At 71.2% G+C, this 55,517-nt stretch carries 55 protein-coding genes (2 of these 55 cut by a window edge); 16 read left to right on the forward strand and 39 right to left on the reverse strand.

What is annotated here, in order from left to right:
* Positions 1-906: the 5' portion of a DEAD/DEAH box helicase gene (locus tag ACFWZ2_RS21080; RefSeq protein WP_384547794.1), read on the reverse strand. The gene continues 705 nt to the left of window position 1, outside the view; the window shows 906 of its 1,611 coding nt (coding positions 1-906); it begins with the start codon at positions 904-906; its stop codon lies beyond the left edge, outside the window.
* A gap of 142 nt (positions 907-1,048) precedes the next feature.
* Positions 1,049-1,252 carry a cold-shock protein gene (locus ACFWZ2_RS21085; RefSeq protein WP_030362889.1) on the reverse strand — a complete coding sequence of 68 codons (204 nt, stop codon included), beginning with the start codon at positions 1,250-1,252 and terminating at the stop codon, positions 1,049-1,051.
* Between the two features lie 400 nt (positions 1,253-1,652).
* On the opposite strand from ACFWZ2_RS21085, the gene ACFWZ2_RS21090 reads away from it, so the two are divergent.
* Positions 1,653-2,591: a tyrosine-protein phosphatase gene (locus ACFWZ2_RS21090; RefSeq protein WP_384547796.1), complete on the forward strand. Its 939-nt coding sequence runs from the start codon at positions 1,653-1,655 to the stop codon at positions 2,589-2,591.
* A 22-nt stretch (positions 2,592-2,613) separates the two neighbouring features.
* On the opposite strand, the gene ACFWZ2_RS21095 is transcribed toward ACFWZ2_RS21090, so the two are convergent.
* A complete protein-coding gene (locus ACFWZ2_RS21095) occupies positions 2,614-3,342 on the reverse strand; it encodes a vWA domain-containing protein (protein ID WP_384547798.1) in 729 nt (242 codons plus the stop codon).
* Positions 3,343-3,520: 178 nt separating this feature from the next.
* Here ACFWZ2_RS21095 and ACFWZ2_RS21100 point away from each other — a divergent pair, with 178 nt between their 5' ends.
* Positions 3,521-4,267 carry an SDR family NAD(P)-dependent oxidoreductase gene (locus ACFWZ2_RS21100; RefSeq protein WP_384547800.1) on the forward strand — a complete coding sequence of 249 codons (747 nt, stop codon included), beginning with the start codon at positions 3,521-3,523 and terminating at the stop codon, positions 4,265-4,267.
* Between the two features lie 12 nt (positions 4,268-4,279).
* Here ACFWZ2_RS21100 and ACFWZ2_RS21105 read toward each other — a convergent pair whose 3' ends face one another.
* The 9 genes from ACFWZ2_RS21105 to ACFWZ2_RS21145 all read right to left on the reverse strand — a co-directional run bounded on the left by ACFWZ2_RS21105 (position 4,280) and on the right by ACFWZ2_RS21145 (position 16,958).
* Positions 4,280-4,636: a hypothetical protein gene (locus ACFWZ2_RS21105; protein ID WP_384547802.1), complete on the reverse strand. Its 357-nt coding sequence runs from the start codon at positions 4,634-4,636 to the stop codon at positions 4,280-4,282.
* A 216-nt stretch (positions 4,637-4,852) separates the two neighbouring features.
* Positions 4,853-5,944 carry a hypothetical protein gene (locus ACFWZ2_RS21110; protein ID WP_384547804.1) on the reverse strand — a complete coding sequence of 364 codons (1,092 nt, stop codon included), beginning with the start codon at positions 5,942-5,944 and terminating at the stop codon, positions 4,853-4,855.
* A 51-nt stretch (positions 5,945-5,995) separates the two neighbouring features.
* Positions 5,996-6,223 (reverse strand): hypothetical protein, encoded by a 228-nt coding sequence (locus tag ACFWZ2_RS21115; protein ID WP_384547806.1) that lies wholly within the window; start codon positions 6,221-6,223, stop codon positions 5,996-5,998.
* A gap of 176 nt (positions 6,224-6,399) precedes the next feature.
* Complete coding sequence (locus ACFWZ2_RS21120; RefSeq protein ID WP_384547808.1) at positions 6,400-7,233, reverse strand: carbohydrate ABC transporter permease; 834 nt, start codon at positions 7,231-7,233, stop codon at positions 6,400-6,402.
* Positions 7,230-8,222: a carbohydrate ABC transporter permease gene (locus tag ACFWZ2_RS21125; protein ID WP_384547809.1), complete on the reverse strand. Its 993-nt coding sequence runs from the start codon at positions 8,220-8,222 to the stop codon at positions 7,230-7,232. Before ACFWZ2_RS21125 ends, ACFWZ2_RS21120 begins: the two co-directional genes overlap by 4 nt.
* A 48-nt stretch (positions 8,223-8,270) precedes the next feature.
* The gene (locus tag ACFWZ2_RS21130; RefSeq protein WP_384547812.1) at positions 8,271-9,572 is read right to left on the reverse strand and encodes a sugar ABC transporter substrate-binding protein; all 1,302 of its coding nucleotides are present in this window, start codon (positions 9,570-9,572) and stop codon (positions 8,271-8,273) included.
* A 324-nt stretch (positions 9,573-9,896) separates the two neighbouring features.
* Positions 9,897-11,357, reverse strand: coding sequence for a glutamate synthase subunit beta (locus ACFWZ2_RS21135; protein ID WP_384547814.1), 1,461 nt, complete (start codon positions 11,355-11,357; stop codon positions 9,897-9,899).
* The gene (gene gltB, locus ACFWZ2_RS21140; RefSeq protein WP_384547815.1) at positions 11,350-15,918 is read right to left on the reverse strand and encodes a glutamate synthase large subunit; all 4,569 of its coding nucleotides are present in this window, start codon (positions 15,916-15,918) and stop codon (positions 11,350-11,352) included. The genes ACFWZ2_RS21135 and gltB overlap by 8 nt, the downstream gene beginning before the upstream one ends.
* Before the next feature lie 308 nt (positions 15,919-16,226).
* Positions 16,227-16,958, reverse strand: coding sequence for a VIT1/CCC1 transporter family protein (locus tag ACFWZ2_RS21145; protein ID WP_384547817.1), 732 nt, complete (start codon positions 16,956-16,958; stop codon positions 16,227-16,229).
* Between the two features lie 280 nt (positions 16,959-17,238).
* On the opposite strand from ACFWZ2_RS21145, the gene ACFWZ2_RS21150 reads away from it, so the two are divergent.
* Genes ACFWZ2_RS21150 through ACFWZ2_RS21180 form a run of 7 tightly spaced genes read left to right on the forward strand, consistent with a single transcriptional unit; the run spans position 17,239 to position 24,929 of the window.
* On the forward strand, positions 17,239-18,249 hold the full coding sequence (locus tag ACFWZ2_RS21150; RefSeq protein WP_384547819.1) for an ADP-ribosylglycohydrolase family protein: 1,011 nt from the start codon (positions 17,239-17,241) through the stop codon (positions 18,247-18,249).
* The gene (locus ACFWZ2_RS21155) at positions 18,246-19,532 is read left to right on the forward strand and encodes an ADP-ribosylglycohydrolase family protein (protein ID WP_384547821.1); all 1,287 of its coding nucleotides are present in this window, start codon (positions 18,246-18,248) and stop codon (positions 19,530-19,532) included. Before ACFWZ2_RS21150 ends, ACFWZ2_RS21155 begins: the two co-directional genes overlap by 4 nt.
* On the forward strand, positions 19,462-20,670 hold the full coding sequence (locus ACFWZ2_RS21160; protein WP_384547823.1) for an ADP-ribosylglycohydrolase family protein: 1,209 nt from the start codon (positions 19,462-19,464) through the stop codon (positions 20,668-20,670). The genes ACFWZ2_RS21155 and ACFWZ2_RS21160 overlap by 71 nt, the downstream gene beginning before the upstream one ends.
* Complete coding sequence (locus ACFWZ2_RS21165) at positions 20,667-22,007, forward strand: ADP-ribosylglycohydrolase family protein (protein ID WP_384547825.1); 1,341 nt, start codon at positions 20,667-20,669, stop codon at positions 22,005-22,007. Before ACFWZ2_RS21160 ends, ACFWZ2_RS21165 begins: the two co-directional genes overlap by 4 nt.
* The gene (gene rbsK / locus ACFWZ2_RS21170; RefSeq protein ID WP_384547826.1) at positions 22,004-22,915 is read left to right on the forward strand and encodes a ribokinase; all 912 of its coding nucleotides are present in this window, start codon (positions 22,004-22,006) and stop codon (positions 22,913-22,915) included. Before ACFWZ2_RS21165 ends, rbsK begins: the two co-directional genes overlap by 4 nt.
* Positions 22,912-24,099 carry a CaiB/BaiF CoA transferase family protein gene (locus ACFWZ2_RS21175; RefSeq protein WP_384547828.1) on the forward strand — a complete coding sequence of 396 codons (1,188 nt, stop codon included), beginning with the start codon at positions 22,912-22,914 and terminating at the stop codon, positions 24,097-24,099. Before rbsK ends, ACFWZ2_RS21175 begins: the two co-directional genes overlap by 4 nt.
* Entirely contained in the window at positions 24,099-24,929 is an 831-nt protein-coding gene (locus ACFWZ2_RS21180; RefSeq protein WP_384547911.1) for an HpcH/HpaI aldolase/citrate lyase family protein, read from the forward strand. Before ACFWZ2_RS21175 ends, ACFWZ2_RS21180 begins: the two co-directional genes overlap by 1 nt.
* A gap of 72 nt (positions 24,930-25,001) precedes the next feature.
* Here the strand turns inward: ACFWZ2_RS21180 and lgt are convergent, their stop codons facing one another.
* The 11 genes from lgt to hisI form a co-directional block, all read right to left on the reverse strand.
* Entirely contained in the window at positions 25,002-25,985 is a 984-nt protein-coding gene (lgt, locus tag ACFWZ2_RS21185; RefSeq protein ID WP_384547830.1) for a prolipoprotein diacylglyceryl transferase, read from the reverse strand.
* 85 nt (positions 25,986-26,070) lie between these two features.
* Positions 26,071-26,853 carry a DsbA family protein gene (locus ACFWZ2_RS21190; protein ID WP_384547832.1) on the reverse strand — a complete coding sequence of 261 codons (783 nt, stop codon included), beginning with the start codon at positions 26,851-26,853 and terminating at the stop codon, positions 26,071-26,073.
* Positions 26,854-26,916: 63 nt separating this feature from the next.
* Positions 26,917-27,732, reverse strand: a complete 816-nt coding sequence (gene trpA, locus ACFWZ2_RS21195; RefSeq protein WP_384547834.1) for a tryptophan synthase subunit alpha — start codon at positions 27,730-27,732, stop codon at positions 26,917-26,919.
* On the reverse strand, positions 27,729-29,012 hold the full coding sequence (trpB, locus tag ACFWZ2_RS21200) for a tryptophan synthase subunit beta (protein ID WP_384547836.1): 1,284 nt from the start codon (positions 29,010-29,012) through the stop codon (positions 27,729-27,731). The genes trpA and trpB overlap by 4 nt, the downstream gene beginning before the upstream one ends.
* A 142-nt stretch (positions 29,013-29,154) precedes the next feature.
* Entirely contained in the window at positions 29,155-29,313 is a 159-nt protein-coding gene (trpM, locus tag ACFWZ2_RS21205) for a tryptophan biosynthesis modulator TrpM (protein ID WP_384547838.1), read from the reverse strand.
* 8 nt (positions 29,314-29,321) lie between these two features.
* On the reverse strand, positions 29,322-30,131 hold the full coding sequence (trpC, locus tag ACFWZ2_RS21210) for an indole-3-glycerol phosphate synthase TrpC (protein WP_384547840.1): 810 nt from the start codon (positions 30,129-30,131) through the stop codon (positions 29,322-29,324).
* 165 nt (positions 30,132-30,296) lie between these two features.
* The gene (locus tag ACFWZ2_RS21215; RefSeq protein ID WP_384547842.1) at positions 30,297-30,722 is read right to left on the reverse strand and encodes a DUF2752 domain-containing protein; all 426 of its coding nucleotides are present in this window, start codon (positions 30,720-30,722) and stop codon (positions 30,297-30,299) included.
* 126 nt (positions 30,723-30,848) lie between these two features.
* Positions 30,849-31,076: an HGxxPAAW family protein gene (locus ACFWZ2_RS21220; protein WP_384547844.1), complete on the reverse strand. Its 228-nt coding sequence runs from the start codon at positions 31,074-31,076 to the stop codon at positions 30,849-30,851.
* Between the two features lie 154 nt (positions 31,077-31,230).
* The gene (locus ACFWZ2_RS21225; RefSeq protein ID WP_384547846.1) at positions 31,231-31,878 is read right to left on the reverse strand and encodes a TIGR02234 family membrane protein; all 648 of its coding nucleotides are present in this window, start codon (positions 31,876-31,878) and stop codon (positions 31,231-31,233) included.
* A gap of 7 nt (positions 31,879-31,885) precedes the next feature.
* Entirely contained in the window at positions 31,886-33,397 is a 1,512-nt protein-coding gene (locus ACFWZ2_RS21230) for an anthranilate synthase component I (protein WP_384547848.1), read from the reverse strand.
* 11 nt (positions 33,398-33,408) lie between these two features.
* Positions 33,409-33,792: a phosphoribosyl-AMP cyclohydrolase gene (hisI, locus tag ACFWZ2_RS21235; RefSeq protein WP_384547850.1), complete on the reverse strand. Its 384-nt coding sequence runs from the start codon at positions 33,790-33,792 to the stop codon at positions 33,409-33,411.
* Between the two features lie 82 nt (positions 33,793-33,874).
* On the opposite strand from hisI, the gene ACFWZ2_RS21240 reads away from it, so the two are divergent.
* Both ACFWZ2_RS21240 and ACFWZ2_RS21245 read left to right on the forward strand, forming a co-directional pair.
* Entirely contained in the window at positions 33,875-34,510 is a 636-nt protein-coding gene (locus tag ACFWZ2_RS21240; RefSeq protein WP_384547852.1) for a TIGR03085 family metal-binding protein, read from the forward strand.
* Between the two features lie 207 nt (positions 34,511-34,717).
* On the forward strand, positions 34,718-35,113 hold the full coding sequence (locus ACFWZ2_RS21245) for a VOC family protein (protein WP_384547853.1): 396 nt from the start codon (positions 34,718-34,720) through the stop codon (positions 35,111-35,113).
* A gap of 10 nt (positions 35,114-35,123) precedes the next feature.
* Here the strand turns inward: ACFWZ2_RS21245 and ACFWZ2_RS21250 are convergent, their stop codons facing one another.
* The 10 genes from ACFWZ2_RS21250 to hisD all read right to left on the reverse strand — a co-directional run bounded on the left by ACFWZ2_RS21250 (position 35,124) and on the right by hisD (position 42,859).
* Positions 35,124-36,371: an MFS transporter gene (locus ACFWZ2_RS21250; protein ID WP_384547855.1), complete on the reverse strand. Its 1,248-nt coding sequence runs from the start codon at positions 36,369-36,371 to the stop codon at positions 35,124-35,126.
* Between the two features lie 13 nt (positions 36,372-36,384).
* Entirely contained in the window at positions 36,385-36,990 is a 606-nt protein-coding gene (locus tag ACFWZ2_RS21255) for a helix-turn-helix domain-containing protein (RefSeq protein ID WP_384547857.1), read from the reverse strand.
* Positions 36,991-37,128: 138 nt separating this feature from the next.
* Positions 37,129-37,884: an imidazole glycerol phosphate synthase subunit HisF gene (gene hisF / locus ACFWZ2_RS21260; protein WP_384547859.1), complete on the reverse strand. Its 756-nt coding sequence runs from the start codon at positions 37,882-37,884 to the stop codon at positions 37,129-37,131.
* A complete protein-coding gene (locus ACFWZ2_RS21265) occupies positions 37,881-38,282 on the reverse strand; it encodes a RidA family protein (protein WP_384547861.1) in 402 nt (133 codons plus the stop codon). The genes hisF and ACFWZ2_RS21265 overlap by 4 nt, the downstream gene beginning before the upstream one ends.
* Positions 38,279-39,007 carry a bifunctional 1-(5-phosphoribosyl)-5-((5-phosphoribosylamino)methylideneamino)imidazole-4-carboxamide isomerase/phosphoribosylanthranilate isomerase PriA gene (gene priA, locus ACFWZ2_RS21270; RefSeq protein WP_384547863.1) on the reverse strand — a complete coding sequence of 243 codons (729 nt, stop codon included), beginning with the start codon at positions 39,005-39,007 and terminating at the stop codon, positions 38,279-38,281. The genes ACFWZ2_RS21265 and priA overlap by 4 nt, the downstream gene beginning before the upstream one ends.
* Positions 39,004-39,645, reverse strand: a complete 642-nt coding sequence (hisH, locus tag ACFWZ2_RS21275) for an imidazole glycerol phosphate synthase subunit HisH (RefSeq protein ID WP_384547864.1) — start codon at positions 39,643-39,645, stop codon at positions 39,004-39,006. Before hisH ends, priA begins: the two co-directional genes overlap by 4 nt.
* Positions 39,646-39,662: 17 nt before the next feature.
* A complete protein-coding gene (locus ACFWZ2_RS21280) occupies positions 39,663-39,827 on the reverse strand; it encodes a hypothetical protein (protein WP_062781233.1) in 165 nt (54 codons plus the stop codon).
* Between the two features lie 4 nt (positions 39,828-39,831).
* Positions 39,832-40,428 (reverse strand): imidazoleglycerol-phosphate dehydratase HisB, encoded by a 597-nt coding sequence (hisB, locus tag ACFWZ2_RS21285; RefSeq protein ID WP_384547867.1) that lies wholly within the window; start codon positions 40,426-40,428, stop codon positions 39,832-39,834.
* Positions 40,425-41,531 carry a histidinol-phosphate transaminase gene (locus tag ACFWZ2_RS21290; RefSeq protein WP_384547868.1) on the reverse strand — a complete coding sequence of 369 codons (1,107 nt, stop codon included), beginning with the start codon at positions 41,529-41,531 and terminating at the stop codon, positions 40,425-40,427. The genes hisB and ACFWZ2_RS21290 overlap by 4 nt, the downstream gene beginning before the upstream one ends.
* A complete protein-coding gene (gene hisD / locus ACFWZ2_RS21295; RefSeq protein WP_384547870.1) occupies positions 41,528-42,859 on the reverse strand; it encodes a histidinol dehydrogenase in 1,332 nt (443 codons plus the stop codon). The genes ACFWZ2_RS21290 and hisD overlap by 4 nt, the downstream gene beginning before the upstream one ends.
* A 163-nt stretch (positions 42,860-43,022) precedes the next feature.
* On the opposite strand from hisD, the gene ACFWZ2_RS21300 reads away from it, so the two are divergent.
* The 4 genes from ACFWZ2_RS21300 to ybaK all read left to right on the forward strand — a co-directional run bounded on the left by ACFWZ2_RS21300 (position 43,023) and on the right by ybaK (position 47,164).
* The gene (locus ACFWZ2_RS21300; RefSeq protein WP_384547872.1) at positions 43,023-44,597 is read left to right on the forward strand and encodes an oxidoreductase; all 1,575 of its coding nucleotides are present in this window, start codon (positions 43,023-43,025) and stop codon (positions 44,595-44,597) included.
* Between the two features lie 278 nt (positions 44,598-44,875).
* Positions 44,876-45,847, forward strand: a complete 972-nt coding sequence (locus ACFWZ2_RS21305) for a hypothetical protein (protein ID WP_384547913.1) — start codon at positions 44,876-44,878, stop codon at positions 45,845-45,847.
* A gap of 2 nt (positions 45,848-45,849) precedes the next feature.
* A complete protein-coding gene (locus ACFWZ2_RS21310; RefSeq protein WP_384547874.1) occupies positions 45,850-46,596 on the forward strand; it encodes an LON peptidase substrate-binding domain-containing protein in 747 nt (248 codons plus the stop codon).
* A gap of 52 nt (positions 46,597-46,648) precedes the next feature.
* Positions 46,649-47,164: a Cys-tRNA(Pro) deacylase gene (ybaK, locus tag ACFWZ2_RS21315; protein ID WP_384547875.1), complete on the forward strand. Its 516-nt coding sequence runs from the start codon at positions 46,649-46,651 to the stop codon at positions 47,162-47,164.
* A gap of 136 nt (positions 47,165-47,300) precedes the next feature.
* Here ybaK and ACFWZ2_RS21320 read toward each other — a convergent pair whose 3' ends face one another.
* The 4 genes from ACFWZ2_RS21320 to ACFWZ2_RS21335 all read right to left on the reverse strand — a co-directional run bounded on the left by ACFWZ2_RS21320 (position 47,301) and on the right by ACFWZ2_RS21335 (position 51,253).
* Positions 47,301-47,999 (reverse strand): DUF2567 domain-containing protein, encoded by a 699-nt coding sequence (locus ACFWZ2_RS21320; protein WP_384547876.1) that lies wholly within the window; start codon positions 47,997-47,999, stop codon positions 47,301-47,303.
* Positions 48,000-48,033: 34 nt separating this feature from the next.
* Positions 48,034-48,831 (reverse strand): ABC transporter permease, encoded by a 798-nt coding sequence (locus ACFWZ2_RS21325; RefSeq protein WP_384547915.1) that lies wholly within the window; start codon positions 48,829-48,831, stop codon positions 48,034-48,036.
* Between the two features lie 88 nt (positions 48,832-48,919).
* Positions 48,920-49,900: an ABC transporter ATP-binding protein gene (locus tag ACFWZ2_RS21330; RefSeq protein ID WP_384547917.1), complete on the reverse strand. Its 981-nt coding sequence runs from the start codon at positions 49,898-49,900 to the stop codon at positions 48,920-48,922.
* 117 nt (positions 49,901-50,017) lie between these two features.
* Complete coding sequence (locus tag ACFWZ2_RS21335) at positions 50,018-51,253, reverse strand: NYN domain-containing protein (RefSeq protein WP_384547878.1); 1,236 nt, start codon at positions 51,251-51,253, stop codon at positions 50,018-50,020.
* 344 nt (positions 51,254-51,597) lie between these two features.
* Here ACFWZ2_RS21335 and ACFWZ2_RS21340 point away from each other — a divergent pair, with 344 nt between their 5' ends.
* Positions 51,598-51,777 carry a hypothetical protein gene (locus ACFWZ2_RS21340; RefSeq protein ID WP_384547880.1) on the forward strand — a complete coding sequence of 60 codons (180 nt, stop codon included), beginning with the start codon at positions 51,598-51,600 and terminating at the stop codon, positions 51,775-51,777.
* 67 nt (positions 51,778-51,844) lie between these two features.
* On the opposite strand, the gene ACFWZ2_RS21345 is transcribed toward ACFWZ2_RS21340, so the two are convergent.
* Positions 51,845-52,090, reverse strand: coding sequence for a hypothetical protein (locus tag ACFWZ2_RS21345; protein ID WP_384547882.1), 246 nt, complete (start codon positions 52,088-52,090; stop codon positions 51,845-51,847).
* Positions 52,091-52,177: 87 nt separating this feature from the next.
* Positions 52,178-55,517, reverse strand: the 3' portion of a protein-coding gene (gene dnaE, locus ACFWZ2_RS21350; RefSeq protein WP_384547884.1) for a DNA polymerase III subunit alpha. Its footprint extends 206 nt past the window's final position; only the last 3,340 of its 3,546 coding nucleotides appear in the window; its start codon lies off the right edge, out of view; its stop codon occupies positions 52,178-52,180.

A 55,517-nucleotide genomic window follows, 5' to 3' on the forward strand; every position in this document is an offset into this window, starting at 1 on the left:
GATCCGCATCGCGACGGCCTTCTTGTCCGTCTCGTCGGCGACGTAGAGGACGTGGTGTTCCATCGTGGTGACCGCGCCCGCGGACGGGTCCACGGAGTGCACGACGGGGTCGGTGAGGAACATCCGGACCAGGCGGTCGATGTTCTTGTCGAGCGTCGCGGAGAACAGCATGGTCTGGCCGCCCTGCTCGACCTGCTTGAGCAGCGCCGTGACCTGCGGCATGAAGCCCATGTCGGCCATCTGGTCGGCCTCGTCGAGGACCGTCGTACGCACCCGCGACAGGTCGCAGTCGCCGCGCTCGATCAGGTCCTTGAGGCGGCCGGGGGTGGCCACGAGGACCTCGGCGCCGCGGCGGAGCGTGCCCGCCTGCTTGGTGATCGACAGGCCGCCGACGACCGTGGCGAGGCGCAGGTTCACCGCCGTCGCGTAGGGCGTGAGCGCGTCGGTCACCTGCTGGGCCAGCTCGCGCGTGGGCACGAGGACCATGGCGAGCGGCGACTTCGACTCGGCGCGCTGCCCTGCCGTGCGGGCGAGGAGGGCGAGGCCGAAGGCGAGGGTCTTGCCGGAGCCGGTGCGTCCGCGGCCGAGGATGTCGCGGCCCGCGAGGGAGTTGGGGAGCGTGGCCGCCTGGATCGGGAAGGGGGCGGTCACGCCTTGGGCGGCCAGCGTCTTCAGGAGGGCCTCGGGCATGTCCAGGTCGCCGAACGCGTCGACGGCCGGCAGCGCGGGCGTGATGCTCTCGGGCAGTGCGAACTCGCCGCCCTGGGCCGGCTTCGGCTTACGGCTTCCGGGCTTCTTCGCGGAATACGCGGAGCCCTTCGCCTGGCCGTTGGGACGTCCCTTTCCGGCTGCGTTGGTGGGACGCTTGCGGGCAGGGCGTGCCGGGCGTTCGGAGCGGTTGTTCATGCAGAGATGCCTTCCTGGTCGCTGGACTTCCGGACCTCTGAGCCTGGGCGGCTCTGGGCCCGGTCGGGCCCGATGACAGCGCAAGCCGAGGCCCGCACCTTCCGGTGCGGGCCTCGGCTGTGAGGTTCGCGCGCTGTGGCGATCAGGCAGGAACGATGTTCTCGGCCTGCAGGCCCTTCTGGCCCTGGGTCACCTCGAAGGAGACCTTCTGGCCCTCGAGGAGCTCACGGAAGCCAGAGGACGCGATGTTCGAGTAGTGGGCGAAGACGTCGGGGCCGCCGCCGTCCTGCTCGATGAAGCCGAAGCCCTTTTCCGAGTTGAACCACTTAACGGTGCCGGTTGCCATGTCAATCTCCTCAACAGGGGCAGAGTATGGAGAATCACGGAATTGCGAATCTCCAGCGCTGCAATGACCCCATCCGGAGAGAACCGGAAAAACAATAATGCGCCCTCGGAGCATTCCCGTCAGGCGCACATAAAGTTCATGGGTACCAAAACTGCAACACATAACTTTAACACGCGGATGGGACCCCGTGTTCCGGGGTCCCGGGAGACGTACGACACTCGCCGGGCGGCGGGCGCCGGGCACCGGACGGCGGGCGCCGGGCAGCGGGCGGCGGTCAGTTTCTGGCGCGCGCCCCTTCCTCCCTCGCGGTCACCTCGCTACCTTCACCGGACCAGCCACCCAAACAATCGCTTGGTTGGGGCACCGCGACAGGCACCGCTACCGATGGGAAGGCGGACCGATGCGCATCTCTCGTACCCGTACCGCGACCGGACTGGCGATCTCCGCGCTCGCCCTGGGCACCCTGCCCGCCTGGGCCGCCCCCTCCGAACCCGCCGCGAGCCCGTCCGCACCGGTGTCCGCGCCCGCGACCGCGTCCTCGTACGCCACGTACCAGAGCCAGATCCCGCTGCAGGGCGCCGTCAACGTACGCGACGTGGGCGGATACCGGACCTACGACGGGGAGCACGTCCGTCATGGGCAGGTCTTCCGCGCCGATTCCCTCAGCAAGCTCACCGACGCCGACCTCGGCACGGTCTCCAAGCTCGGCCTGAAGAAGGTCATCGACTTCCGGGTGCCCGCAGAGGTGCAGTACGACGGGGCGGACCGGCTGCCCGACGGGCTCGCACCGCTGTCCCGGCCGGTCACCGACAACGGCCTGTTCACCCAGCTCCTCACCGCGATCGGCTCCAAGGATCCGGTCAAGCAGGAGGAGATGCTCGGCAACGGCAGGGCCGCGGCGTTCATGCGGGACGTCTACCGCACGTTCGTCACCGACGCGACCAACCGCACGCAGTTCGCGGCCACCCTGCGCGACATCGCGGACAGCCGCTCGCCGCTGCTCTACCACTGCACGTCGGGCAAGGACCGCACCGGCTGGACGACGTATCTGCTGCTGCGGCTCGTCGGCGTGCCGGAGAAGACCGCGGTGGACGACTTCCTGGCCTCCAACACCTACCGCGCCGCGTACGACGCGAAGCTCCGCGAGACGCTCAAGCAGACCGGGATGATGCAGAACCCGGACCTGATCATCCCGCTGCAGGAGGTCCGCACCGACTACCTCGACACGGCGCTCGGCGAGGCGAAACAGCGGTACGGCGGCCTCCAGGGCTATCTGACCAAGGGGCTCGGCCTCGACGCGGGCACGATCCTCCAGCTGCGCCGCCATCTGGTCGGCTAGGGACTGCCCGGCGGATCAGGCCCTAGTGCCGCGCCACGATCCCGCGCTCGCGCGCCGCCGCGAGCCACGCGGGGAACTCCCCCACCAGCTGGTCGTACAGCCGGTCGTCCGACACCGCCTTCGGGGAGTCCCCCGCGTGGAAGAAGCCCGCGTTGTCGACCGGGCGCTTGGCGGGGACGGCGAGTTCGTCGAGCTTGCGGAGGTAGTCGAACTGCTTGCTCGCCGGGTCGCCGAAGCCGATGAACTGCCAGAACAGGGGCAGCTTCGCCGCCTTGCAGAGATAGCGCTCGGCGGCGAGCTTGTTGATGGGGCCGCCGTCGGTCTGGAAGATCACGAGGGCGGGCGCGGTGGAGCCGCTGTCGACGTAGTGGTCGATGACGGCGTCCATCGCCAGGTGGTAGCTGGTCTTGCCCATGTGCCCGAGCCCGGCGACGATGTCGTCGATCCGGCCCTCGTGGTCGTCGAGGGCGATCTCCGTGACCGCGTCGATGTCCGTGGAGAAGAAGACGGTGGGCACGGTCCCGTCGTCGTCGAGGTGTGCGGACAGGCCGAGCACCCGGTCGGCGAGCGCCTGGACGCTGCCGTCCTTGTAGTAGGGGCGCATGGATCCGGAGTAGTCGATGACGAGATACACCGCGGCCCGCTCCCCCTCCAGGCCGTGTTTGCGCAGCGACACCCCGGCGCTCTTGTAGAGGCTGACCAGCGCGGGCGCCGAGTCCTCCACCTTGCGCAGACTGATCGCGGGTCCCATGCGTCGCTCCGTTCCTCGCCGCCGGACCGCCACCTCGCCGGTCCGTCAGCGGCCGAGGGTACGCGGCGCGCGCGGCCGCCTTCGAGCGGCCGCGACCGATCCCTTCTCCCTGTCGCATGGGACTGCTAGACATATGCCGCTCAGGCATGGGGCGGCGGCTGCGCACAGGAGGTTCGGCATGGACTCCCGGGGAATCTCGTACGGCCTCGACGGCAGGACGGTCCTGATCACCGGCGCGGGACGCGGCCAGGGCGCGGCGGAGGCGCGGCTTTTCGCCGAGGCGGGGGCGCGGGTCGTGGTCGGCGATGTGCGCCAGGAGGAGGGCAGGGAGGTCGCCAAGTCCCTTGGGGACCAAGGGGCGTTCGTACGTCACGATGTCACGGACGCCGGGAGCTGGGCGTCGGCCGTGGCGGGTGCCGTCGATGCCTTCGGGCGGCTCGACGTGCTGGTGAACAACGCGGCGCTGTGGCGCACGGCGTCCGTCGAGGACGAGACGTACGAGAATTTCGAGGCGCTGCTCCGGGTCAATCTGCTCGGCCCGTTCCTCGGCATCCAGGCCGTGCTGCCCGCGCTCAAGGAGGCGGGCGGCGGTTCGATCGTGAACGTCTCGTCGACGGCCGGTCTGGTCGGCATTCCGGGCCATGCGGCGTACGGCTCGTCGAAGTTCGGGCTGCGCGGGCTGACCCGGTCCTCGGCACTGGATCTGGCGAAGTACCGGGTCCGGGTCAACTCCGTTCATCCGGGGGCGATCGACACCCCGATGGTCGCCGCGGCCTCCGCGGGGCGGGACTGGTCGCATCTGCCGCTGGGCAGGATCGGCCGCCCGGCGGAGGTCGGCGCGCTGGTGCTGTTCCTGGCGTCGGACGCGTCGTCGTACGTCACGGGGGCGGAGTTCACCGTGGACGGCGGGTCGACGACGGGGTGACGGCGGGCCCGGTCAGTGGCGGCCGGTCAGGAACACCGAGCGCAGCTTCAGCCGGTCCGTGGCGGGGTGTCCGTGCGGGCGCAGCGTCCAGGAGTCGCCCGTGCAGTCCGGCCCGGTGAACACCATCACCCACTCGTCGGTGTCGTTGTGCGGGGCGAACGCGGGCTCGGAGGAGCCCGGGTCGGCGACCTCGGCGAGCGGGATGCAGCCGGGGCTGACCGGGTCGTGCAGGGTGACCGACTGGGGCGAGCCGTTCAGGCCCACGAACTGGTAGGAGAAGTCGCCGGTGGCGGCGCTCGCGGAGGCCGGCAGGGTGACGACGAGGGCGAGTGCGCCGAGGGCGGCGGCGAGCGTGGTGCGAAGACGCATGAAGTTCTTTTCCGTAGGAGGGGTCTGCCAAATCCGCCTGTGCCCTGCCCTGCGGGCAGCCTGGGGATGCGTGGTGTCCCTCGTACGGGTGAGCCCCGTCAGGGGCGCGGGGAACTGCGCGCGCAACCAGAAAGAAGCCGCAGTCGCGTCGGCTCGGTCGCCCGGCAGACGCGACTGCGGCTTTTCGTGCGCTGAGCGCACCGTTCCCCGCGCCCCTTACGGGGCGAACGCAGGCAGTTCGAAGATCCGCGTCTTGGCCTCGTCGTCCATCAACTCGACCAGGGGCATGACCAGTTCCCACAGATCCCGCTTGTCGACCTCCAGGGCGAGGGCGTCCAGGTCGGGCGCGGGCAGCGCCCCCGCGGTGTCGGCGACGATCTTGCGGGACTCCTCGGGGAGCACCTGGACGAGCGGCAGGAACTCGGCCCAAAGACCGGTGGCCACCACGGCGCGTACGACGCCGCCGAGCATCTGCTCGCCGCGGAGCGACGGCAGTGCGGCGACCGTCCTGCGCTCGTCCTCGGACAGGAGCGCGACCAGCGGCAGGAGCGACTCCCACAGGTCCTGTTCGGCGACCGTCGTCACCAGGGATTCGAGCCGGTCCTGCGGCTGGGACGCGGCGAGCGAGGCGATGCGGCCCCGCTGTTCCCCGGTCACCATGCCGGCCACGGCCAGCGCCTCGGGCCACAGGCCGTCGCCCGACGCCGATGCGATGACGGCGGCGAGCCGGTCCGCGCCCATCAACTCGATGATCTGGCCGAGCCGTTCGGGCGCGTCGATCGCGAAGCCCGTCTTGAGGACGGCGGCGTCGTCGACCTGCGGCAGGATGCGGCGCAGCGCGGAGTCCGGCAGATGGCCGACGAAGCGGCCCATGGTCAGGTGGTCGCCCCGTTCGGCGAGCGCCACCGCGATGCGTACGACGAGGTTCTCGTCGAGGCGTCCGACGATGCCCTTGATCCGGCGCGGGTCGAGGTGTCCGCACGACTCGGCGGTGAAGGACACCGGCAGCTTCTCGATGATGTCGGCGGCGCGCGCCGGTTCGAGCCGTCCGGCGACGGCGGCGGCCAGGCGTGGGCCGAGCGCCTTCTGCGAGATGGCGGCCGCGACCCCGGCCGGCACCAGCTTGGTCGCGGAGGCGATGCGGTCGAGCATCTCGGGTGCCCGGTCGAAGAGTGCCGCCACGCTCTGTTCGCGGAAGCGGCGTACGTCGTCGACGGGCAGGTCCCGCAGGAAGGCGAGTGTCTCCGGTTCGACGTCGAGGAGGCGGGCGATCTTGAGGGTCTCGGCCCTGCCGCGCAGCTTGTCCATGTCTGGCTCCGTTTCTCTCGTTTCCCCTGTGTCTCTCCTCGCTCTTCTCGGCTATCGGAAGAGGATCCGCCGGACGGGGCCGCGGGCCAGTGCGGGCACGAGCTTCAGCGCCTCCTCGGCGGCCTCGTTGAGCCCCGCGGCCCGGCTCTCGCGCTGCCGCTTCAGCGCTTCGGCGAGCGTGGTCAGCTGATCGGGCGTCAACTGCCCGAAGGATTCCGCCGGTTCGTCGCGCAGCTCCGCGCTCAGCTGCTCCCGTTGCTCCCGTGCTTCGGTGCTCATTCGGCCTCCCGCGGCGCCGTTCAGGGCTGGGTACGGCCCCGAGAGTGGCGCCGAATTGACTTTTAGTCAATAGAGTGCGTTCCGGAGGGTCTCGCCGCTGCCCCTGCGGACGCACGAAGAGGCGCCCAGGGCCCCGTGGTGCGGGGCCCTGAACGCCTCCCGGCGGACTGCGGCTCTCAGCCCTTGACCGCGCCCGCCGCCAGACCGGATCCGAGCTTGCGGTGGATGACCACGAAGAAGATCATCACCGGCAGCGTGACCAGCGTGGAGCTGGCCATGACCGGGCCCCAGGCCGTGGAGTTCTCACCGAAGAACTGGTAAATGCCCACGGCCGCCGTGTACTTGTCGCTGCCCTTCATGAACGTGTACGCGAAGACGAACTCGTTCCACGCCGTGATGAACGCAAAGATCGACGTGGCGACGAGCCCCGGCGCGACCAGCGGAAGCAGTACCGACCAGAACATCCGCGGCCAGGACGCCCCGTCGATGTACGCGGCCTCCTCGACCTCCTTGGGGACGGTGGCGACGAAGCCGCGCAGCGTCCAGATCGCGAAGGGCAGCGAGAGCGCGATGTAGACGACGCTCAGGCCGAGCAGGGAGTTGAGCATGTCGTAGTCCCGCATCTGGATGAACAGCGGGATGACCAGGGCCTCGAGCGGCACCATCTGCACGATCAGGATCATGATCAGTACGGAGGTGCGGAAGCGGAACTTGAAGCGCGCCACCGCGATGGCGGCGAACAGCGAGAGCAGTCCGGCCGCGGCGATCGTGGCGAGGCCGACGAGCGCCGAATTCAGCAGGTACGTACCAAAGTTGCCCTTGTCGAAGACGAAGGTGAAGTGCTCGAAGCTGAGGCCGCTCGGCAGCACGTCCGAGCCGCGCAGGGACGCCTTCGGGTCGAGCGCGGTGGAGACCATCCAGTAGACGGGGAAGAGCGTGAAGACCAGGAGCGCGACGACAGCGACCGGGATTCCGATGCGCCCCGCGAGGGTGGTGCGGCGTGCGGTCACAGGTCCTCCTCCCCCTGCCGGAACAGCGTGCGGATGTAGACGATCGTGATGAGCAGGAGCAGCACGGTGAGCAGCACCGCGGCCGCGGCGCCCGTGCCGTAGTCGTTCTTGGCGAAGGCCTGGATGTAGGAGAAGACGCCGAGGTTGTAGACGTCCTCGTTGGAGCCGTCGCCGCCGGGTTGCAGATAGATCTGGGTGAAGACCTTGAAGTCCCAGATGGTGGAGAGGATGGTCACCACGAGGAAGACGGGCCTGATGGTCGGCAGCGTGATGTTCCAGAACCGCTGCCAGGCGTTGGCGCCGTCCAACTCCCCTGCCTCGTACAGCTCCTTGGGGATCGTCATGAGCCCCGCGAGGACGGTGATGGCGACGAACGGGAAGCCGTGGTGGATCACGTTCAGGGTCGCGATGGCGTAGAACGGGCCGCGTTCGGTGAACCAGTTGGTGGTCTCGGGGTCGATCAGGCCGAGCGAGCCCGCGATCTGGCTGACCATGCCGTCCTGCGGCTGGAAGAGCCAGATCCAGACGTACGTCCCGGTCACCGCGGGCATCGCCCAGGCGGCGAGGATCGCGATCGAGCAGATCAGCCGCCAGAAGGGGCCGAGGCGGTTGAGGAGCAGGGCGACGAGCGTGCCGAGCGCGACGGTCAGGCCGACGCAGGCGATGGCGAAGAAGACGGTGTTGGGCAGGACCGTCTTCCACAGCAGTCCGCTGCCGAGCAGGTCGGTGTAGTGGTCGAAGCCGGTGAACGTCCCTACGCCGCCGCCGAATTTGACCTCGTAGTCCTGCAGGGAGAGCTTGCCGACCTGGATCAGCGGCCAGAGCAGCAGGCCCGCGAGGACCGCGAGGGAGGGGGCGAGGAGGAGCCAGGGACGGGTGACGGTGATGAGCTTCTTGCGACGGCGGGCCGCCTCGGCGCCGCCGTCGGACTTGAGGGGGCCACGGCGGGCCGGGGATTCCGGCCCGCCGTCGACGAGCGTCTCTTTCACGGTGTCGTGTCTTTCCCAGTGTCCTTCACGTGCCGAACTCGCCCCTGTCTACTTGTCCTTGGCGAAGATCGCGTCCATGTCCCTGGCGGCCTTGTCCGCCGCCTCCTGCACGGACGACTTGCCGGTGAGGATCGACTGGACCATGCCGGGGATGACCTTGGAGGCCTGGATCTCGCCGTACGCCTTGGTCTTCGGGACGGTCGCGCCGGCCTCCAGCATCTGCTTGGCGAACGGCTCGACCAGCGGGTCCTTCTTCGCCTCGATCTTCTTCAGCTCGGAGTTCTGGCCGGGGAAGTAGTTGGTCTGCTCGGCCCACTTGGCGGCGAACTTGCCGGTGGTGAGGAGCTTCACGAACTCCCAGGCGAGGTCCTTCTTGTCCGTGTTGAACGTGGACAGATAGGAGCCGCCGAGGAAGGACTTGCTCATGCCGCCGTTCTCGCCGGGGATCGGCACGGCGCCGAGCTTGCCCTTGAGGTCCGGGTTGGCGTCGACGATGGCCTTCGGGGTCCAGTTGCCGCCGACGGACATCGCGATCTCGCCCTTGTTCCAGGCGTCGCCGACCTCCTTCTCCGTCCAGGTGTTGACCTTGGCCGGGGAGACCTTGTCCTTGGTGGCGAGGCCCGTGTAGTACTCGATGCCCTTGATGGCCTCGGGCGAGTTGATGCCGGACTTCCACGTGCCGCCGGACTCGGTGGCGAGTTCACCGCCCGCGCCCCAGATGAAGGGGGTCGCGAACATCTCGGCGCCGCCCGCCACCGGGAAGGAGACGAGCTTCGGCTCCTTCTCCTTGAGCGTCTTGGCGGTCGCCTGGAGCTCCTTCCACGTGGTCGGGGCCTTCAGGTTGTGCTTCTCGAAGATGTCCTTGCGGTAGACGATGGAGCGGACGCCCGCGTACCACGGCATGCCGTACTGCTTGCCGTCGAGCGTGCCCGCGTCCTTGAGGCCCTCGACGAGATCGTCGTTGAGGCCCGACTTCTTCACCTCGTCGGTGACGTCGACAAGAGCGTCCGTCTCGGCGAACTGCGGCACCCAGGTCGTCCCGACCTCGGCCACGTCGGGCACCTGGTCCGCGCCGCCCTCGATGGCGGTCGTGAACTTCTTCTGGGCGGTGGCCCACTGCTGGTACTCGACGTGGATCTTGGCGCCGGTCTTCTTCTCGAAGGCGTCCCCCGCCTCCTTGAAGAACGGCCTCGCGTCGGGGTTGGTCCCCTCCATGATCCATACGGTGAGGGTCTTGCCCTTGCCGTCGGTGGCCTTGTCGCCCTTGTCGCCGTCATCGCCACCGCACGCCGTGGCGGTCAGTCCGAGACTCATGGCGATACAACCAGCGGCGATGACACGTCGATTCATGCCGGCCCCCTCCAGGTTCCGATTGGTGGGAGCGATTGTGGTCACACCTGGCCGAGGCGGTCTAGACCCATTGGGATAAGCGGCCGAACCGTAATGAGGGTTGCGGGTGACGCAACATGCGCTCATACCGTTGCGCCACACGCAACGCACACGTCACGGCGCCGGGGTGGCGCAAAGGTGCCCGAACGCCACGACGCCCGCCTCCGTCCGGTCGGGGACAAAGCGGGCGCCGCGTCAGTTCCGCACACCGTTGTGCGGGACGTATGAGGGGTCGTACGGAACAAAACCGTACGGGATGAAACCGTACAGAACGAAACCGTGTGCCTAGACCGTCAGGGCCCGGTCCGTCGGGCGGATCGGGGCCGGAAGATCACTCGCACCGGTGAGGAAGCGGTCCACGCCGCGCGCCGCCGAGCGGCCCTCGGCGATCGCCCACACGATGAGCGACTGGCCGCGGCCCGCGTCACCGGCCACGAAGACGCCGGGGACGTTCGTCTGGAAATCGGCGTCGCGCGCGATGTTGCCGCGCTCGTCGAGCTCCAGGGCGAACTGGTCCACCAGACCGTTCTCGCGGTCCGTGCCCGTGAAGCCCATCGCGAGCGTGACCAGCTGGGCGGGGATCTTCCGCTCGGTGCCCGGCTTCCGGGTCAGCTTGCCGTCGACGAACTCCACCTCGACCAGGTGCAGGAACTGGACGTTGCCGTCCTCGTCGCCCTCGAAGTGGGTGGTCGAGACGGAGTAGACCCGCTCGCCGCCCTCCTCGTGCGCGGAGGTCACCTTGTAGAGCATCGGGAAGGTCGGCCAGGGCTGGCCCGCGGCCCGCTCGTCGCCCGGCTTCGGCATGATCTCCAGCTGCGTCACGGAGGCCGCGCCCTGCCGGTGGGCGGTGCCCACGCAGTCCGCGCCCGTGTCGCCGCCGCCGATGACGACGACGTGCTTGCCCTCGGCGGTGATGGGGGGCGCCACGAAGTCGCCCTCCTGCACCTTGTTGGCGAGCGGCAGGTACTCCATGGCGAAGTGGATGCCGTTCAGGTCGCGGCCCGGCACCGGCAGATCGCGGGAGATGGTCGCACCGGCGGCGATGACCACGGCGTCGTACCGCTTGCGCAGCTTCGCCGCGTCCAGGTCGCGGCCGATCTCCACGCCCGTACGGAACTTGGTGCCCTCCGCGCGCATCTGCTCGATGCGGCGGTTGATGTGCCGCTTCTCCATCTTGAACTCGGGGATGCCGTAGCGCAGCAGGCCGCCGATGCGGTCGGCGCGCTCGTAGACGGCGACCGTGTGTCCGGCCCGCGTCAGCTGCTGGGCGGCGGCGAGTCCCGCCGGGCCCGAGCCGATGACGGCGACGGTCTTGCCGGAGAGGCGCTCGGGGGCCTGCGGCGCGACGTCGCCGGTCTCCCACGCCTTGTCGATGATGGAGACCTCGACGTTCTTGATGGTGACGGCGGGCTGGTTGATGCCGAGCACGCACGCCGCCTCGCACGGGGCCGGGCACAGGCGGCCCGTGAACTCCGGGAAGTTGTTCGTGGCGTGCAGCCGCTCCTGCGCGGCCTGCCAGTCCTCGCGGTAGGCGTAGTCGTTCCACTCGGGGATGAGGTTCCCCAGCGGACAGCCGTTGTGGCAGAACGGGATGCCGCAGTCCATGCAGCGCGAGGCCTGCTTGGAGATGATCGGCAGCAGGGACCCGGGAACGTACACCTCGTTCCAGTCCCGCACGCGCTCGCCGACCGGGCGGGTCTCGGCGACCTCGCGGCCGTGGTTCAGGAAGCCCTTGGGATCAGCCATTGGTCGCCGCCTCCATCATCTTCTCGGTGATCTCGGACTCGGAGAGCCCGGCTCGCTCGGCGGCGTCCTTGGCGGCGAGCACTGCCTTGTACGTACTGGGAATGATCTTGCTGAAGCGGTCCACGGACACGGCCCACTCGGCGAGGAGCTTCTCGGCGACGGTGGAGCCCGTCTCCTCCGCGTGGCGGCGCACGACGTCGTGCAGCCACTGCTTGTCGGTCTCGTCGAGGGGCTCGACCGCCGCCAGGTTCCCGGCGTTGACGTTGTCGCGGTCGAGGTCGACGACGTACGCGATGCCGCCCGACATGCCGGCCGCGAAGTTGCGGCCCGTCTCGCCGAGGACCACCGCGTGGCCGCCGGTCATGTACTCGCAGCCGTGGTCGCCCACGCCCTCGGAGACGACCGTCGCGCCGGAGTTGCGGACGCAGAAGCGCTCGCCGGTGCGGCCGCGCAGGAACAGCTCGCCGCCGGTCGCGCCGTACGCGATGGTGTTGCCCGCGATCGTCGAGTACTCGGCGAGGTGGTCGGCGCCCCGGTCCGGGCGGACCACGATGCGGCCGCCCGAAAGGCCCTTGCCCACATAGTCGTTGGCGTCGCCCTCCAGGCGCAGCGTCACACCGCGCGGCACGAACGCGCCGAACGACTGGCCCGCCGAGCCGGTGAAGGTGATGTCGATGGTGTCGTCGGGCAGGCCCGCGCCACCGAACTTCTTCGTCACCTCGTGGCCGAGCATGGTGCCGACCGTGCGGTTGATGTTGCGGATGGCGACCTGGGCGCGCACCGGGTGCGCCTCCGTGGCGCTGGACGCGGCGAGGGCGTCGGCGGCGAGCTTGATCAGCTCGTTGTCGAGCGCCTTCTCCAGGCCGTGGTCCTGGACCGTGATCTGGTGCCGGACGGCGCCCGCGGGCAGCGACGGCACGTGGAAGAGCGGCGCCAGGTCGAGGCCCTGCGCCTTCCAGTGGCTGACGGCCTTCTCCGTGTCGAGCAGCTCGGCGTGGCCGACGGCCTCCTCGATGGAGCGGAAGCCGAGCTCGGCGAGGAGCTCACGGACCTCTTCGGCGATGAACTCGAAGAAGTTCACGACGAATTCGGGCTTGCCGGAGAAGCGGTCGCGCAGCGCCGGGTTCTGCGTGGCGATGCCGACCGGGCAGGTGTCCAGGTGGCAGACGCGCATCATGACGCAGCCGGAGACGACGAGCGGCGCGGTCGCGAAACCGAACTCCTCGGCGCCGAGCAGCGCGGCGATGACGACGTCGCGGCCGGTCTTCAGCTGGCCGTCGGTCTGCACGACGATGCGGTCGCGCAGGCCGTTGAGCAGCAGGGTCTGCTGGGTCTCGGCGAGGCCGAGCTCCCAAGGTCCGCCCGCGTGCTTGAGGGAGGTCAGCGGCGAGGCGCCCGTACCGCCGTCGTGTCCCGAGATGAGGACGACGTCCGCGTGCGCCTTGGAGACACCCGCGGCGACCGTGCCGACGCCGACCTCGGAGACCAGCTTGACGTGAATCCGCGCCTGCGGGTTCGCGTTCTTCAGGTCGTGGATCAGCTGGGCCAGGTCCTCGATGGAGTAGATGTCGTGGTGCGGCGGCGGCGAGATGAGGCCGACGCCGGGCGTCGAGTGACGCGTCTTGGCGACCCACGGGTACACCTTGTGGCCGGGCAGCTGGCCGCCCTCGCCGGGCTTGGCGCCCTGCGCCATCTTGATCTGGATGTCGTCGGCGTTGACCAGGTACTCGGAGGTCACACCGAAGCGGCCGGACGCGACCTGCTTGATGGAGGAGCGGCGCGCCGGGTCGTAGAGGCGGTCCGCGTCCTCGCCGCCCTCGCCGGTGTTGGACTTGCCGCCCAGCTGGTTCATGGCGATGGCGAGCGTCTCGTGCGCCTCGCGGGAGATCGAGCCGTACGACATGGCGCCGGTCGAGAACCGCTTGACGATCTCGGTGACGGGCTCGACCTCGTCGATGGAGATCGAGGGGCGCCCGCTCTTGAAGCCGAAGAGTCCGCGCAGCGTCATCAGGCGCTCGGACTGCTCGTTCACGCGGCCCGTGTACTGCTTGAAGATGTCGTAGCGGCGGCTGCGCGTGGAGTGCTGGAGGCGGAAGACCGTCTCCGGGTCGAACAGGTGCGGCTCGCCCTCGCGGCGCCACTGGTACTCGCCGCCGATCTCCAGGGCGCGGTGCGCCGAGGGGATGCCGGAGGCCGGGTACGCCTTGGCGTGCCGGGCGGCGACCTCCTTGGCGACGACGTCGAGACCGGCGCCGCCGATCTTCGTCGTGGTGCCCGCGAAGTACCGCTCCACGAAGGCCTCTTCGAGACCGACGGCCTCGAAGACCTGGGCGCCGCGGTAGGAGGCGACGGTGGAGATGCCCATCTTGGACATGACCTTCAGGACGCCCTTGCCGAGGGCGTGGATCAGGTTGCGGATGGCCTGCTCGGCCTCGATCCCGGGCAGGAAGGTGCCCGCGCGGACCAGGTCCTCGACGGACTCCATCGCGAGGTAGGGGTTGACGGCCGCGGCGCCGTAGCCGATGAGGAGGGCCACGTGGTGGACCTCGCGCACATCGCCCGCCTCGACGAGCAGACCCACCTCGGTGCGCTGCTTCGTACGGATGAGGTGGTGGTGGACGGCGGCGGTGAGCAGCAGCGAGGGGATCGGCGCGTGCTCGGCGTCGGAGTGCCGGTCGGAGAGCACGATGAGGCGGGCGCCGGCCTCGATGGCGGCGTCGGTCTCGGCGCAGATCTCGTCGATACGGGTGGCGAGGGCGTCCCCGCCGCCGCTGACGCGGTAGAGGCCGGCGAGCGTGGCGGCCTTCATGCCGGGCATGTCGCCGTCGGCGTTGATGTGGATGAGCTTGGCCAGCTCGTCGTTGTCGATCACCGGGAAGGGCAGGGTGACGCTGCGACAGGACGCGGCGGTCGGGTCGAGCAGATTGCCCTGCGGGCCCAGCGAGCTGTGCAGCGAGGTGACGAGCTCCTCGCGGATGGCGTCCAGCGGCGGGTTGGTGACCTGCGCGAACAGCTGGGTGAAGTAGTCGAAGATCAGCCGCGGGCGCTCGGAGAGGGCCGCGATCGGGGTGTCCGTGCCCATGGAGCCGAGCGGCTCGCCGCCGGTCTTGGCCATCGGCGCGAGGATGACGCGCAGCTCTTCCTCGGTGTAGCCGAAGGTCTGCTGGCGGCGCGTGACGGAGGCGTGCGTGTGCACGATGTGCTCGCGCTCGGGCAGGTCGGACAGCTCGATCTCGCCGGCCTCCAGCCACTCCTGGTAGGGGTGCTCGGCGGCGAGCGCGGCCTTGATCTCGTCGTCCTCGACGATGCGGTGCTCGGCGGTGTCGACGAGGAACATCTTGCCGGGCTGCAGGCGGCCCTTGCGGACGACCTTCGCGGGGTCGATGTCGAGGACGCCGACCTCGGAGCCGAGGACGACGAGGCCGTCGTCGGTGACCCAGTAGCGCCCCGGGCGCAGGCCGTTGCGGTCGAGGACGGCGCCCACCTGCGTGCCGTCGGTGAACGTCACGCACGCCGGGCCGTCCCAGGGCTCCATCATCGTGGAGTGGAACTGGTAGAAGGCGCGCCGGTCCGGGTCCATGGAGGCGTGGTTCTCCCAGGCCTCCGGGATCATCATCAGGACCGAGTGCGGCAGCGAACGCCCGCCGAGGTGCAGGAGTTCGAGCACCTCGTCGAAGGACGCGGAGTCGGAGGCGTCGGGTGTGCAGATCGGGAAGACCCGGTCGATCTTCTCCTGGCCGAAGAGGTCGGAGGCGAGCTGCGACTCACGGGCGCGCATCCAGTTGCGGTTGCCCTTGACGGTGTTGATCTCGCCGTTGTGCGCGACGAAGCGGTACGGGTGCGCGAGCGGCCAGCTCGGGAACGTGTTCGTCGAGAAGCGGGAGTGGACCAGCGCGACGGCCGTGGCGAAGCGGCGGTCGGAGAGGTCGGGGAAGAAGGGCTCCAGCTGTCCGGTGGTCAGCATGCCCTTGTAGACGATGGTGCGGGCGGAGAGCGAGGGGAAGTACGTCCCGGCCTCGCGCTCGGCGCGCTTGCGCAGCACGAACGCCTTGCGGTCGAGCGCCAGGCCCTTGCTGTCGCCGTCGGCGACGAAGATCTGCCGGAACACGGGCATCGTCGAGCGGGCGGTGGCGCCGAGCAGCTCGGGGGCGACGGGGACGTCGCGCCAGCCGAGGACGGTCAGGCCCTCCTCGGAGGCGATCGTCTCGATCTGTGAGACGGCGGCATCGGTGGTGCCCGCGGTGTCCACGGGCAGGAAGGCGATGCCGACGGCGTAGGCACCGGCCTCGGGGAGCTGGAATCCGGCCACCTCGCGCAGGAAGGCGTCCGGCACCTGGAGCAGGATGCCCGCGCCGTCGCCGGAGTCCGGCTCGGAGCCCGTGGCACCGCGGTGCTCGAGATTGCGCAGTACCGTCAGCGCCTGTTCGACCAGGTCATGGCTGGCAACACCGGTGAGGGTGGCCACGAACCCGACACCGCAGGCGTCGTGTTCGTTACGGGGGTCGTACATCCCCTGGGGGGCGGGGCGACCGTCCATGGGCGACCAGGCGTGGGTACGCATCGGCACTCCCGTCGTCGTCGTGGCATATGCAGAAGGCGAGGGACGACGTTGGCCCTGGCGAAATTTCGTGCAGGTTACATGATGGAACGCTTCTCGAAAAGCGGATAGCTCATTCCACCATGTGGACACCGCCCACTGAGGTGGGGAGCGGCGAAGAGGAGACCTTTGCGGACAGATCGGTGACCGGAGGCCCTGCGCGGCACAGGCCTCATTGCCCGCAGCGCTTACGGCTCATGCCCGGTGGTTAAGGAATCGAAACCGCCGAGTAACGGCTACTTATGCAAGGTCCCGCATAGCCCTGCACGGCCTTATCCTACGGCCGTCCCGAACAAGCTGCCCAGGGCGTACGTCACACCGGCCGCCGCACCACCGAGCGCGAGCTGCCGAAGACCACTGAACCACCAGGACCTCGCCGTCACCTTGGCCACCACGGCACCGCAGGCGAAGAGCCCGATCAGGGCGAGCAGCAGGGCGGGCCACAGCACGGTGGCGCCGAGCAGATACGGCAGTACGGGAAGCAGCGCGCCCAGCGCGAACGACCCGAAGGACGAGACGGCGGCGACGGTCGGCGAGGGCAGATCGCCCGGGTCGATGCCGAGCTCCTCGCGGGCGTGGATCTCCAGGGCCTGCTCGGGATCCTTGGACAGCTGCCGGGCGACCTCGCGGGCCAGCTCGGGCTCGACGCCGCGCGAGGCGTACAGCTCGGCAAGCTCCTTCTCCTCGTCCTTGGGGTGCTTGCGCAACTCCCGGCGCTCGACGTCCAGTTCGGCCTGGACGAGCTCGCGCTGCGAGGCGACGGAGGTGTATTCGCCCGCCGCCATGGAGAAGGCGCCCGCAGCGAGCCCCGCGAGACCGGTGATGACGATGGTCTCCCGCGAGACGGCACCGCCCGCGACACCGGTCATCAGGGCCAGGTTCGAGACGAGGCCGTCCATCGCGCCGAAGACCGCGGGGCGCAGCCAGCCACCGTTCACATCGCGGTGGGTGTGGTTGTCGCGGTGCGCCTCGTGCAGTGTCGCTTCGGTCTCGATGATCGCCATGGTCGGCCCCCTCTTTCATGCTTGGACGACCTCGAAAGTACGCGCGAAAAAAATCTCCCGCCAGCAAGGAAGGCCGTACTTACCTGCGAAAACGCGCCTCCCGGAGGGCCCTCTCGACCACCCGGATCCGCGCCTCCCGACGGGCGAAGGAGTGATCTGAGCTTCGGGGCGCTCGTGTGAGCGCACCGCGTGGCAGACATCCACCAAGCACCGCAGCACCCCCGCACCGCACCCAGCGGTCCGCACAAGGCCCGCGGCCCGCGCACAAGGGAGGCACGGCATGGCAGCCACCGCATGCGTTCCCTCGGTCCCGCCGCCCGGCGACGCCGACGACCTCCGCGAGCGGGCGCGCGGCGCACTGCTCGGCCTCGCGGTCGGCGACGCGCTCGGCGCCCCCGCGGAGAACATGAAACCGTCCGAGATCCGCCGCCGTTGGGGCCGTATCACCGGGTACGTCGCCGAGCATCCGGCCGGCACGGACGACACCGAGTACGCGATCTTCTCCGGCCTGCTGCTCGCCCGGCACGGCTCCGCGCTGACGGTCGCGCACGTCGAGGCGGCCTGGCACCAGTGGATCGCGGACCTGGACGAAGGCCCGTTCCGCGGCGCGGGCTTCAGCGAACGCGGCACCCTGGAGAACCTGCGCAGGGGCCTGGCCGCCCCCATCTCCGCCCAGCACCGGCACGCGTGGAGCGACGGTCTCGCGATGCGGGCCGCACCCTTCGGCGTCTTCGCGGCGGGCCGCCCGCACGAAGCGGCCCGTCTCGTCGCGATCGACGGCTCCGTCAGCCACGACGGCGAGGGCATCTACGGCGGCCAGGCGGTGGCGGCGGGCGTCGCGGCGGCGATGGCGGGAGCCCGGGTCGACACCGTGGTGGCCGCGGCCCTCGCCGCCATCCCCGACGACTGCTGGACGTCCCGCTCGCTGCGCCGCGCGGTGGCCGTCGCACGGCGCGGCGAACGCGCGGTCCGCTCCGCGGTGGTGATCGGCGGCTACCCCTGGACCGACCTCGCGCCGGAGGCGGTGGGCCTCGCCTTCGGGGCGTACGCGGCGGCGCGCGGCGACTTCTCCACGGCCGTCCTGACCGCGGTCAACATGGGCCGCGACGCGGACACGACGGCGGCGGTCGCGGGAGCCCTGTCCGGCGCCACGTGCGGCGCCGCGGCGATCCCCCGCTCCTGGTCCGCCGCGATCGGCCCGGCCAAGGGCAGCTGCCTCCCCTCGATGCGGGGCCATCACGTGCTGGACATCGCGGAGTTGCTGACACCCGACCCCGAGGAGGGAACGTGACTGCTGTGCCCCCGGTGCAGGGCGCCGATCACGGAGGCAGCAAGGCGTCGCAGGCAGCGGGCCTCCTCCTGGGCCTGGCCGCAGGCGACGCCGCCGGGTGGCCGGCCGCCCGTCACAGAGCGGCCCGTATGCCCGAGTGGACACGAAGGCTCACCCGCGAACTCGACACGTTCGCCGAGCAGAACGCCACGACCACCCTCCCCGTCCCGATCGCCCTGAACCAGCCGCCCGAGCCCCTGCGCCTCGGCCCGTCCGACGACGCCGAATGGGCGGCCTTCACCGCGGAGTCCGTGCTCCGCGCGGCGGACGGCACCCTCAGCGCCGCGCTGAGCGCGGACCGCCGCGTCCGAGCAGCACTCGACCTCTCCTGGAACTCCCTCGCCGCCGAAGTCTCCGCGGCGGCGGCCCGCGCCCCCGAGGTCGAATCGGCGGTGCTCCCGCTGCGCGCCCGGATCTCCGTGCGCGCGGGCCTCGGCAACCTCGCGGCGGGCCTGCGCCCGCCCGCCACCGGCCACGACAACCCGCACTACTTCGACGACGCCGCCTGCGTACGCGCCTGTGTGCTGGCCCTCGTCCACCCAGGGCGCCCCGAACAGGCCGCGGCCCTCGCCGAGTTCGACGCCCGCTTCACCCAGGACGGCGACGGCGTGCACGGCGCCCGTGCGATGGCGGCGGCGATCGCGGCCGCGCTCGGCGGGGCGGACGTCGACGCCATGGTGGACAGCGCGCTCGAACAGCTCCCCGAGCACACGGAGATCGGCCGCAACGCCCGCCACGCCGTCAAGCTCGCCCGCGCCGACGCGACGGACGACGGCGGCGCCTTCGCCCTCGTACCGCTCCTGGAACACCAGATCGTCGACCACGTCTACAGCTACGGCATCGCCGCCGCCGAGACCGTCCCGGTCGCCCTCGCCCTGACCACCGCCGCCCGCGGCCGGATCCGCGAGGCGGTGCCCGCCGCCGCGTGCCTGTCCCGCGTCGCCGACTCTGCGCCCGCCCTCGCCGGGGCGCTGACCGGCACGCTCGGCACGGCGGCCGCGCTTCCCGAGGCGTGGCAGGACGCCTGCCGCACCCTGTCCGGCTGCGCGCTCCCCCGCCTCGCGGGCACCGACCTGGTGGAACTCGCCGGGCAGTTGAGCCGCGTGGAACTCGCCGGAAGGCCGAGCCGCGCGGAACCCACGGAACCGGCCACTCCAGGTGGACAATTCCGGCATGACGCCCACACCCAGCACTCCGGAACCCGGCATCCCAGCACCCGGCGGCCCGACGGCCCACACCCCTGACCTGGCCGACCGCATCACGGGCAGCCTCGTCGGAGCGGCGGTCGGCGACGCGCTCGGCGGCCCCGTCGAGGGGTACGCCCCGGAGCAGATCGCCGAGCGGCACGGCGGCCGCGTCCGGGGCGTCGTCGGCCCCTGGAACGGCGACCGGTGGCGTACGGCCCGCCCCATCGCGCCGTACCACAAGGGCGACGGGCACGTCACCGACGACACCTTGATGACGCACGCCCTCGTCCGCGTCTACGACACCGTCCGCGACCACCTCGACGCGTACGCGGTCGCCGACCACCTGGTCCCCGACCTGATGACGACGCCCCGCTGGATCCCGGAGCTGGAGGCCGAGGCGATCCCCCTGCACCGGATCTTCCTCGCCGAGAAGTGGCTCGCCGCCCGCCTGCACTACGGCCACGTCGACCCGCGCGAGGCGGGCACCGGCAACATCGTCAACTGCGGTGCCGCGATGTACATGGCGCCGGTCGGCCTGGTCAACGCGGCCCACCCGACGGCCGCGTACGCCGAGGCGCTCGACGTCGCGGGCGCCCACCAGTCGTCGTACGGCCGGGAGGCGGCGGGCGTCTTCGCGGCGGCGGTCGCGGCCGCCTGCGCGCCGGGCGCGAGCCCGGAATCGGTGATCGCCACCTGCCTGGACCTGGCCAAGGACGGGACGCGCGCGGCGATCGAGGCGGTGACCGAAGTGGCCGCGGGCCACCGGGACTTCGAGACGGCGCTCGCCCCGCTGCGCGCCGCCGTCGCCCCCTTCGACACGGTCGGCCCCGACTACCGCGCCCCGTCCCTCGGCGCCCGCCGCCCCTCCCGGCTGCACTCCATCGAGGAACTCCCCATCGCCCTCGGCATGCTCCTGGTCGGCGAGGCCGACTACCGCCGCACGGTCCTCGGCTCGGTCAACTACGGCAGGGACTGCGACTCCATCGCGACGATGAGCGGCGCGATCGTGGGCGCGCTGCGGGGCGAGTCGGCGATCCCCCGCGACTGGTCCAAGACGGTCGCCGAGGCCAGCCGCCTCGACCTGCACGCCCCGGCGAGGGTCCTCACGGACGTGACGCAGGAGATCTTCACCCGCGACGTGCGCCACCGCCGCGCCCACGAAGCCGCCTTCGCAGCACTCACGGCCACCCGATGATCCGCCTGACCTGGGTCCAGCCGGAGGACCTGCTCGGCCACGAACTCCGCCAGGCGGAACTGGAGGGCCGCGACGTCACGTCGGCACGTTCCCGCTGGCTGGCGGCGGGCGGCCACGAGGCGCCACCGCGCGCGGGGGCGTCCCCGAGCCCGGCCCCACCACACGTCCGCGCCTTGGCGGAACGACTTCTGGACGAGTTGGCTTGCGCCTCCGCAACGGTGCTCGGCACCGAGGCGTTGTGCCCACCCGTGCCGCCCTGCGGCACGCCTGCCCACAACGGGGGCCTCCGCGAACGCCTCCACGCCGCCTGGCTGGGCAGAGCCGCAGGCTGCCTCCTGGGCAAGCCGGTGGAAAAGCTCCCGCTGGAAGGCATCCGCCACCTGGCCAAGGCCACCGGCAACTGGCCCCTCAGCACCTGGTTCACGGAAAGAGGCGTCCCGCCCGAGCTCAGGGCAACACACCCCTGGAACAAGCGCTCCGCACACACCTCCCTCGCCGAGAACATCGACGGCATGCCCGAGGACGACGACCTCAACTACCCCCTCCTCAACCTCGTCCTCCTCCAGCGCCACGGAAAGACCTTCACCACCACGGACGTGGCCCGGCTCTGGCTCGAAGAGCTCCCCGCAGGCCGCACCTTCACCGCCGAACGCGTCGCCTACCGCAACCTCCTCAACGGCATCGAGCCCCCGCACACCGCCACCCACCGCAACCCGTTCCGCGAGTGGATCGGCGCCCTGATCCGCGCCGACGTGCACGGCTGGACGAACCCGGGCGCCCCGGAGGCCGCCGCCGAACAGGCGCACCGCGACGCGGCCCTGACCCACACGGCGAACGGCGTCCACGGCGCGGCGTTCGCGGCGGCGACGGTCGCCGAGGCGGCGGGCGGACGCAGCGACGTGCACGGCTGTCTGCGGGCCGGACTCGCCGTCGTACCGCCGGACTCCCGGCTCGCCCGCGCCGTCCGGCACGGCGTCCGACTGGCCGAGCGGGAAAAGGACTTCGACCGTGTGGTCGACCTGCTGCACGCCGCGTACGCCGGACACCACTGGGTCCATGTCGTCCCGAACGCCGCCCTGATCGCCGCCGCGCTCACGCACGCCGACGGCGACTTCAGCGGCTCCATCACCCGCGCGGTCTCCGGCGGCTGGGACACCGACTCGAACGGCGCGACCGCGGGGTCGGTCGCGGGCCTGCTCGCCGGGCGCCCGGACCGCGTACCGGACCGCTGGACGACCCCTCTGAAGAACCAACTGGCCACGTCCATCGGCGACTTCGACGGCATCGGCTTCGACACCCTCGCAGAACTCACCGCCCGGGAGGCACACCGCTCATGACCCCCACGCCCCACATCGCCGTCCTCGGCAGCGCCAACATGGACCTCGTCGCGTACGTCGCCAAGGCCCCGCAGCGCGGGGAGACCGTGACCGGACGCGAGTTCCGTACCGCCCCCGGCGGCAAGGGCGCCAACCAGGCCGTCGCCGCGGCCCGCGCGGGCGCCACCGTCTCGATGATCGGCGCGGTCGGCAACGACGCCTACGGCACCCGGCTCCGCGCCGCGCTCGACCACTCCGGCGTCGACACCGACCTGCTGCGCACCGTCGAGACGACGACCGGCACCGCGCACATCGTGGTCGACGACGAGGGCGGCAACTCGATCGTCGTCATCCCCGGCGCCAACGGCACGCTCACCGCCCTCGCCCCCGGCGACGAAGGCCTGATCGCCTCCGCCGACGCGCTCCTGCTCCAGCTGGAGGTCCCGGCCGAGGTCGTACTCGCCGCCGCGCAGGCCGCCCGCAGACACGGCGTACGCACCGTCCTCACCCCGGCTCCCGCCCAGTCCCTGCCGCCCGAACTCCTGGCCGCCACCGATCTGTTGCTGCCCAACGAACACGAGGCGGCCGCGCTCACCGGCATCACGGACGACCCGCACGCGGCCGCGGGCGCGCTGCTCTCCCAGGTCCCGGAGGTCGTGATCACCCTGGGCTCGCGCGGCAGCCTGTACGCGGCCCGGGGCGCCGAGCCGGTCACGGTGCCCGCGCGCCAGGTCACCGCGGTCGACACGACGGGCGCGGGCGACACCTTCGCGGGCACCCTCGCGGTGGCGGTCGCCGAGGGCAACTCCGTGCCGGACGCGCTCCGTTGGGCGTCGTCGGCGGCCGCGCTCTCCGTGCAGCGGGCCGGGGCGTCGGCGTCCATGCCGTACCGCACGGAGATCGACGGCGAGGCGGACCGCACCTCATGACCGCTCCCCTGACCGGCCTGCGCGTCCTCGACCTGGCCACCCTCTTCGCGGGCCCGCTCGCCGCCACGATGCTCGGCGACTTCGGCGCGGAGGTCATCAAGGTCGAGCACCCCACCCGCCCCGACCCCTCCCGCGGCCACGGCCCGTCGAAGGACGGCGTCGGCCTGTGGTGGAAGCTGCTCGGCCGCAACAAGCGCACGATGACGCTCGACCTGTCGACGCCCGGCGGCCGCGACACCCTCCTGCGCCTGGCCGCCACCGCCGACGTGATCGTCGAGAACTTCCGCCCCGGCACCCTGGAGAAGTGGGACCTGGGCTGGGCGGAGCTGCACGCCGCCAACCCCCGCCTCGTCCTGGCCCGCGTCACCGGCTTCGGCCAGTTCGGCCCCTACTCCCGCCGCCCCGGCTTCGGCACGCTCGCCGAGGCGATGAGCGGTTTCGCCGCGATCACGGGCGAGGCCGAAGGGCCGCCCACGCTCCCGCCGTTCGGCCTCGCCGACTCGATCGCGGGCCTGGCGACGGCGTACGCGGTGATGACGGCGCTCGCGGCCCGCGACCGCACCGGCCGCGGCCAGGTCGTCGACATGGCGATCATCGAGCCGATCCTCACCGTCCTCGGCCCCCAGCCGCTCTGGTACGACCAGTTGGGCCACGTACAGCCCCGCACCGGCAACCGCTCCACCAACAACGCGCCCCGCAACACCTACCGCACGGCGGACGGCGACTGGGTCGCCGTCTCCACATCGGCCCAGTCGATCGCGGAACGCGTCATGCACCTGGTCGGCCGCCCCGAACTGATCGCCGAGCCGTGGTTCGCGACGGGCGCGGACCGCGCACGCCACGCGGACGTCCTGGACGAGGCCGTGGGCACCTGGATCGCGCGCCACACCCGCTCCGAGGTGATCGACGCCTTCGAGAAGGCGGAGGCGGCGGTCGCCCCCATCCAGGACGTACGCGACGTCATGACGGACCCTCAGTACGCGGCCCTGGACACCATCACCACGGTCGCCGACCCGGAGCTGGGCACGCTGCGCATGCAGAACGTCCTCTTCCGGCTCTCCGAGACCCCCGGCGCGATCACCTGGGCGGGCCGCCCGCACGGCGCGGACACCGACGCGGTCCTCACCGAACTCGGCCTGACGGAACGGGAGATCACCACCCTGCGCAAGGAGGGCGCCCTGTGATCACACCCCACCCCCTCACCTGGCTGTATGTCCCCGGGGACCGTCCCGACGTGGTGGCCAAGGCCCTCCTCGCCCGCGCCGACGTCGTGATCATCGACCTGGAGGACGCGGTCGCCCCCGACCGCAAGGAGTACGCCAGATCGGCCACCGCCGAACTCCTCGCGCAGCCGCAGCCCGTCCCCGTGCACGTCCGCGTGAACGCCCTGGACAGCCCGCTCGCCGATGCCGACCTCCGCGCGATCGCCCCGCTCCCCGGCGTCGCAGGGCTGCGGCTGCCCAAGGTCGCCTCCCGCGCCGACGTCATCCGGGTCGCGGAACGCGCCGTCCCCGCCGACGGCGGCGCCCCCACCCTCTACGCCCTCATCGAGTCCGCGCTCGGCCTGGAACACGCCTTCGCCATCGCCACCGCGCACCCCGCCCTGCACGGCCTCTCCCTCGGCGAGGCGGACCTCCGCGCCGACCTGGGCGTACGGGACGAGGCGGGCCTCGACTGGGCGCGTTCCCGCGTGGTGGTCGCCGCACGGGCGGCAGGACTCGCGCCGCCCGCCCAGTCGGTCCACCCCGACATCCGCGACATCGAGGGCCTCACCGCGTCCTGCGCCCGCGGCCGCGCCCTCGGCTTCCTGGGCCGCGCGGCGATCCACCCCCGCCAGCTCCCGGTGATCGAACGGGCCTACCTCCCCACGCCCGAGGAGATCGAGCGTGCGGAGGAGATCACCAAGGCGGCGGCGACGGACGAGGGAGCCCTGGCGCTGCCGGACGGCCGCTTCGTGGACAAGGCGGTGGTGGAAGGCGCCCAGCGGGTCCTCGCCCTGGCCAACAGGACGTAGCCGCACCGCCAACGCCATGGGGCCGCCGGATCGTGTGATCCGGCGGCCCCATCGACGTACAACAGGCGAAGGTCAGCTCTTCTTGGCCGACTTGGCCGACTTGGCCTCGTCCTCGGAGGACTCGGACTCTTCCGCATCCCCCTTGGCCTCGGACGAGGAGGCCTCACCGCTCTTCTCAAGCTTCACGGAGTCGGCCGCACCGTCACCGTCACCGTCCCCCTCGCCGGAGGCGTCCGCGTCGGCGTCGGGCTCGACGATCTCCTCCCGGCCGGGCCGGATCCGCGCCGACACCACGAGGTAGACGACCGCGAGCACGAAGACCACGATCGCGGTCCACACGTTCAGGCGGAGCCCCAGGACGTGGTGGGCGTCGTCGACACGCATGTACTCGATCCAGCCGCGCCCCGCGCAGTACGACGCGACGTACAGCGCGAACGCCCGCCCGTGCCCGAGCTTGAAGCGGCGGTCGGCCCAGATCACCAGGACGGCGACGCCGATGCACCACAGGGACTCGTACAGGAAGGTCGGGTGGTACGTGCCGGGAACCCGGCCGTCGTCCGCCGAGGTGATCTTCAGCGCCCAGGGCAGATCCGTGGGCTTGCCGTACAGCTCCTGGTTGAACCAGTTGCCCCACCGGCCGATGGCCTGGGCGAGGGCGATGCCGGGGGCCAGCGCGTCGGCCCAGGCCGGCAGCGGAATGCCCCGTCGGCGACAGCCGATCCACGCGCCGACCGCGCCGAGCGCGATCGCGCCCCAGATGCCGAGGCCGCCCTCCCAGATCTTGAAGGCGTCGACCCAGTCACGGCCCTCGCTGAAGTACAGCTGGTAGTCCGTGATCACGTGGTAGAGCCGTCCGCCGACGAGGCCGAACGGCACGGCCCACACGGCGATGTCGGCCACGGTGCCGGACCGGCCCCCGCGGGCGACCCACCGCTTGTTGCCGAGCCAGACGGCCACGAAGACGCCGATGATGATGCAGAACGCGTAGCCGCGCAGCGGAATGGGTCCGAGTTCGACCACACCGCGCGACGGACTGGGAATGAAGGCAAGGTCCATGGCAGGTCCGACGCTACCGTGCCGGGCGGCGGGGACGGCAACCAGCCCGGCTACGGCTCCATAACAGGCACACCGGCAGCGGCCGCTAGCCCTTGTTCGCGTCCTCCACCATCTTCTTCAGCTTCGCGGGCGTCAGCGGGTTCTTCTGGTCCCCGAAGATGTTCTTGCCGTCGAGCAGCACGGTGGGCGTGCCCTGCAGCTTGGCGTCGCGGAAGGCCTTGTCGGACTTGCCGACCCAGCTGTCGTGCTTCCCCTCGTCCACGCACTTCTTGAAGGAGTCCGTGACCAGTCCGTCGACCTCGCCCGCGAGCTCGATGAGCCTGCTGTTCTTGGCGTAGGCGTCGTCCGTCTCCTCGGGCTGGTTCTTGAAGAGCACGTCGTGGTACGGCGGGTACTTGCCGTCGTCCTGGGCGCACGCCGCCGCGTTGGCCGCGCGCAGGGAGCCGTCTCCGCCGAGGTTGTTGTCGATGAGCGTCGCCAGGTGGTACTCGACCTTCAGCTGGCCCTTGTCGGCCAGTTCATTGATCGTCGAGCGGTAGGTGTCCTCGAACTGCTTGCAGGCGGGGCAGCGGAAGTCCTCCCAGATGGTGAGGGTCGACTTGGCGCTGTCCTTGCCGAGGGGGATCGACAGCTGATCCTTGCCGTTCGCCCCCTTGGGGACGACCACCGGGCCCGATGTGTCGGTCTTCTTGTCGTCCCCGGAGTTGGCGGCGAGCAGGCCCACCACCGCGGCCAGGCCCAGGACGCCCAGCACGGCCGCGCCGACGATCAGCGCCCTGCGCTGCTTGTCGCGGGACTTCTGCCGCTCTCGCTCTTCCGCCAGCCGCTCGCGGGCCGATCGCTTTCCCTCACGGTTCTTCTCGCTCACACCCCGCCAACGAACCGGGGAGGCACGAGCGTGCCTCCCCGGTCCAAGATCCACCCGTATGGGTTACGCCTTGCCGCGTACGCCGTCCGCGAGTTCGCCCGCGAGGGTGCGGACGGCGGCCAGACCTGCCGCCTCGTCCGGGGCGTCGAGCATCCGCTGGACGAAGGCGGAACCGACGATCACGCCGTCGGCGAAGCCCGCGACCTCGGCGGCCTGGCGGGCGTTGGAGACGCCGAGCCCGACGCAGACCGGCAGGTCGGTGGTGGCCTTGGTGCGCCGCACCAGTTCCTGCGCCTGCTCGCCGACGGACGCGCGGGTGCCCGTGACGCCCATCAGGGAGGCCGCGTAGACGAAGCCGGAGCCCGCCGCCGTGATGGTGGCGAGCCGCTCGTCCTTGCTGCTCGGCGCGACGACGAAGACCGTCGCCAGGCCGTGCTTCTCGGCGTGCTCCCGCCACAGCGCCGACTCCTGCACGGGCAGATCGGGCAGGATGCAGCCCGCGCCGCCCGCCTCGGCGAGCTCGGCGGTGAAACGCTCCACGCCGTAGCGGTCGATGGGGTTCCAGTACGTCATGACGAGCACCGGCTTGCCGGTCGCGTCGAAGGCCTCGCGGACCGTGCGCATGACGTCGCGGATCTTGAGGCCGCCGCGCAGCGCGATGTCGTCGGCGGTCTGGATGACCGGGCCGTCGAGCACCGGGTCGGAGTGCGGCAGGCCCACCTCGACCACGTCGGCGCCGCCGTCGAAGGCGGCCTTGACCGCTTCGATGCCGCCGTCGACGGTCGGGAACCCGGCCGGGAGGTAGGCGATGAGGGCGGACCTGCCCTCGGCCTTCGCGGCCGCCAGGGTGTCACTCAACAGCTGGATGTTGCCGCTCACTTGGCGTCCCCCTCGATCTCCGCGGTGGCCGCCGCGTCCGCCTCGACGGCGGCGTCCGTGTCGTACAGGCCGAAGTAGCGCGCGGCCGTGTCCATGTCCTTGTCGCCGCGCCCGGACAGGTTGACGACGATCAGGCCGTCCTTGCCCAGCTCCTTGCCGACCTCCAGGGCTCCGGCGAGCGCGTGGGCGCTCTCGATGGCCGGGATGATGCCCTCGGTGCGGGACAGGAGCCGCAGGGCCTGCATCGCGGCGTCGTCGGTGACCGCGCGGTACTCGCCGCGGCCGCTGTCCTTGAGGTAGGCGTGCTCGGGGCCGATGCCGGGGTAGTCGAGTCCGGCCGAGATCGAGTAGGGCTCGGTGATCTGGCCCTCCTCGTCCTGGAGGACGTACGAACGGGAGCCGTGCAGGATGCCCGGCTCGCCCGCGGTCAGCGTCGCCGCGTGCTCGCCGGTCTCGACGCCGTGCCCGGCGGGCTCGCAGCCGATGAGGCGTACGTCCGCGTCCGGGATGAAGGCGTGGAAGAGGCCGATGGCGTTGGAGCCGCCGCCCACACAGGCGATCGCGGCGTCGGGCAGGCGTCCGGCGCGCTCCAGGATCTGGCGGCGGGCCTCGACGCCGATGACGCGGTGGAAGTCGCGGACCATGGCCGGGAAGGGGTGCGGTCCCGCGACGGTGCCGAAGAGGTAGTGCGTGCGGTCCACGTTGGCGACCCAGTCGCGGAACGCCTCGTTGATCGCGTCCTTCAGGGTGCGGCTGCCGGACTTCACGGCGACGACCTCGGCGCCCAGCATGCGCATCCGGGCCACGTTCAGAGCCTGGCGCTGGGTGTCGATCTCGCCCATGTAGATGGTGCAGTCGAGGCCGAAGAGCGCGCAGGCGGTGGCCGTGGCGACGCCGTGCTGGCCCGCGCCGGTCTCGGCGATGACGCGGGTCTTGCCCATGCGCTTGGTGAGCAGGGCCTGGCCGAGCACGTTGTTGATCTTGTGCGAGCCGGTGTGGTTCAGGTCCTCGCGCTTGAGGAAGACGCGGGCGCCTCCCGCGTGTTCCGCGAAACGGGGGACTTCGGTGAGGCTGCTGGGGCGGCCCGTGTAGTGGACCAGGAGGTCGTCGAGTTCGCGGGCGAACTCTGGGTCGTTCTTGGCCTTGTCGTACTCGACGGCGACCTCGTCCACGGCGGCGACGAGGGCCTCCGGGATGAACTTGCCGCCGAACGCGCCGAAGTAGCCTTCGGCGCTGGGGACTTGACCCTCCGGGTCGGGGATGAAGTACTCGCTGGGCATGCGGGATCCTCGCTGTGGCTGGCGTTTGCGTTTCGGCATGAGTACGCCCTGGCGCCGTAGCTGGTCACGGGTCCATCGCGGCTGCAGCTCGTGGTGGGCTGATCGCGCAGTTCCCCGCGCCCCTGACGGGGCGCTCCTCAGCTCAGGCGGCGCCCGGAGCGCCGCCTCGCCATCGCATCCCTGGGATCTGGCCCGGTTCTGAACCGATGTGGTAGCGCACGCGCCTGCCCCGCACGCGGCGTGCGGGGGCCCGGCAGCCGCGGGGGCGGCAGCCGGGGGCCAGGCGGGCGGCAATGGGCATCGGGAGGGTCAGCTCCGTCCGTGGCGGAGGGCCGGGTGGGCGCCCGCGGCGACGAGGTCGGAGACCGCGGACTTCGGGTCGCGGCCGGTGACCAGGGACTCGCCGACGAGCACCGCGTCGGCGCCCGCGTTGGCGAAGGCGATCAGGTCGTGCGGTCCTCGCACACCGGACTCGGCGATCTTGACGACGCTGTCCGGCAGTTCGGGCGCGATGCGCTCGAAGGTGGAGCGGTCGACCTTGAGGGTCTTGAGGTCGCGGTTGTTGACGCCGATGACCCGGGCGCCCGCGTCCACGGCGCGCTCGGCCTCGTCCTCGTCGTGCACCTCGACGATCGGCGTGAGGCCGATCGATTCGGCACGCTCGATGAGGGACTCCAGGGCGGGCTGCTCCAGGGCCGCCACGATGAGCAGCGCGAGGTCGGCGCCGTACGCCCTGGCCTCCCACAGCTGGTACGAGGTGACGATGAAGTCCTTGCGGAGCACCGGGATGTCGACCTTGGCGCGGACGGCCTCCAGGTCGGCGAGCGAGCCGCCGAAGCGGCGCTCCTCGGTGAGCACGGAGATGACGGCGGCGCCGCCCGCCTCGTAGTCGGCGGCGAGACCTGCCGGGTCGGCGATCGCGGCGAGCGCGCCCTTGGAGGGGCTGGAGCGCTTGACCTCACAGATGACCGAGACGCCTTCGCCGCGCAGTGCGGCCGCGCCGTCCTTGGCCGCGGGGGCCTTGGCCGCGCGCTCCTTGAGCTCGTCGAGGCTGACGCGCGCCTGCCGCTCCGCGAGGTCGGCACGGACTCCGTCGATGATCTCGTCGAGCACACTCACGCGAGCGGCCCCCTTCCCTGACGGTTGAGCTGACGTTCAAGCTGGTCACTGCGATGGTATCCGCAGGAGGGCGAAGGCTCCGCATCCGGTTGACGCCCGTCCCACGACCTGGACATCCGCCGCGCCCCCGACCTGCGGGTTCGCCCGGGCCCGCGGCCCGCGAGGTCAGGGGTGCAGCCAGGATCCGAACGGCAGATTGCGTACGACGGTGAAGACCGCGACCAGGACGCCGGCGGCCCAGAGGTGCGCCGTGCCCAGGTGGATCCTGGGCGGCCGTCCGCGCACGGTCCTGACCACCCAGAAGGTCCACACCACCGCGAAGAGGCCGTACCCGACGACGGCGAGCGCATTGGCGCCGAACGCCGCCGCGACGTCGCCGTGGACGAACGCGTGGGCGCTGCGCAGGCCGCCGCAGCCGGGGCAGTAGATGCCGGTGAGGCGGAGCAGCGGGCAGGCGGGGTAGTGGCCGGGTTCGTTCGGGTCGACGGCGCCGACGTACGCGAAGGCCCCGACGACCGAGGCGAGCACACCGGCCGGCACGAGCAGACGGGTCAGGACGGCGGGCGCTGCGCTCTCGGTTTCGGCGGTCACGCGTGCATTCTGCCCCGCGCCGTGGTCCGGCGCCCGGTGGCCGGACGGTGGGCGCGTACGCGAAGAGGCGGCCACGGCGCGTGCCGGACCGCCTCTTCGCGTACGACGAAGATCAGCTCTGCGGGATCAGCTCTCGGAGCCCGCGACCTGTCGCTGCGGGCGCTTGGCCTGGCCCAGGCCCGCCATGCGCATGGCGCCGCCGACGATGCCGCCGATGGCGATGATGGCCATGCCGGCCCAGAAGCCGGGCACGTTCGCCATCACCATGAAGGCGCCCGCGACGCAGAAACCGATGAAGGCGATGATGACGCCGGTCCAGGCGGCCGGGGTGTGTCCGTGGCTGCTGCCCGCCATTGAATTGCTCCTCGTTGCTGTATGCGTGGCGGCGGGTGACGAGCCCGCCGCGCTCGGACGCTCACTGTCATTGTCCCGTACTCGCGCGTATGCCGTGAGCGCGGGGTCACTCATGTGCCGGGGGCGCGCGGTCGCTCCGCGCGCGCCGGACCGGTCACGTTTCGCGCGTCGGGTCCTCGCCGCGGTCCAGGGCCTTCCACAGCTCCTCGGGCCGCTCCGGGTCCGGTGCCCTGCGGGTCTTGCGGGGCGCGGGCGAGCCGTCGCGTTCGTAGCGGCCCGACATCGCGGGCCAGCCACGGCCGTACGTCAGCGCGAGCAGCCCCGCGAGCAGGAGCAGCACGCCCGCGGCGGCCGCGGCGTACGGCCAGCCGGTGTGGCTCAGGCCGCCGATGGTGGCGGCGGCGTCGCCGGAGGCCGTCGCGGCCTTCTCGTCGAGGGCCCCGCTGTCGTCCGCGCCGAGCAGGGCGGCGGCGACCGTGCCGGCGCCGCTGAGCACGAGCAGCAGGGAGACCAGGACGCGTCCGGTGCGGCGGACCGCGAAGACCGCGACGAGCGCGGCGAGGCCCACTATCGCGAGGGCCGCGGGCACGCCCGTGACGTCGCTGCCCTTGGCGGTCAGCGGCAGGGAGCCGCCCGCCACCGAAGCGGTGCCGTGCGCCCAGTCCTGGCGGGATGCGAGCAGTGCGAGGGCCGCGCCGACGGCGCCGAGCAGCAGCGCGGCGGCGATGCTGCGCCTGCTGCTGCGCTGCTCTTGGCTCTCGGACGGAGCCTCGGTACGGGGCGGTGGTACTGCGGAAGTCACCTGTCCACTATCCCTCACGGCCCGAACGGGCGTGCAATCGGTTCGCCGTGTGGATGGCGCGCAGCACGGCGGCGGCCTTGTTGCGGCACTCGGTGTCCTCGGCGACGGGGTCGGAGTCGGCGACGACGCCCGCGCCCGCCTGCACATATGCCGTGCCGTCGCGGAGCAGGGCGGTGCGGATGGCGATGGCGGTGTCGGAGTCGCCCGCGAAGTCGAGATAGCCGACGCAGCCGCCGTACAGGCCGCGCCGGGACGGCTCCAGTTCGTCGATGATCTGCATCGCGCGGGGCTTGGGGGCGCCGGAGAGAGTGCCCGCGGGGAAGCAGGCGGTGAGCACGTCGAAGGCGGTGCGGCCCTCGGCGACCTGTCCGGTGACCGTCGACACGATGTGCATGACGTGCGAGTACTTCTCGATGGACATGAAGTCGACGACCTCGACGGATCCCGGCTCGCAGACCCGGCCCAGGTCGTTGCGGCCCAGGTCGACGAGCATGAGGTGCTCGGCGCGCTCCTTGGGGTCGGCGAGCAGCTCGTCGGCGAGCGCCTGGTCCTCCTGCGGGGTCGCGCCGCGGTGCCGGGTCCCCGCGATGGGGTGCACCATGGCGCGCCCGTCCTCGACCTTGACGAGGGCCTCGGGGCTGGAGCCGACCACGTCGAATCCGTCGAAGCGGAAGAGGTACATGTACGGCGAGGGGTTGGTGGCCCGCAGCACCCGGTAGACGTCCAACGCGCTTGCCGTACAAGGGGTTTCGAAGCGCTGCGAGGGCACGACCTGGAAGGCCTCGCCGGCCCGGATGCGCTCCTTGATGTCCTCGACGGCGTCCTGGTACTGCGCGCCGCCCCACAGCGCGGTGTACTCCGGGAGTTCGGAGGGCGGCAGGGCGGCGGGCGGCTGGGGGACGGGCCGCGAGAGGTCGGCCTCCATGGCGTCGAGCCGGGCGACCGCGTCGGCGTACGCCTCGTCGACGCCGGTGTCGAGGTCGTTGTGGTTGATCGCGTTGGCGATCAGCAGGACCGAGCCGTCCCAGTGGTCCAGGACGGCGAGGTCGCTGGTGAGCAGCATGGTCAGCTCGGGGAGCTGGAGGTCGTCCCGCTCCCCCGGGCCGATCTTCTCCAGGCGGCGCACGATGTCGTAGCCGAGGTAGCCGACCATGCCGCCGGTGAAGGGCGGCATGCCGGCCGCCAGGTCGCGGGGGGTGTGCAGCAGGTCGACGGTGGTGCGCAGCGCGGCGAGCGGGTCGCCCGACGTGGGGACGCCGACGGGCGGGGTGCCGAGCCAGTGGGCCTCGCCGTCGCGGACGGTGAGGGTGGCGGCGCTGCGGACGCCGACGAAGGAGTAGCGAGACCACAAGAACGCGGCGCGGCCGTTCTCCGCGGACTCCAGGAGGAAGGTGCCGGGGCGTTCGGCGGCGAGCTTGCGGTAGAGGCCGACGGGGGTGTCGCCGTCCGCGAGGAGCCTGCGGCTGACGGGGATGACGCGGCGGTCGGCCGCCAGCTTGCGGAAGGTCTCGAGGTCCATGGGAGCCGACCCTACTGACCGGGCGCCGAGGTGCCGGACACGGGCAGCACGTCGGTGTCGAAGCAGGTGCGCGTGCCCGTGTGGCAGGCGGGGCCGACCTGGTCGACCTGGACGAGGACGGTGTCCGCGTCGCAGTCCAGGGCGACTTCCTTGACGTACTGGAAGTGCCCGGAGGTGTCGCCCTTGACCCAGTACTCCTGGCGGCTGCGCGACCAGTAGGTGCAGCGTCCTGTGGTGAGGGTGCGGTGCAGTGCCTCGTCGTCCATCCAGCCGAGCATCAGCACCTCACCGGTGTCGTACTGCTGGGCGATGGCGGGGACGAGTCCGTCGGCGCTGCGCTTGAGGCGCGCGGCGATCTCCGGGTCGAGGCTGCTGGGCGGCGGAACGCTGGTCATGGGCCCATTGTGCCGCGCTCCCCCGGCTCGCCCCGATGGCGTCCACTGTCCGGACCGCGGGGCCGGTCGTAGGCTGGATGACATGTCGACCCATGCCAAGCGTGAACGACTCCTCCTCGCCGATCTGTTGGAGGCGGAGGGCCCTGAGGCCCCTACCCTGTGCGAGGGCTGGAGGACCCGGGACCTCGCGGCCCATGTGGTGGTGCGCGAGCGCCGCGCGGACGCCGCGGGCGGGCTCGTGATCAAGCAGCTGGCCGCGCGCCTCGAGCGGGTGCAGGCCGAGTTCGCCGCGAAGCCGTACGAGGAACTGATCCAGCTGATCAGGACCGGGCCGCCGCGGTTCTCGCCGTTCTCGCTCAAGCAGGTCGACGAGGCGTCGAACGCCGTCGAGTTCTACGTCCACACCGAGGACGTGCGCCGCGCACGGCCCGACTGGACGCCCCGCGAGCTCGACCCGGTCTTCTCCGACGCCCTGTGGTCCCGCCTCGAACGCACGGCCCGCCTGGTCGGCCGCAAGGCACCGACCGGCCTGGTCCTGCGCCGCCCGGACGGCCAGACGGCGGTGGCGCACCGGGGCACCCCGGTGGTGACGGTGACCGGCGACCCCGCCGAACTCCTGATGTTCGTGTACGGCCGCCAGGAGGTCGCCGATGTCGCTCTGGAGGGCGACAAGGACGCGATCGCCACGCTGCACGAGACGAAGCGGCTCGGGCTCTAGGGCCTGTCCGGCGGATCAGGCCGCATGCGGGTGGCGCCCACCTTTCGGTGCTGGTGAGCGGGGTCTGGTGCGTGCAGCTGCAAGGCGGAGGAGGGCGGCAACGCAGTGGGGTCTCCCCTGCTCGAGCGCAGCCGAGAGCTTGGGGGAGTGCGTGCCAGACCCCGCGACCCGCGGCATGATCCGCCGGACAGGCCCTAGGGTCTGCCCATGATCAAAGTTTCCATGGTGAGCGTCTACGTGGACGACGTCGCGAAGGCGCACGCCTTCTACACGGACGTGCTCGGCTTCGAGACCCGTGAGCACATCGACATGGGGGACGGGATCCTGTTCGTCACGGTGGGTGCGGCCGGTGCCCAAGCGGACCTGGAGCTGCTCCTGGAGCCGGGTCAGGGGCCGATCGCCGAGCCGTACCGCGCGGCGCTGCGGGCGGCCGACCTGCCGTGCATCGTCTTCTCCGTCGACGACGTGCGCGCCGAGCGCGAACGGCTCGGCGCGCTCGGTGTGCGCTTCGCGCAGGAGCCGACGGAGCAGGGCACGCTGCTCACCGCGGTGCTCGACGACACGGTCGGCAATCTGGTGATGCTGTCCCAGCCGATCGGCTGAACTTCCCTGTTCAGACGGGGAGTTCGGCGCGGCGCAGCGGGCGGGAGCAGAGTCCGTACGCCGCGCCCGCCATGGTGAGAGCCGCGCCCGCGAGGAAGACGGGACCCGCGCCCCACGCGCCGATCGCGACACCCGTGAGCGGGTAGCTGAGCGGCGGGATGCCCATGGTGAAGAGGCTGCCCACCGAGGTGACGCGGCCGAGGTAGGCCGGGTCCGTGACGGTCTGCATCAGCGCACCGGCGAGCGCGCCGCCGAGCCCGAGGCACAGCCCCGTGAAGAACGCGGCCACCACACCGGCCGCCACCGAGGGGGCGAACGCGAACGCGCCGAGCGCCACCGCCCCGGGCAGCACCGCGCACGACATCACGAGCCCGGCCCGCGGCACCCGCCGCCGCACGGCGAGCAGCAGCGACGCGGCCCCCGCGCCCAGCCCGAAGCCCGCGAGGACCCATCCCATCCCGGCCGCGCCCCAGCCGCGCTCGTCGGCGAGCAGCACGAAGCCCACGTTGGCGGGCCCGGCGAAGCCCATCTCGCTCACCGCGATCGTGACCACCAGCGGGGCGAGGACGCGGTGCCCGCGCACATACCGCAGCCCGTCGGCCAGTTGGCGCCGCGCCGTGTCCGCCGCGCGGCCCGCCCGCTCCTCGGCGGGCTCCCTCATCCGTACGGTCATGAGCAGCGGCAGGGACACCGCGAACAGCACCCCGGCCACGCCGAACCCCGCCGCGGGACCGCCCACGGCGACCGCGAGCCCGCCGAGCGGCGCCGAGCACACCGTGGCCACGCGCTGGGCCAGACCGCGCAGGCCCTGCACCCGGCTCAGCTGTCCCGGCGCGGTGATGCGCGGCGGCAGGGCGCCCACGCTCGGCAGGAAGAGCGCGTCCACGGCCCCGAAGACGAGGGCGACGGCGGCGAGCACCCAGATCCCGGGGGCGGCCACCAGGAGCAGCGCGGCGACCGCGACGACCACCGCGCAGCGCACCGCGTCGCTGCCGATGACCACGCGGCGCGGCCCGAAGCGGTCGGCGACGACTCCCCCGCCGAGCATGAGCAGCGCACGCGGCACCGCGCCGACGGCGAGCACGAGCCCGGTCTGCGCGGCGCCGCCGCTGCGGGCGGCGGCCCAGGACAGCGCCACGAAGTAGACGTTGTCGCCGATCATCGACGCGGTGTAGGCGCTCAGCCAGCGCAGGACGTTGGGGTCGCGGTGGGCGGGGCGTTCGGCGACGGGGGCCGGGGGTATGCCGGTGACGGTCATGGCGGGCGCCCTCTCAGATCCGGAAAGGGAAACTGGCCAGGTGCACGGCGACGTTCTCGCGCCCCTCGGTGTCACCGGCCGCCTCCGCGGCCTTGCCCCGCTCCTCGTACGTCTTGATCAGGGCGTGGATCTCGGCGTTGAGCCGGGTGAGTTCGGCGGGGTTGAGGCGGGCGAGGAAGTCGGACTGGTCGGCCGCCTTGCGCCACTGCTCGCCCCATGCCGCCTGCTGGTCGAGGTAGGTCTCGTACTGCTCGTTGTGGTGCGCGATCAGGCGGCGGACGGTGGCCGCGTGGGCGGCGACGCCCTCGGGCGAGTCCTTGAAGTCCTCGTGGCGGAAGCTCAGGGTCTCCTGCGCGGCGCGCCACCACCGCTCGCGCGCGTCGCCGCTCTGCGCCTCGGCCTCCTCGATGAGGCCGTGCTCGGCGAGCTTGCGCAGGTGGTAGCTGACCAGCGAGACCGCCTCGTCGACCTGCGCCGCCAGCTGTGAGGCCGTGGCGACACCGGCGACGCGCAGCGTGCCGTAGAGCTTCAGGCGCAGCGGGTGCCCGAAGGCCTTCAGCGTGCCGACGTCGGTGATCCGGCGGTTCTCGGGAGGCGGGGGCTGCCGCTTGTCGTCCATGCCTCCACCGTAGATAGGAAAGAAAAGTTGCACAATAAAAATTGCGCAACTTCTCTTTCGCATCTGTACGGAAAAGAGCCCCGGCCGCCCAGAGGCGGCCGGGGGCCAGACACCGGAGGGAGCGGCAACCCGGAGGGCTCAGCGGACGGGGTGCCCCGCCGCGCGCAGCGTCTCCTTCACCTCGCCGATCCGCAGATCCCCGAAGTGGAAGACGGAGGCCGCGAGCACCGCGTCCGCGCCCGCCGCGACGGCCGGCGGGAAGTGTTCGAGGCGGCCCGCGCCACCGGACGCGATGACCGGCACGGTGACGTGCCCCCGCACCGCCTCGATCATCTCGATGTCGTAGCCGTCCTTGGTGCCGTCCGCGTCCATCGAGTTGAGCAGGATCTCCCCCGCGCCCAACTCGGCGGCCCGGTGCGCCCATTCGACGGCGTCGATCCCGGCGGACTTGCGGCCGCCGTGCGTCGTCACCTCGAAGGACCCGGACGCGGTGCGCCGCGCGTCCACCGAGAGCACGAGCACCTGGCGCCCGAACCGCTCCGCGATCTCACGGATCAGCTCGGGGCGCGCGATCGCCGCGGTGTTGACCCCGACCTTGTCCGCGCCCGCGCGCAGCAGCTTGTCGACGTCCTCCGCGGTGCGTACGCCGCCGCCGACCGTGAGCGGGATGAAGACCTGCTCCGCGGTGCGGCGGACCACGTCGTACGTCGTCTCGCGGTTGCCGGAGGACGCGGTGATGTCCAGGAAGGTGAGCTCGTCGGCGCCCTCGGCGTCGTACACCTTGGCCATCTCGACGGGGTCGCCCGCGTCGCGCAGGTTCTGGAAGTTGACGCCCTTGACGACGCGGCCGTTGTCCACGTCGAGGCAGGGGATGACTCGTACGGCGAGGGTCATGACGCGTCAGCTCCCCGGTACGCCTCCACCTCGACCTCGACGACCAGGCTGGGGTCGATGAAGCCGGAGACGATCAGCATGGACGCGGCGGGCCTGACCTCGTCGAAGAGCTCCTTGTGGGCGCGGCCCACCTCGTCGACGTCGCGCGCGTGCGTGATGTACATGCGGGTGCGCACGACGTGCTCACGGCCGAGGCCGAGCTTCTTCAGGGCGTCGATCGCGACCTGGAAGGCGTTGAGCGTCTGCTCGTAGGGCGTGCCCGCGTCTATGGTGCCGTTCACCACGGACGTGCAACCCGCCACCAGGACGAGGCCGTTGGGCAGTTCGACGGCGCGGGAGTAGCCGATGGCGTCCTCCCACGGGCCGCCCGAGTTCACCCGGCGTACGACGTCGCTCATGCCGACGCCACCGCCGCGAGCGCCTCTTCGAGGGTGAACGCCTTCGCGTACAGCGCCTTGCCGACGATCGAGCCCTCGACGCCCAGCGGCACCAGCTCGGCGATGGCGCGCAGGTCGTCCAGGCTGCTCACGCCGCCGGAAGCGACCACGGGGCGGTCCGTGGCCGCGCAGACGCCCCGCAGGAGCTCCAGGTTGGGGCCCTGCAGCGTGCCGTCCTTGGCGATGTCGGTGACGACATAGCGCGCGCAGCCCTCGGAGTTGAGGCGCTCCAGGGTCTCGTAGAGGTCGCCGCCGTCGCGGGTCCAGCCGCGGCCGCGCAGCGTCGTGCCGCGCACGTCGAGGCCGACCGCGATCTTGTCGCCGTGCTCGGCGATGACCTTGGCGACCCAGTCCGGGGTCTCCAGGGCGGCCGTGCCGAGGTTCACGCGGGTGCAGCCGGTGGCGAGGGCGGCGGCGAGCGTGTCGTCGTCGCGGATGCCGCCGGACAGCTCGACCTTGATGTCCATGGCGCCCGCGACCTCGGCGATCAGCGCGCGGTTGTCGCCGGTGCCGAACGCGGCGTCCAGGTCGACCAGGTGCAGCCACTCGGCGCCCGACCGCTGCCAGGCGAGGGCGGCCTCCAGCGGGGAGCCGTAGGAGGTCTCCGATCCGGACTCGCCGTGGACGAGGCGTACGGCCTGGCCGTCGCGGACGTCGACGGCGGGAAGGAGTTCGAGGGTGCTCACAGGGTTCCGATCCAGTTGGTGAGGAGCTGGGCGCCGGCGTCGCCGGACTTCTCGGGGTGGAACTGGGTGGCGCTCAGGGCGCCGTTCTCGACGGCCGCCACGAAGGGCTCGCCGTGCGTGGACCAGTGCACGTACGGGGCGCGCATCACGGGATTGGCGACTTCGAGGGACCAGTCGTGCACGGCGTAGGAGTGCACGAAGTAGAAGCGGGCGTCGTCGTCGAGGCCCTTGAAGAGCGGGGACCCGGCCGATGCCTGGACCGTGTTCCAGCCCATGTGCGGCACGATGTCGGCCTTCAGCGGCTCGACCGTGCCGGGCCACTCGTCGAGGCCCTCGGTCTGAACGCCGTGCTCGATGCCGCGCGCGAAGAGGATCTGCATGCCCACGCAGATGCCCATCACCGGACGGCCGCCGGACAGGCGCCGCCCGACGATCCAGTCGCCGCGCGCCTCCTTGAGCCCCTGCATGCAGGCGGCGAAGGCGCCGACGCCGGGCACGAGCAGGCCGTCGGCGTTCATGGCCTTGTCGAAGTCGCGCGTTATCTCGACGTCGGCCCCCGCGCGCGCGAGGGCGCGCTCGGCGGAGCGGACGTTGCCGAAGCCGTAGTCGAAGACGACGACCTTCTTGGGAGTGCTCATCTCGCGTACGCCTCCCGTCAGTTCCAGTAGTCGAGCCGCAGGATGCCCGCGGCCAGGCACATCACGGCGCCGATGGACAGCAGCGTGATGAGGCTCTTCGGCATGCCCTGCTTGACGAAGGAGATGACGCCGCCGATCAGGAAGAGGCCGACGACGATGAGGATGGTGTTGAGGCCCGTCATGGCTTTACAGCGCACCCTTCGTGGAGGGGAGGATCCCGGCCGCGCGCGGGTCGCGCTCCGAGGCGTACCGCAGGGCGCGGGCCAGGGCCTTGAACTGGCACTCCACGATGTGGTGGGCGTTGCGCCCGTACGGCACGTGGACGTGCAGCGCGATCTGCGCCTGGGCGACGAAGGACTCCAGGATGTGCCGGGTCATCGTCGTGTCGTACTCGGCGCCGATCATGGGCGCCATGTTCTCCGGCTCGGTGTGCACCAGGTACGGGCGGCCGCTCAGGTCGACCGTCACCTGGGCGAGCGACTCGTCCAGCGGGACGGTGCAGTTGCCGAAGCGGTAGATGCCGACCTTGTCGCCGAGCGCCTGCTTGAAGGCGGCACCGAGGGCGAGCGCGGTGTCCTCGATGGTGTGGTGCGAGTCGATGTGCAGGTCGCCCTCGGTCTTGACCGTGAGGTCGAAGAGGCCGTGGCGGCCGAGCTGGTCGAGCATGTGGTCGTAGAAGCCGACCCCGGTCGACACGTCGACCTTTCCGGTGCCGTCGAGATCGATCTCGACGACGACGGAGGTCTCCTTGGTGGTTCTCTCGACCCGTCCTACGCGGCTCATGCGCTCTGCTCCTTCTTCAGTTCGCGTACCGCATCGAGGAACGCGTCGTTTTCGGCGGGGGTTCCTGCGGAGACCCGCAGCCATCCCGGCACGCCGTTGTCCCGGACCAGGACGCCCCGGTCGAGGATCCGCTGCCACACCTCATGGGAGTCGGCGAATCGCCCGAACTGCACGAAGTTGGCGTCGGAGTCGGTCACTTCATAGCCCATGCCGCGCAGCTCGGCGACGAGCCGGTCGCGCTCGGCCTTGAGCTGCTCGACGTACCCGAGGAGGGTGTCCGTGTGCTCCAGGGCGGCGAGCGCGGTGGCCTGCGTGACGGCCGACAGGTGGTACGGCAGGCGGACCAGCTGCACCGCGTCGACGACCGCGGGATCGGCGGCGAGATAGCCGAGGCGCAGCCCCGCCGCACCGAAGGCCTTCGACATGGTGCGCGAGATGACGAGGTTCGGCCGCCCCTCGATCAGCGGGAGCAGCGAGTCGCCGTGGCTGAATTCGACGTACGCCTCGTCGACCACGACCATCGACGGCTTGGCGGCCTGCGCGGCTTCGTAGAGGGAGAGGACCGTCTCGGCCGAAACGGCGTTCCCCGTCGGGTTGTTGGGCGTCGTGATGAACACGACGTCCGGCTGGTTCTCGGCGATCGCCTTCGTGGCCGCGGCGACATCGATCGTGAAGTCGTCGCGGCGCGGTCCGGAGATCCAGTTCGTGCCGGTGCCGCGCGCGATGAGGCCGTGCATCGAGTACGAGGGCTCGAAGCCGATGGCCGTGCGCCCCGGGCCGCCGAAGGTCTGCAGGAGCTGCTGGATGACCTCGTTCGAGCCGTTGGCCGCCCAGACGCCGGCGAGGGCGACCTCGTGCCCGGTGGTGCGGGTGAGGTAGCGCGCGAGCTCGGTGCGCAGCTCGACCGCGTCCCGGTCGGGGTAGCGGTTGAGGTCGCGGGCGGCCTCGCGCACCCGCTCGGCGATGCGCTCGACGAGCGGCTCGGGCAGCGGGTAGGGGTTCTCGTTGGTGTTCAGGCGTACGGGTACGTCGAGTTGGGGCGCCCCGTAGGGGGACTTGCCGCGCAGCTCGTCGCGTACGGGAAGGTCGTCGATCCGCGTCACTTCGTGGGCACCTTCCATCCGAACCTCGCCTTGATCGCGGCGCCGTGCGCGGGCAGGTCCTCCGCCTCGGCGAGCGTCACCACGTGGTGCGCCACGTCGGCGAGGGCCTCGCGCGTGTAGTCGACGATGTGGATGCCGCGCAGGAAGGACTGGACGCTGAGCCCCGAGGAGTGGCAGGCGCAGCCGCCGGTGGGCAGGACGTGGTTGGAGCCCGCGCAGTAGTCGCCGAGGGAGACCGGCGCCCAGGGGCCCACGAAGATCGCGCCCGCGTTCTTGACGCGGTCGGCGACGGCGGTGGCGTCCGCGGTCTGGATCTCCAGGTGCTCGGCGCCGTACGCGTCGACGACCCTGAGGCCCTCCTCCAGGCCGTCGACCAGGACGATCGCGGACTGGCGGCCAGCGAGCGCCGGTGCGATCCGGTCCTCGACGTGCTTGGTGGCCGCGACCTGCGGCGCCAGCTCCTCGACGACCGCGTCCGCGAGGGCCTCGGAGTCGGTGACGAGCACGGCGGCCGCGAGCGGGTCGTGCTCGGCCTGGCTGATCAGGTCGGACGCGACGTGCGCCGGGTCGGCGGTGTCGTCGGCGAGGACCGCGATCTCGGTCGGGCCCGCCTCGGTGTCGATGCCGATGCGCCCGGTGAAGTAGCGCTTGGCGGCCGCGACCCAGATGTTGCCGGGGCCCGTGACCATGTTGGTGGGGGCGCAGGTCTCGGTGCCGTACGCGAACATCGCGACGGCCTGGGCGCCGCCGACCGCGTACACCTCGTCGATGCCGAGGAGCGCGCAGGCGGCGAGGATCGTCGGGTGCGGCAGGCCGCCGAACTCCTTCTGCGGCGGCGACGCGAGCGCCATCGACGCGACGCCCGCCTCCTGCGCCGGAACCGCGTTCATGATCACGGAGGAGGGGTAGACGGAGCGGCCGCCGGGCGCGTAGAGCCCGACGCGCTCGACCGGTACCCACTTCTCGGTGACCGTGCCGCCGGGCACGACCTGTGTGGTGTGCGGGGCGCGGCGCTGCTCGCGGTGGACGAGACGGGCCCGCCTGATCGACTCCTCGAGCGCGGCACGGACCTCGGGGTCGAGACCGGCCAGCGCGTCGGTGAGCGCGGCGGCGGGCACCCGCACCTGGTCGAGGCGTACGCCGTCGAACTTCTCCGCGTACTCGATCAGCGCCGCGTCGCCACGATGATGCACGTCCTCGCAGATGGGCCGCACCTTCTCCAGGGCGGCCGCGACGTCGAAGTCGGCACGGGGCAGCAGGGCGCGCAGGGCGGCCCCCGACGGAAACTCCGTAAGGGCATCGCCGCGCAGATCGATTCGAGAGATCACATGGCCAATTCTCTCAGACCTTCTTTCGACACCGGACGCCCGTATCACTGGCTGATATGGATCCCGGAACAGCACGTTCACCACTAGCGTTCAGGCCGTCACCGAACGGGCATGAACAGGTGTACGAGGCGCAAGCGGACGTGGCACGGGGAGGACGGAAGCAGTGGCCGACGGCACCGGCATCGGGGACCCGCCGGACGGGCTGACCGCCGCGGAGATGGGCATGTGGCAGGCCTTCCGCAACGGCACCGTCTATGACCTCAGGTCGGGCGACGCGACCGTGGACGATCCGCACGGCGGGCACCCCTGGGGCTCCGAGCGCAGCGTGCGCGCGCGCATCGTGTGCTGGCTGCTGCTCGACGGGCCGCCCGCGCTCGCCGGCCGGGTCTCCTCGCTGAAGCTGGCGGGCGTCCAGATCACCGACGTGCTCGACCTCGCGGGCGGCACGGTCGTGCCGTACACCGAGATGAAGCACTGCCGCTTCGAGAAGGAGGTCCTCCTCCCGGAGACCCGCTTCGCCACACTGCGGCTCGTCGACTGCGCGGTCCCCCGCCTGGAGGCCGCCCGGCTGCACACCGAGGGCGATCTGCACCTGCCGCGCTGCCGCATCCACAACGGCATGCGCCTCACCGACGCCCACATCGGCACCGACCTGCTGCTCAACCAGGCGGTCGTCTACCGCGACCGGCGCGGCAACTCGATCCTGGGCGACGGCCTGTCCGTCGGCCAGGACCTGCAGGCCGAGATGATGGAGTCGCACGGCCAGCTGAGCCTGCGCGGCGCGAAGATCGGCGTCTCGCTGAGCCTGCGCGGCAGCCTGCTCACCAACCCCTACGGCCGCCGCGCCCTGAACGCCCCCCAGCTGACCGTGGAGCGCTCGCTCTATCTGACCCCCGCGGGACTCGGCAACCCGTCCCTGACCAGCGGCGCGACCCCGGCGCGCGGCACCCGTGTGCAGCGCTTCGAGTGCCAGGGCGGGATCCGCCTCGACGACGGCAGGTTCGGCGACGCCATCGACCTGACGCAGGCCCGCTTCACGCTCCAGAACGACCAGGAGCTGTCGCTGCGCCGCGTCCAGACGCCCGAGCTGCGCTTCCTCGGCGAGGCACCGCAGCGCGGCAAGGTCGTCCTGTCCGGCGCCAGGATCGTCACCCTGATCGACAGGTCGGTGAGCTGGCCGGGCCCCGGCGGACTGCAGATGGGCGGCTTCACGTACGAGAACCTCGTCCCGCAGGGCAGCTTCCCGCTCTCCCTGCGCCTGAGCTGGGTGGCGGCGGCGACCGCGGAGTACAACCCCGAGCCGTACGAGAAGCTGGCGACCGTCCTGCGCAACGGCGGCGAGGACGCCGACGCCCGCGAGGTCCTCCTCGCCAAGCAGCGCAGACGCCGCGAGACCCTGCCCCTCGCGGCGAAGCTGTGGGGGTACGCGCAGGACTGGACGGTCGCGTACGGCTACCGCCCCGGCCGGGCCGCGGTCTGGATGGCCGTGCTGTGGGCGATCAGCGCGGTGGCCTTCTCGCGCGCCGACCACCCCGCGATCAAACCGGGCGAGCACCCCAACTGGAACCCCGCCCTGTTCACCCTCGACCTGCTGCTGCCCGTCATCAACCTCGGCCAGGACAGCTACTGGCAGCTGCGCGGCGGCTGGCAGTGGTTCGCCGCCGTCCTGATCCTGCTCGGCTGGATCCTCGCGACGACGGTGGCAGCGGGCGCGACGCGACTGCTGCGGCGCAGCTAGGCGCTGCGCTCGGCTGGAACGGTGCCGGTACGCCCACCGGCGTGGGGGCGGTCTGCCTCTGCGGGTGTGTGGGGGCTGGTCGCGCAGTTCCCCGCGCCCCTTCGGGGCGCGGCCGAACCGTTATCCACCCGGAGGCAACCTTCCCCACCCCTCGACCGTCATCCCAGCGCAACGAACAATTGAGCAACCACGACGGTGACCGGCGACCCCGCGCGAGCGGTGCCGGTTGAGGCGCAAAGGAGGGCACGGTGCTGCGTGCCTTCATCCGTACCGCCCGTATGGTGCGGCACACCCCGCGGCTCGCCGCCGGGCTCCCGCCGGACGACGAGGTGCTCCTCGACGTCCCCGACGAGCGCCTCGCCCCCGCCCTCGTCGCCGCGGGCCGCGGCGACTACGGCCCCGCCGCCAAGCTCCTCGCCACCTCCCGCGAGGCCGCCGAGTGGGAGAACCGCGACCGCTACACCACGCGGCTCGCCGCCTTCGCCCGCTCCCGCCCCGAGTGGTTCGACGACTGGCTCGGCGCCTCCCCGCACGACCCGGACGCGCTCCTCGTCAAGGCGGAGCTCGCGGTCGTGCGCGGCTGGGAGTCACCGGCCCGCGCCGAGCTGCTGCGCGACGCGAGCCCGCTGCTCAGCGCCGCCGCCGAGGCCGACCCGCGTGACCCGGTGCCCTGGCGGATCGCGCTCGACCACGCGCGCGGCACCCACGCCCCGCACACCGTCTTCGAACAGCTGTGGGAGGAGGCGGTGCGCCGCTCCTCGTACCACTACGGCTGCCATGCCTCGGCCCTGCAGTACCTGTCCGCCGCCTGGTACGGCTCGCACCGCGAGTGCTTCGACTTCGCCGAGCGCGCCGCCCAGGACGCACTGCCCGGCTCGTTGATACAGGTACTCCCCGCCCGCGCCGCCTTCGCCTACCTCACCAGCCCCTCGGGAAAGGTGCCGCGCGAGCGCCTCGACACGGCGGCCGACCTCGCGATCGGCCTGTCCAGGGAGTACGCGGCAGGGGATCCCTGGCCCGCCGAGGTCCGCAACCTCCTCACCTACGTCCTGGTCCGCCTGGAGCGCTGGGACGACGCCCTGGAGCAGCTGCGCCTGATCGGGCCCTACGCGACGTCCTTCCCCTGGGACCGGATGGCCGACGATCCGCTCGGCCAGTTCCTGGAGCTGCGCGACGGCGTACGCATCGAAGTGGCGTCGATGACGCCGCTGCGCACTCCGCGCGACCGCGCGCACCCCGGCGAGCATTAGGCTTGCCGGTCGTGACCACCCGGCTTCCGCTCTTCCCGCTCAACTCGGTGCTGTTCCCCGGCCTCGTACTGCCGCTGAACGTCTTCGAGGAGCGATATCGCGCCATGATGCGCGAGCTGCTCAAGACCCCCGAGGAGGAGCAGCGCCAGTTCGCCGTCGTCGCGATCCGCGACGGCCTGGAGGTGGCGCCGAGCGCGCCAGGACTCCCCGACCAGACGGCGCTGCCCGAGCACGGCCCCGCCGCGGGCTTCGGCGACGACCCGCTCAAGGCCTTCCACACCATGGGCTGCGTCGCCGACGCCGCGACCATCAGAGAGCGCGACGACGGCGGCTTCGAGGTCCTCGCCACCGGCACGACCCGGGTCCGGATCCTTTCGGTCGACGCCTCGGGCGCCTTCCTCACCGCCGAGGTCGAAGAGGTCCCCGAGGAGCCGGGCGAGGGGGCGGGCGCCCTCGCCGAGGGCGTGCTGCGCGCCTTCCGCTCCTACCAGAAGCGCCTCGCGGGGGCGCGCGAGCGGTCCCTTTCGACGGGCGCCGAGCTGCCGGACGATCCGTCCGTGGTCTCGTACCTGGTCGCCGCGGCCGCCGTCCTCGACACCCCCACCAAGCAGCGGCTCCTGGAGGCCCCGGACACCGCGTCGCGGCTGCGCGAGGAGCTGAAAATGCTGCGCGCCGAGACCGCGATCATCCGTAATCTGCCGTCGTTGCCCGCGACGGACCTGACGCGGGGCACCACGAGCCTCAACTGACGTGCGGGCCACGGCCGGCGCACGACGACGAGCGACGTAAGGCGCGAGCACCTTGGCGAAGAAGCAGAAGAAGCAGAAGCAGGCGGGGGCGGGCGCGGGCGGCACACCCGCGACGGTGGCACTCACCGCGGCGGGCACCGCCTTCACCGTGCACTCCTACGAGCACGACCCCGCCCACCCCTCGTACGGGGACGAGGCCGCCGAGGCCATGGGCGTCTCCCCCGACCGGGTCTTCAAGACGCTGGTCGCCGAGGTCGACGGCGAACTCACCGTGGCCGTCGTCCCCGTCGCGGGCTCCCTCGACCTGAAGGCGCTGGCCGCCGCGGTCGCGGGCAAGCGCGCCGTGATGGCCGACCCGGCGGCCGCCGAACGCACCACGGGCTACGTCAGGGGCGGCATCTCCCCGCTCGGCCAGCGCAAGAAGCTCCGTACGGTCCTGGACGACTCCGCGTCGGCGCACGCCACAATCTGCGTCTCCGCGGGCCGCCGCGGCCTGGAGGTCGAACTGGCGCCGGACGATCTGGCCCTGCTCACGGGCGCGGTGCTCGCGCCGATCGGCCGGGCGTAGCTCGCGCGCGTACGACGTGAAAGAGCCCTCGACACGTGCGCGGGGCGGGACTAAGAACCCAGGGCATGTCGAAAAAGACGCGCATGCGCAAGTGGCGGGCGAAGAAGCGCAAGGCCAATCACGGCAAACGCCCCGCCTAGGAGCCCTGAGAACCCATTCCCTCGGGATGGCCGCCGCTCCGGGGCCCTTCGTAGGGCGTCTGCTCTCCGTAGGGCGCCGGATACGGCTCCGGGTCGCGCGGTCCGAACAGCGCGGTCAGGCCGAGGTGCACCGCGAGCGCCGCCACCGGCCAGGCCAGCAGCACGCCCTTGGCCTTGATCTCCATCGGCGCGTCGAAGACGACCCCCTTGCCGAGGGCCACGGCGTGCGCGACCACATCCGTCTCGGGGCCGACCCAGATGCCGACCCGCCAGGCGAGCAGCGCCCCGCCGAGACTGCCGAGCGCGAGCCCGACGACCAGCGGGAGACCGCCGCGCTTGCGCAGCAGGAAGACGACCACGCCGCAGACCACACCGAACGCGAGCGCGAGCAGGGTGAACGTTCCGTCCACGCCGATCGCCTGCTCGCCCTCGGTGTCCTTGAGGTACACCGCCTTGCCGTCCGAGATGAGCGGCACACGCGGCGCGAGCCACATCCACAGCAGTCCGAGCAGCACTCCGCTGACGGCCACCGCGACCGCGATCACCGCGGCCTCCCGCACTTCGGTCTTCATGCCGGGCCCGTCCTCCTCGTATCCGTAAGGAGCCGTGGCTCCCGACGTCTGCGCGGGTGCCTGCCAGGTGTCGTTCGAGGGCTCGTGGTGCGGCGGTTGGGAGGGTGTCAGTGGTGCGGTCACCCACACATCGTGCCAGTACTCCCTGTGCGGCGCGTCACCGGACGGCCGCCCGGCGGTACGCCCAGGTGGCGACGGCCAGCGAGGCGACACCGACCCCCGCGCAGACCGCCAGGTCGAGGAGGACGAGGGACCAGTCCGGATCGGGCCCGAACGTACGGGCGAAGGCTTCCACGCCGTACGTCGAGGGCAGCAGGTCACGCGCGAACTGCAGCACCGTCGGCATCCGGTCGGCCGGAAGCACACCGAGCAGCAGCGCCGCCGACATGCCCATCTGGCCGAGCAGCGTGGCCAGTTCGGGCCGCGGCGCGAGCAGTCCGAGCGCGGCGCCGAGCCCCGCGAGCGCGGCACCGGCGAGCGGGATCACCGCGGCGAGCACCCACAGATGCGTGAGCGGAAGCCCGAAGAGCCCGCATCCGACGACCGCCGTGACGACCGTGCCGGGCACCGTGAAGGAGGCGTACGCGGCCGCGGCACCGAGCACCACGGCGGCGGGCGGCACGGGCAGCGTGGCGTAGTGGTCGAGCCCGCCGTCGGCCCGCAGCTGCCCGAAGTACTGCGCGAGCAGATTGAGCGCGACGAACGCGACGACGAGCACGGAGGAACCGGCGACGACGGCCCGCGCCTCCCCTCCCCCGTCGACGACGCCCCGCATCAGGATCATGATCCCGACGGACTGGAAGGTCGCCACGAACAGCAGCGGTATCCGCGCGACCCGCGCGCGGGAGAGCTGGGCGCGGTAGACCGCACAGAGCGCGGGAAAGAGCCGGGCGGGCGGCCCGAGGGGCGCAGGCCCGTCGACGTCCTGCTCCGCACGGGCGCTGTCGGCCCGCACGGCGGCTTCCAAAGGAACCGCACTCACCGGACAACCCCTCTGTCTCTGTTCCTGCCCGCACTGCCAGCTGCCGGGACAACGGTCGGACTCACGCCTTGACCAGCCCCCGCCCGCTCCCGCCCAACGCGAGATAGACGTCCTCCAGGCTGGGCGTGGCCAGCGTGAAGTCGTCCAGCGCGGCGAACGCCGCCCCGCCGGTCACCGCCGCCACCGCGGCCCGCGCCTCGTCGGGCGCGAGCCGCAAGGACCACCGCCGCCCCGACTCCACCGCACAGGAGCGCAGCGCCGCCACCTCGGGAACGTCCAGCGGCGCCCGCTCCCGCCATACGAGCTCCACCCGGACCTCGTCGGCGACCTGCTCCTTGAGCCCGGCCGGGCTGTCGCAGGCGATGACCTTGCCCTGGTCGAGTACGGCGACCCGGTCGAGGACGGTCTCGGCCTCGATGACGTTGTGGGTGACGAGGAGCACCGTCGTGCCCCGCTCGGCCCGGCGCGAGTCGATCGCCGCCCAGACGGCCCGCCGTGCGACGGGGTCCATCCCGGTGGTCGGCTCGTCGAGGACGAGCAGCGGCCGCTCGCCCACCAGCGCGGTGGCGAAGCAGGCGAGCCGCCGCTGCCCACCGGAGAGCTTCTTCAGCGGCCGCGAGGCCAGCGGGGTGAGCCCCAGCTCGTCGAGGACCGCGTCCCGCTCGCTGCGCGCCTGGCGCACGTCGAGTCCGCGCAGCCGCCCGGTCGTCTCGACGGCGAGCGACACGGTCAGCTCGTCGAGCGCGGTGGACTCCTGGCCCAGATACGCGAGGATCCGCGCGGCCCGCTCGGGGTGGCGCACGATGTCGTGGCCGAGGATCTCGACGCTGCCGCTGTCGGGCCGCATCAGGCCGGTCAGCTGCCGTACGAGGGTGGATTTGCCGGCGCCGTTGGGCCCGAGCAGACCGAAGATCTCGCCGCGCCCGACCGTGAGACGGATCCCGTCGGTGGCGCGGACCTCGGGGGTCGCGGGCCTGCCGCGCCTGGCGCGGGCGGCCGGGTAGGTCTTGACCAGGTCGCGCACCGCGCAGACGGCGTCGATGCCGAATTCCTGACGGAGTCCTTGTCGGACTGCCGGTGCGGGACGCGTACTCACGAAGGACGAGACTACGGGGTCCGGAGGCACGGACGACGCCCGGGGCGCCCCGTACGCCCCGTATCAGTCACCGGCGCGGTCCCCCGCGGGCGCGTGCTCGGCGGCGGTGCGCACATCGATCTCACGCCAGAAACCCGCCCGGATCGCATACCGGTCGTGCTCGTCGATCTGGTCGTCCTTGTGGGCGAGCAGGCCGAACCGTGCCGCGTAGCGCAGCAGCTCGCCGTCGATGCGGTGCGGGATGCGCGGATACATCGTCGACAGCTTCTGCAGGTTGTGCTGTTCCGGGAGCCGTCCCATCCAGCGGCGGGCGAACACCTGTCCCACCTCGTAGGGGTCGCCGCCGACGGTGGTGATGTCCTCCTCGCGGTCGGCCCAGCGCTGCTCGGCCGTCGTCAGCTGGGCGAGGGTGGGCAGAGCGGCGACCTCGGGGCCCTCGGGCGCGCCGCCGGGACGCTCGACCCAGCCTTTGTCGGACGACCAGCGCAGCGTCGCGCTCGCGGGGTGCTGCGCGGGCTGGGTGCCGGGGCCGCGCAGGGCGGCGAGGTCCTTGGGGGTGGGCACGCCCTTGCCCGCGGGGATGCGGTGCTCGCCGCCGTCGCCGTTGGCCGAGGTCTCCGGGTGCCGGGCGGGGGCGACCTCCTCGGCGCGCTGCGCGGCGGCCGCGAGCGCGGACTCGGGCAGCGGCGCGGAGAGGATCGCGGCGATCTCGGGGCGGGGCGCGGGCGGCGGCGCGCAGATGCCGGTGAGTTCCTTGGGGCGTACGGCCTTGGTGATCCAGGCCCGGTCGAGCACCCGCCGTTCGTCGGCCTCGGCGACCAGGTCCTCCGACTGGTTGTAGTCCCCGTCGGCGGCCTGCACGGCCCACAGGTGGACGGCGACGCCGTGCTCCTTGGCGGCCATCATCCCCGGCAGCAGATCGCCGTCGCCGGTGACGAGCACGACGTCGGAGCAGGCGCGGTTGCGCGCCAGCTCGGTCAGCTCGGCGTGCATCGCGGCGTCGACGCCCTTCTGGGCCCACCGCCCGTCGCTGCGGGTCAGGGCGCCGAGCCGGACCGTCACACGGGGCATGACGCGCAGCCGCCGGTGCTCGGGCTGCGGCACCCGGTCGGGGGCGCCGTCGAACCAGTAGATACGCAGCAGAGGGCGCTCGGTGTCGGATTCGGCGCGTTCGCGAAGGCCCTGGATCAGGGCGGTGTGATCGACGGTGATCCGGGACCTGGACGGTTCGCCCGCGAGGAGACTCGCAGCGGCACCCAGCAGATACCCGGCGTCCACCAGGACGATGCAGCGGTCCACGCGATCCACCCTCTTTCCGTGAAGGTTCCCTGGTGTTCCTGGACGTTCGTTCCTGGAAGTTCCCGAAAAGTGCCCGGAGGTTCCTGGACGTTCCCTCGAAGACCCACGAAGACACCCCGTAAGGACAACGAATCGGGGGTGCGGGTTCGCGTCGGGTTTCCTTCGAGTCTGCCCGACCCTGCGGAGGTTAACGGCCCGAACTCGATCTTCGGCGTGGCGTATCGGAGGTTCACTCTCCGACCTCCCTTATTACGCACGGTAATTCTCCGAAATGCGCACCTTGGTGCCATATGTGAATCTGGTCGCGTCCTGGCCCCCAGATCCCCCTCAGGAGGAAGATCACCATGGCCAAGAACAAGAACCGCAAGCAGGGCGGCCAGCAGAACCGCGCCTCGCAGGCCGAGCAGGCGCAGGAGCAGGCCAAGTCGGCCGCGACGGACGCCCAGTCGGCGATCCAGTCGCAGGCCCAGGGCAGCCCTGCGGATGTTGCCCGTAAGCACCAGCGCCGCTTCGGCCACAACTGACACCCGCGCCAGGCACACATGGAGGGGTGCACCCGGTTCGGGTGCACCCCTCCATGGCGTACGCGGATCAGTCGGTGAAGCCGTGCCGCTCGTGGGCGACCATGAACGAGCTCGGCTTCTGGAGCTCGGACAGGCCGGGCCGGGTGACCTTGCGGCCGCCCTGGATGACCTCGTAGGCCACCCGCACGTGTGACACCCGGTCGGCGAACTCCATCTGCGGGAAATAGGACTTGAGCGCCCGGCGCGTCGCCTCCGGGGACTGGTGCGTCTCGCGCATCAGGAATACGGCCTTGTCGACAGCTGCACCATTCACGGCACTCAACCCTCACACACGAGAAGAACTAGATGCACCATGCATCTTACTCCCCGGGATGTCCGCTTTGAATAAGTAAGGGCCGGGTCAGCCCGCCAGGCACGACGGGCCGAGCAGCACCTTCAGGTCACCGAAGAGCGCCGGGTCCGGCTTCACGCGGTGCCGGTCGAGCCGCAGCACCGTGGTCTTCTGGGCCCCCTGGAGCTTGATCCGCACCTCGCTGTTGCCCCGGTGGTGGCTGAGGACCTCGCCGAGGCGGGTGATCATCGGCGGGCTCACCTTGACCGTCGGAATGGTGATCACCACGGGCGCGTTGGTGCCCGCGTTCGACAGGTCGGGGACCTGCATCTCCATGGCGACGAGCCGGGGCACGTCCTCGCGCTTGTCGAGGCGTCCCTTGACGAACACCACGGCGTCCTCGACGAGTTGGGTCGACACCAGCTGGTACGTCGCCGGGAAGAACATGCACTCGATGGAGCCCGCGAGGTCCTCGACCGTGGCGATCGCCCAGGCGTTGCCCTGCTTGGTCATCTTGCGCTGCAGGCCCGAGATGATGCCGCCGATGGTGACGACCGAACCGTCCGAGAAGTCACCGCCGGTGAGCTGCCCGATGCCCGCGTCGGCCTTGTCGGACAGGACGTGCTCCAGGCCGAAGAGGGGGTGGTCGGAGACGTACAGACCGAGCATCTCCCGCTCCTGGGCGAGCAGATACGTCTTCTCCCACTCCTCCTCGGAGAACTCCACGTCGAGACCGAACCCGGGCTCGTCACCGCCGGACTCGTCGCCCATCCCTCCGAAGAGGTCGAACTGGCCCTCGGCCTCCTTGCGCTTGACCGCGACCACGTTGTCGATCATCGGCTCGTACTGTGCGGTCAGGCCCTTGCGGGTGTGCCCCATCGTGTCGAACGCGCCCGCCTTGATGAGCGATTCGGTGGTGCGCTTGTTGCAGGCGGTCGCCTCGACCTTGTCGAGGTAGTCGGGGAAGGAGGCGAACTTCCCCTTCGCCTTGCGCGAGCGGATGATCGACTCGACCACGTTCGTACCGACGTTACGGACGGCCTCCAGACCGAAGAGGATCACGTCGTCGCCCTGGGCGGCGAAGTTGTGCACCGACTCGTTCACGTTCGGCGGGAGCACCTTGATGCCCATGCGGCGGCACTCGTTGAGATAGACGGCCGACTTGTCCTTGTCGTCCTTCACCGAGGTGAGCAGCGCGGCCATGTACTCGGCCGGGTAGTTCGCCTTGAGGTAGCCGGTCCAGTAGGTGACGAGGCCGTACGCGGAGGAGTGCGCCTTGTTGAAGGCGTAGCCGGCGAACGGCACCAGGACGTCCCACAGGGCCTGGATCGCCTGGTCGCTGAAGCCGTTCTTGCGGGCACCGGCCTGGAAGATCGCGAAGTTCTTCTCCAGCTCCTCGGGCTTCTTCTTGCCCATCACGCGGCGCAGGATGTCGGCCTCGCCGAGCGAGTAACCGGCGATGATCTGCGCGGCCTTCTGCACCTGCTCCTGGTACACGATGAGGCCGTAGGTCAGACCGAGCGTCTCCTTCAGGGGCTCTTCGAGCTCCGGGTGGATCGGCGTGATCTCCTGGCGGCCGTTCTTGCGCTCGGCGTAGTTCGTGTGCGAGTTCATGCCCATCGGGCCCGGCCGGTACAGGGCCGAGACGGCGGAAATGTCCTCGAAGTTGTCGGGTTGCATCTGGCGCAGCAGCGAGCGCATCGGGCCGCCGTCGAACTGGAAGACGCCGAGCGTGTCACCGCGGCAGAGCAGTTCGTACGTCTTGGGGTCGTCGAGCGGGATGGAGAGCATCTCCAGCTTGACGCCCTTGTTGGCCTCCACCATCTTCACGGCGTCGTCCATGATGGTGAGGTTGCGCAGGCCCAGGAAGTCCATCTTGATCAGGCCGAGCGACTCGCACTGGGGGTAGTCCCACTGCGTGATCGTCACGCCGTCCGTGTGCCGCACCCAGATCGGCGCGTGGTCGACGATCGGCTCGCTGGACATGATCACGCCGGCCGCGTGCACACCCATCTGCCGGACCAGGCCCTCCACACCCTTGGCGGTGTCGATGACCTTCTTCACGTCCGGCTCGTTCTCGTACATCCCCCGGATCTCGCCCGCCTCGCTGTAGCGCGGGTGCTTGGGGTCGGTGATGCCGGAGAGGTCGATGCCCTTGCCGAGGACGTCGGCGGGCATCGCCTTGGTGAGGCGGTCGCCCATCGCGTACGGATATCCGAGCACGCGCGCGGAGTCCTTGATGGCGTTCTTCGCCTTGATCTTTCCGTATGTGCCGATCATGGCGACCTTGTCGGCGCCGTACTTCTCCGTCACATACCGGATCACTTCGACGCGCCTGCGCTCGTCGAAGTCGATGTCGACATCGGGCATGGAGACGCGCTCGGGGTTGAGGAACCGCTCGAAGATCAGTCCGTGCTCGATCGGGTCGAGGTCGGTGATGCCCATGGCGTACGCGACGATCGAACCGGCCGCGGAACCTCGGCCGGGGCCGACCGCGATGCCGTTGTTCTTGGCCCACATGATGAAGTCGGCGACCACGAGGAAGTAGCCCGGGAACCCCATCTGGATGATGATGTCCATCTCGTAGTCCGCCTGCTTCTGGCGGTCGTCCGGGATCCCGTTCGGGAAGCGGCGGTTCATGCCGCGCCGGACTTCCTCCTTGAACCAGGTGACGTTGGTGTAGCCCTCTTCCGGGATGTCGAACTTCGGCATGAGGTCGCGCTTCTCGAACATGCCGGTCGTGTCGATCTGCTCCGCGACCAGGAGCGTGTTGCGGCAGCCCTCCTGCCACGCGTCCGAGGAGTCGATCGCGTACATCTCGTCCGTCGACTTCAGGTAGTAGCCCGTGCCGTCGAACCGGAAGCGGTCCGGGTCGGAGAGGTTCTTGCCGGTCTGGATGCACAGCAGCGCGTCGTGCGCCGTCGACTCGTGCGCGTACGTGTAGTGCGAGTCGTTCGTCACCAGCGGCGGGATGCCGAGCTTCTTGCCGATCTCCAGGAGGCCGTCACGGACCCGGCGCTCGATCTCGATGCCGTGATCCATCAGCTCCAGGAAATACCGGTCCTTGCCGAAGATGTCCTGGTACTCCGCCGCCGACTTCAGCGCCTCGTCGAACTGCCCGAGCCGCAGCCGGGTCTGCAGCTCACCCGAAGGACAGCCGGTCGAGGCGATCAGGCCCTCCGACCACTGGGAGATCGTCTCCTTGTCCATGCGGGGCCACTTCTGCAGCCAGCCCTCCGCGTACGCGTCCGAGGACAGCTTGAACAGGTTGTGCAGACCGGTCTGGTTCGCCGCCCAGATCGTCTTGTGCGTATAACCACCCGAACCGGACACATCGTCGCGCTTCTGATGCGGCTGGCCCCACTGGATCTTCCGCTTGTTCCTGCGCGACTCCGGGGCGACGTACGCC

Origin of the sequence: Streptomyces sp. NPDC059002 (assembly GCF_042740435.1) — a bacterium.
Lineage (GTDB): Bacteria > Actinomycetota > Actinomycetes > Streptomycetales > Streptomycetaceae > Streptomyces.

Excerpts from the sequence above, each read along its gene's own strand:
- ACFWZ2_RS21085 (WP_030362889.1), bottom strand. The coding sequence starts at position 1,252 with ATGGCAACCGGCACCGTTAAGTGGTTCAACTCGGAAAAGGGCTTCGGC.
- ACFWZ2_RS21090 (WP_384547796.1), top strand. The coding sequence starts at position 1,653 with ATGCGCATCTCTCGTACCCGTACCGCGACCGGACTGGCGATCTCCGCG.
- ACFWZ2_RS21095 (WP_384547798.1), bottom strand. The coding sequence starts at position 3,342 with ATGGGACCCGCGATCAGTCTGCGCAAGGTGGAGGACTCGGCGCCCGCG.
- ACFWZ2_RS21100 (WP_384547800.1), top strand. The coding sequence starts at position 3,521 with ATGGACTCCCGGGGAATCTCGTACGGCCTCGACGGCAGGACGGTCCTG.
- ACFWZ2_RS21105 (WP_384547802.1), bottom strand. The coding sequence starts at position 4,636 with ATGCGTCTTCGCACCACGCTCGCCGCCGCCCTCGGCGCACTCGCCCTC.
- ACFWZ2_RS21110 (WP_384547804.1), bottom strand. The coding sequence starts at position 5,944 with ATGGACAAGCTGCGCGGCAGGGCCGAGACCCTCAAGATCGCCCGCCTC.
- ACFWZ2_RS21115 (WP_384547806.1), bottom strand. The coding sequence starts at position 6,223 with ATGAGCACCGAAGCACGGGAGCAACGGGAGCAGCTGAGCGCGGAGCTG.
- ACFWZ2_RS21130 (WP_384547812.1), bottom strand. The coding sequence starts at position 9,572 with ATGAATCGACGTGTCATCGCCGCTGGTTGTATCGCCATGAGTCTCGGA.
- ACFWZ2_RS21135 (WP_384547814.1), bottom strand. The coding sequence starts at position 11,357 with ATGGCTGATCCCAAGGGCTTCCTGAACCACGGCCGCGAGGTCGCCGAG.
- gltB (WP_384547815.1), bottom strand. The coding sequence starts at position 15,918 with ATGCGTACCCACGCCTGGTCGCCCATGGACGGTCGCCCCGCCCCCCAG.
- ACFWZ2_RS21145 (WP_384547817.1), bottom strand. The coding sequence starts at position 16,958 with ATGGCGATCATCGAGACCGAAGCGACACTGCACGAGGCGCACCGCGAC.
- ACFWZ2_RS21150 (WP_384547819.1), top strand. The coding sequence starts at position 17,239 with ATGGCAGCCACCGCATGCGTTCCCTCGGTCCCGCCGCCCGGCGACGCC.
- ACFWZ2_RS21160 (WP_384547823.1), top strand. The coding sequence starts at position 19,462 with ATGACGCCCACACCCAGCACTCCGGAACCCGGCATCCCAGCACCCGGC.
- ACFWZ2_RS21165 (WP_384547825.1), top strand. The coding sequence starts at position 20,667 with ATGATCCGCCTGACCTGGGTCCAGCCGGAGGACCTGCTCGGCCACGAA.
- rbsK (WP_384547826.1), top strand. The coding sequence starts at position 22,004 with ATGACCCCCACGCCCCACATCGCCGTCCTCGGCAGCGCCAACATGGAC.
- ACFWZ2_RS21175 (WP_384547828.1), top strand. The coding sequence starts at position 22,912 with ATGACCGCTCCCCTGACCGGCCTGCGCGTCCTCGACCTGGCCACCCTC.
- lgt (WP_384547830.1), bottom strand. The coding sequence starts at position 25,985 with ATGGACCTTGCCTTCATTCCCAGTCCGTCGCGCGGTGTGGTCGAACTC.
- trpB (WP_384547836.1), bottom strand. The coding sequence starts at position 29,012 with ATGCCCAGCGAGTACTTCATCCCCGACCCGGAGGGTCAAGTCCCCAGC.
- trpM (WP_384547838.1), bottom strand. The coding sequence starts at position 29,313 with ATGCCCATTGCCGCCCGCCTGGCCCCCGGCTGCCGCCCCCGCGGCTGC.
- ACFWZ2_RS21220 (WP_384547844.1), bottom strand. The coding sequence starts at position 31,076 with ATGGCGGGCAGCAGCCACGGACACACCCCGGCCGCCTGGACCGGCGTC.
- ACFWZ2_RS21230 (WP_384547848.1), bottom strand. The coding sequence starts at position 33,397 with ATGGACCTCGAGACCTTCCGCAAGCTGGCGGCCGACCGCCGCGTCATC.
- hisI (WP_384547850.1), bottom strand. The coding sequence starts at position 33,792 with ATGACCAGCGTTCCGCCGCCCAGCAGCCTCGACCCGGAGATCGCCGCG.
- ACFWZ2_RS21240 (WP_384547852.1), top strand. The coding sequence starts at position 33,875 with ATGTCGACCCATGCCAAGCGTGAACGACTCCTCCTCGCCGATCTGTTG.
- ACFWZ2_RS21245 (WP_384547853.1), top strand. The coding sequence starts at position 34,718 with ATGATCAAAGTTTCCATGGTGAGCGTCTACGTGGACGACGTCGCGAAG.
- ACFWZ2_RS21250 (WP_384547855.1), bottom strand. The coding sequence starts at position 36,371 with ATGACCGTCACCGGCATACCCCCGGCCCCCGTCGCCGAACGCCCCGCC.
- ACFWZ2_RS21255 (WP_384547857.1), bottom strand. The coding sequence starts at position 36,990 with ATGGACGACAAGCGGCAGCCCCCGCCTCCCGAGAACCGCCGGATCACC.
- hisF (WP_384547859.1), bottom strand. The coding sequence starts at position 37,884 with ATGACCCTCGCCGTACGAGTCATCCCCTGCCTCGACGTGGACAACGGC.
- ACFWZ2_RS21265 (WP_384547861.1), bottom strand. The coding sequence starts at position 38,282 with ATGAGCGACGTCGTACGCCGGGTGAACTCGGGCGGCCCGTGGGAGGAC.
- hisH (WP_384547864.1), bottom strand. The coding sequence starts at position 39,645 with ATGAGCACTCCCAAGAAGGTCGTCGTCTTCGACTACGGCTTCGGCAAC.
- ACFWZ2_RS21280 (WP_062781233.1), bottom strand. The coding sequence starts at position 39,827 with ATGACGGGCCTCAACACCATCCTCATCGTCGTCGGCCTCTTCCTGATC.
- hisB (WP_384547867.1), bottom strand. The coding sequence starts at position 40,428 with ATGAGCCGCGTAGGACGGGTCGAGAGAACCACCAAGGAGACCTCCGTC.
- ACFWZ2_RS21305 (WP_384547913.1), top strand. The coding sequence starts at position 44,876 with ATGGTGCGGCACACCCCGCGGCTCGCCGCCGGGCTCCCGCCGGACGAC.
- ACFWZ2_RS21340 (WP_384547880.1), top strand. The coding sequence starts at position 51,598 with ATGGCCAAGAACAAGAACCGCAAGCAGGGCGGCCAGCAGAACCGCGCC.